The sequence below is a fragment of the Ruegeria sp. YTSC230 genome, assembly GCF_059609665.1.
Genome location: NZ_JBXWMC010000012.1, coordinates 1 through 55,085, shown reverse-complemented (window position 1 = coordinate 55,085; position 55,085 = coordinate 1). Strand labels below are relative to the sequence as shown.

Genomic DNA, 55,085 nt, shown 5'->3' with positions numbered 1-55,085 from the left:
GCTGGGCAATGGGTTGCCCAAACGAGACCTGCTGGTGTCACGGCAGCACAGAATGCTGGTGCAGTCGAAAATCGCTGAACGGATGTTTGGCGAAACCGAAGTTCTGATTCCAGCGATAAAATTGACAACGCTGCCAGGCATATTCGTCGATGACACGGTGGACAGTGTCGAGTATTACCACCTGCTTTTTGACCGGCATGAGGTTATCTTTGCCGAAAATGCCCCAAGCGAAAGCCTGTTTACCGGGCCTGAGGCGCTCAAGATCCTTAGCCTTGAAGCCCGACGTGAAATATTCGATATCTTTCCGGAATTGGCGGATATGAACCACAATCCCAACCCGGCCCGGTACATCCCCAAAGGCCCCCAACAGGCGCGCCTCGTGGCGCGGCATCTGAAGAATGAAAAACCACTGCTGTAGGATACGACGCCTAGGGGAACGCCCATCGGATGTTTAAATCCCAATAAAACAGCCATGTTGAACCAGCCCTGACCACGTGACTGAATGAAATTACCCGATCAGGCAGGCAACTCCGGTCAAAAAAAGGCAGTTGAAGAATGCAGCAATGTCGGATTTTTGATGGAAATCGACTGCGTGCCACGCTTTTCAATAGGTGGTTGCGCCTGTCTTTGTTTGGCGCGGGCGCCGAACCTGAAGTCTCTTGTTGCTGTTTCGCCGCGGTTCTCAATTTCTGAAGATCACGTGCCAATTGACCCGCGCTTCAAAAAAGTGGGCGACGGAATTCGATCCTGATCTTGGGGCGCTGCCGAGTCGCTCTTATCCTGTGCGCGGCCTCATTCTGATTGATCCGTTCAACCGCGCCGATTTATTGAATGCCCGCATGATCCAGGACGCCTTTCCCACAATGAATATCGTAAGGCTTTGCTTTACTGGTCATCCTGCGACCAAAGTAATAAGACAAACCGGTGGATACGGCAGGCTGCAGAAAATGCTGCTTCGACAGCGATTGTCACCGGAAAGAATGGTTCATATGCATCGTGCAGCACGACTGAAAAGCCCCCGCTACTGGGCGCGTCTGGCGGCCGCAGCGGCAAAAACAGGTCGTCCTGAATTGGAAAATCACGCCCTGAAACGGCTGGGAGAATTAAATGAAAACTTGGTGCTGTGAATCCTTGGCATATGGCTTGACCCCGTCTGTGATTCCCACTACATGCATCCAACCAGTTTTCGGGCGCGACTTCGGGTTGTGCCCCTTGTGATTTGGCCGAGGGTGTAATGCCTGGCCTCCAGAAACAAAGGAAGAAACCATGTCGCGCCGTTGCGAACTGACCGGAAAAGGCCCGATGACTGGCAACAATGTCAGCCATGCCAAAAACAGAACTCGTCGTCGTTTTCTGCCCAACCTGAACGATGTTACGTTGCAGTCGGAAACGCTGGGCCGTGGCGTCAAGCTGCGCATCTCGGCGGCTGCCCTGCGTTCAGTGGACCACCGTGGTGGTCTGGACGCGTTCCTGGCGAAAGCCAAGGACGATGAGCTGTCCAACAACGCATTGAAAGTGAAAAAGGAAATCGCCAAGGCGCAAGCTTCGGCCTAAGACCTTTTTCCTACAAGAATTCTAGCCCTGTACCGTTTGGTGCAGGGCTTTTTTGTTTTGCGCAGAGCGCTGTTCTCAAAATGGAAATAAATTTTCGCATTGGGTGAAGTTGTTCACATACCGTTTGCTCTACCCGTATTATGTTTAGGCATATTCATCTGGCGGAGTTCAACCTCATGTCGTTCAAATCATTACCTTCTTTCTCCCTTCTGGCCGGCTTTTTCGGCAAAACGTTTGGGGCATGTCTGCGGATGCAGCGCCGGGTGAATCGGCTGCATACAAGCCTGACAAAAGGGTCCGTCAAGCGTCCGGAACTGGACCGCTGACATTGTCCTCCCGGCCCTGGGCTTCAGGCGTGTCTGATTGCGCTTGAAGCCCGTTTTGTCTCTGGCCTATATCGGGGACAGGATGAAACCCGTTCTGAACAAAATTCTGCCGTTTGTGCTGTCGCTGCTGGTCGTTTTGACCGGGCAGGGCGTTGCTGCATCGCGCGGTGTGGACCGGGCGGTCGGACATATGGTGTTGTGCACCGGCTCGGGACCGGTTGTGGTCTATATGGATGCCGAAGGGCAGCCGACAAAGGCCCCGCATTTCTGTCCGGATTATGCGTTGAACCTGTTGGGCGCGGTGAGCATTGCGGAACCGTCCCTGCCGGTGGCCCCGGACATCGATCGACCCATGCCATCGCGTATCGCGGAGAATCTGATCGCTCTGCCTATACCGTCTCAACCAGCCCGGGCACCTCCTGCAAGTGTTTGATTCATTATCAATTCTTATCAAACACCAAACTACAGGAGAGGCGCTATGTCACTCACATCCAGAATGCTGACCACCCTTGCCGCCGCAACTATTGCTACCGCTGCTTTTGCGCAGGACACGATCACCGTCGATGACGCTTATGCTCGGTCGTCGGGTAAAACGGCCAAAGCTGGCGCGGCCTTCATGATGATCCAGAACACCGGCGCGACCGATGACCGTTTGATCGGCGTGGAATCGGACGCCGCAGCTCGGGTCGAGCTGCACACCCATCTTGTTGACGAAAACGGTGTTGCCAAGATGACCCATGTCGAAGAAGGCTTTGTCATACCCGCCGGTGAAATGCACATGCTGAAGCGCGGCGGCGACCACGTGATGTTCATGGGCCTGACAGCCCCGTTTGAGCAGGATGCAATGGTTCCCGTTACGCTGATCTTCGAGACAGCAGGCGAAGTCGAGATCGAAATTCCGGTGGATTTGGAGCGTAAGGACACCGGAGGTCACAGTTCGCATTCGAACTAGGGCTACGTCTGAACTCAGGCCGCGCTGCGACCGTCATCTATGCGTCAGGCCGGGATATTCCCGGCCTGTTGTCGTTGTGGAAAAGGTTCAGCGGTTGACCACCCGCATCGCCACGCGGTCATGGGCGCGTTTGAAGCGCATGGCCAGCCAGAGCATCACTGCGGCAAACGCCAGCGCCGAGAAAGCAATCGCCCAGCCGAGCGCCACCATGCCGCTGCCCGGCCAGAACAACAGAACGAGGCCGATCAACAGCGCGACAATGCCGGAGTTGCGCATGGTGGATCCATCAGGATGAGCATCGGGCAATTGCCGCCAGGCCATCAGCGAGCCTATCCCGACAATCAAAGCCCAGGCTCCCAGCAGGAAGAACGCGAGTCGCGCGACGCCTTCCGGCCAGATCAGCAGGATCAGTCCGATCAAAAGCGCTCCAATGCCGAAACCGCCGATCAGGCCACGCCGGCCAAACCCCAGCAGCGTCAGGCCTCCATCGAGGACCAACAGCAAGCCCACCAGACGGATCAGCAACGAGATACTGCCCGTCGGCCAGAATAGCGCTGCGATTCCGAGCGCACCGGCCAGGATTCCGCGCAGCAAGAATGTCCACCACAGGTCCGTTAGCTGATCACCAAGTGCACCTCGCGTATCGAGCCTATCATCGTCAAGGATTTCACCTTGTTGGTTTTTTGGGTCTGTCATGGGGACCTCTCGGGTTGTTAGGGCACTAGTATAGAAAGGAAATTCGCCGCTTGTCTGCGGGTATCGCCCTACTGCGAGCTCAGGATCTGATCAACCCAGCGCGGAACGGCTTCTGTTGCGGGGCCCAGTATGACTTCGTCGAAACTGGATGCGCCGGTCGACGGCTCGAGGTTCAGTTCGACAGTTCTTGCCCCGGACATCATGGCCTCGTGCACGAAAGCCGCGGCGGGATAGACCTGACCCGAAGTGCCAATGGCGGCGAAGATGCTTGCGCCTGCCAGATGATCATAGATGGCGCCCATGTGATAAGGCATCTCACCAAACCACACCACATCCGGGCGTGCGGTGGGGGCTGCGCAGGCAGGGCAGGGCTCGCCCACGGCCATCTCCGGCGGTGCCGTCCAGCGGTGGCCGCAGGCCGCGCAAAGCGCTCCGGCCAGCGTGCCGTGCATGTGGATCACGTTTTGCGCGCCACCGGCCTCGTGCAGGCTGTCGACGTTTTGTGTGACGATCACAACCTCGCCGGGCCAGTCCTGCTGTAGTCGGGCAAGTGCATCGTGGGCCGCGTTAGGTTGCGCCTCGGCGGCCTGTGCGCGGCGGGCATTGTAAAACCCGTGCACCAGCGCGGGATCACGCGCGAACCCTTCGGGCGTGGCAACGTCCTCGATCCGGTGTTGGGCCCACAAACCGCCCTCGTCGCGGAACGTGCCCAACCCGCTTTCGGCGGAAATCCCGGCCCCTGTCAGAATGACGATCTTTTCCATCTTGGCCCTTCGCGTTACACCGTGGTTCATGACCCACCGTATCTTGTTCGTCTGTCTGGGCAATATCTGCCGTTCTCCCGCCGCCGAGGGCGCCTTTCGCGCCCGTGCGCCGCATCACGCTACCGATAGTGCCGGGACTTCTGGCTGGCACGTTGGTGACCCACCTTATGGACCGATGCAAATGGCAGCTCTGTCGCGTGGCATAAAACTGGATGATTTGCGGGCGCGCCAATTTGTGCCCGCGGATTTCGACAGGTTCGATCTGATTATCGGGATGGATGCCGAAAACCTCGCGGATATTGAGGCATTGAGGCCAGCCGGGAACGAAACCCCAGTGCGTCTGCTGACGGATTTTGCGCCTCATATCGGCACAGACCACGTCCCGGACCCATACTATGCCCGTGACTTCGATGGAGCATTGGATCTAATCGAGGCAGCTGTCGAAGGTCTCGACGCGCATCTGCGCGGCTAGTTCATCAACTTTAGGCGGTTGTTCAGCCATGGCAATTGCGCAAGGGCCGGGTCAACAATCTGGCTGCCCATTAGGCGGCGCATCATGCCTGCGACTTCTTGCGGAACCTGACCTGACCAGTCGGTGCGGGTGAACAAGGAAATCGTCCGCGACACATCTCCGATCGGGGCAGGGTGTGCCTCAAGCCCGTCATGGAACCGCGCCGCCCGCATATAGCCCAGCGGCGTCGTGATCGCCCAGCCGAGGCCGCGCGCGACCATTGCCATCAACGCCAAATGCGAACCGATTTCGAACCGTTCTTCAAATTCCAGCTGCTGGCGCGCCAGATGGGCCTCAATCTGGCGGCTGATTAACTGCTCGCGGGCATAGCGTAGGAAGGGCAGATCCTGCATGGCGTTTTCGACCCCTTTGGGCGTCACCAGAATGAAGGGATCGCGCACCAGCGGGTACTCGACCACGCCTTCCAGCACCTCGCCGCTATGGGCTGACACCACAAGCTGAAGGCGCTGCGCCTCAAGTTCTTCGAACAGGTCAAGACTGGGCAGTGTGATCAGTTTGAACTTTGACCGCGTCAAACTTTCAGCCAACAAAGTGGCTAGCCGCGGGGTCAGGTCATTGTCGAAATCGTCAATCAGGCCGACAGACAGGGTTGCAAGGTGACCCAGGTCCATCACAGTCAGCTCGCTTTGGGCCATCTGCAGTTCGGCCAGAACCGCCTGCGCGCGGGCCAGAAAGCTGCGCCCAGCCTGGGTCAGGCGCATCGGACGTCGTGCGTGATCCACCAAATCGGTGCCCACAGCCTTTTCCAGATTGCGCAACTGTTGTGACACTGACGGCTGGCTGAGCCCCGTGATCTCGGCGGCCTGCGCCACCGATCCGGTCCGCGCCAATGCCTCGAACACTTCGAGGCCGCGCAGGGTCAGCCCTTTCATAACCATCAGATATCCCTTTCGCTGCGCCTTTCTGGGGCGCAGTTCGGGTCAGGTCAAGGATTGATCAGCCTAGTTGCAGATCGCCTGCGCCATCTGACCAAAGTTCCGATACCGATCCCACAGCGCATCGTCGCGCTGGGTCTTCGACATCTTGAGTTCCTGCGCCTGATGCGGGTCGCGGAACCACTTGGCAACGGTCTTCTGATCGCTGCGGGTCAACGCCTGATTGGCCACTCGCTGAATGCAGCTGCACCGATCCCGCGTTGCCGCCGAGCGGTCAGAAGCCAGACACGCCCGTTTGATCTGCGCCGCGTCCACAACCGGAGCCACCGCCACAATCGACGTGGCACAGAATGCGATTAAGAGGAACTTTTTCATGCTCATGCCTCGTATTTGCCTGCCCGGACGGGTCTGATGCCCCTCTCGGTCTGCGGCGGAGTATGAATCAAACTGAATTTGTGATCAATGGCCAAGATATTTCGCAGCAACAGCGCCGCCTCGGTTCGGGTCAAAGCCGGTCGGGCGGTTTCCATTGGGCCTGCCGCGCATCCCGCGAGGTCACGAAAGAACAAACTGTCGGGGTCATCACATTGGGTCGTTGGCGTTGACAGAAGGCTCTCGGATGCGGCGCCATTGGCGCGGATAATATTATGGTTGTCCAGCAGTACGTGGTGATAACAGGCAGTTTTCTCGTTGGACAGGGTCGCAACGCCTGCATCTACGAAACTGATCGCTGGCACAAACACCTCGGGTGCTGCAAACAACAGTTCCGCTACTGGATGCGCGATTACCAACCTGTGCTGTTGCGAAACCTTTAGCGGCGAGAAGTTAAATATTATTCCGGTCGGAACCTCGACCAATCTGAAACGGCCTGCCGCTATGACATCCTGCGATCCGACCCATTTCACCGATTGATAGCCATTGTCCTGCGTCCAAACCTTGTCGCCCGGACGCAATGTTTCGATACAGGCATAGCCATTTTGGGTTTCTATCAATGTGCCACTGCCATAACAGATCGGCGTGACGTAGTCCGCAACCGCAAAGCTTGGACCTTCCTGGGTGTCAACAACCGTCAATGTAACGCCTGCTGGGGGAAACTCCCCCGGGCCACCGATGAAGGCGATCCCCTCCACCGTCGCAAAGGATGGGGACGAGTTGTTCACGTTGAACGCAATGGCCTGCCACGTGTTTGTACCATCCGTCAGCGTAATGCCGTATTCAGCCTCAACCCGAGTACCGTCGTTGAAGTTGACGCCGTCGATAGTTTGATCACCGTCAAGGAGCTGATTGGTGTCATTGTCGGCAAAATTCGTGTCGCTACCGCCATCGCTGATGAAGACCTCGGTAGCGGTTCGCGTGTCAATCGTGATGGTCTGTCCGATAAGGTGGATACCTGTACCCTGGTCCAAACCATCCAACCCCTGCGAAACAGAGATGGAAAGCTGGCTTTCACCCAGCACGAATATCGAATAATTGGCCAAAGACTACTCTGCTTTCTTGTTGGTGCGCCGGCCATTCAGCGCCACTATCCTACCCACTGGCTGATTTTGGGTAAATGCGTCAGAGCAGAAAGACACCATAGCAGCCTTTTCTGCAACGCTTCACGGCTTGACGAGGCCCCAATCTCCGGACATATCCCAACCCATGACAGACCTCGCTCATATCCGCAATTTCTCCATCGTCGCGCATATCGACCATGGCAAATCCACCCTTGCTGACCGGCTCATCCAAGAGACAGGGACAGTCAAGGATCGTGACATGAAGGAACAGCTGCTCGACAGCATGGATATCGAGCGAGAGCGTGGCATCACCATCAAGGCCAACACAGTCCGCATCGACTATACCGCTGACAACGGCGAGCAGTACGTGCTGAACCTGATCGACACCCCGGGCCACGTGGACTTTGCCTATGAGGTCTCGCGGTCGATGCGCGCGGTCGAAGGATCGCTGCTGGTTGTGGACTCGACACAGGGCGTCGAGGCGCAGACGCTGGCGAATGTCTACCAGGCCATTGACGCCGATCATGAGATCGTGCCGGTGCTCAACAAGATCGACCTGCCGGCGTCTGACTGTGACCGGGTCGCCGAACAGATCGAGGATGTGATCGGCATCGACGCCTCCGAGGCCATTCAGGTTTCGGCTAAGACCGGGCAGGGCATCCACGAAACGCTGGAATCCATCGTCACCCATCTGCCCGCGCCTAAAGGCACGCTCGACGCGCCGCTCAAGGCGATGCTGGTCGACAGTTGGTACGACGCCTATCTCGGCGTCATCGTGCTGGTCCGCATCATGGACGGCACGCTGAAAAAGGGCATGCGGGTCAAGTTTATGTCGAACAACACCCTGCACCATGTCGACCGCGTCGGCGTTTTCCGTCCCGAGATGGAGATGGTCGACAGCCTCGGCCCCGGTGAGATCGGTTTTCTCACCGCGTCCATCAAACAGGTCCGCGATACCCGCGTCGGTGACACCATCACCAATGACCGCAACGGCACCGAAGAGGCTCTGACAGGCTTCAAACCCGCGCAGCCGGTGGTGTTTTGTGGCCTGTTCCCCGTCGACAGTTCCGAATTCGAAGACCTGCGCGATGCGATCGACAAGCTGGCCCTGAACGACGCCAGCTTTAGCTTTGAAATGGAAACCTCGGCCGCCCTCGGCTTTGGCTTCCGCTGCGGCTTCCTTGGTCTTCTGCACCTAGAGGTCATCCGCGACCGCATCGAACGCGAATATGATATCGAGCTCATCACGACGGCCCCGTCGGTGATCTATCACGTCTACATGAAAGACGGCGAGATGATCGAGCTGCACAACCCCGCCGACATGCCCGACCCGTCCAAGGTCGATCATATCGAGGAGCCGCGCATCAAGGCGACCATCTTGGTTCCGGACGAATTCCTCGGCGACGTGTTGAAACTCTGTCAGGACCGCCGTGGAATCCAGATGGACCTGACCTATGCGGGCAGCCGCGCCATGGTCGTCTATGACCTGCCGCTGAACGAGGTCGTCTTTGACTTCTACGACCGCCTGAAATCGGTGACCAAGGGATATGCCTCGTTCGACTACCAGATGACCGGCTATACCGAGGACAATCTGGTCAAGATGTCGGTGCTGGTAAATGACGAGCCCGTCGACGCGCTGTCGACCATGGTTCACCGCGACCGGGCCGAGATGCGGGGCCGGGCGATGTGCGAAAAGCTCAAGGACCTGATCCCGCGCCACATGTTCAAAATCCCGATCCAGGCCGCCATCGGAGGCAAGGTCATCGCCCGCGAGACCCTCTCTGCCCTACGCAAGGACGTGACAGCCAAGTGCTACGGAGGCGACGCCACGCGGAAACGCAAACTGCTGGACAAGCAGAAGGCGGGTAAGAAAAAGATGCGCCAGTTCGGGAAGGTCGATATCCCGCAGGAAGCGTTTATTTCAGCGTTGAAGATGGACAGCTAAGGCTGTCCGTTTTGAACAGTCACTGACAGGCTTGCTTTTTGGGTTCGAGCTTGATGCCACCTGATCAGGTGGCGGCTCGAACCAAATGGAATTCGCAGTCCGTCAGGCCGAATTCGCTGTAGTCAATCGGCTTGGAAAAGTTCAGGCGCCTCAACTGTCTGTCTGCAATTCGAACCGGTCTGAGGTTGGAATCGTCATGCACGATGAATGCACCGGACGGCATTAGAGCGTGGAGAGCCAGAACCTCTCTGAGGTGCGTGTCCTTGGCCCCGTCTAGGTGCAGGAAATCGATTTTCGCATCAGGGTGCCTCAGGGCGTATGCCGGAGCTTCGATCAGAGAGTTTCCTTTTATCAGCTCAACCCGGTCAGGAAACTTGTATCTTAGCCAGTTGAATGCTGCCGGCACGTAAATGTCCACGCGGGCCCACCGGCGGTTCAATCTCTGGCAAACATCCACGCCGACGCATTTGAGTTCAGGGTTGGCCATGAGCGCCAACAACATGCTGTGGCCCGCATTCACGCCAATTTCGAACAGACATGTTGATCGTCGAGCCAACTCAACGAAATTTCTTCGTTTGGGTTCGAATCTTTCAATAAATGGCTGTGTTTGAAAACCCGTCGCGCGGTCTTCGTAGAACAGATTGCCATTCAGCGCAGGTGGTTCACCCACTTGTTCAAGCGAATGTGCGACATATTGATTGAGATCGCGCAGGTTTTCGTTCCACTGTGCTGAGGACAAGAGATCGTCATAATCTGAAGGATGGAAGTTGGAAGGCACAGTACTTTTCCTCGAAACCCTTTAGTTACATTACACGCGAAGTTTTCGTTAAACTGTTGAAGCGATGGAAAGTAAACCTTTGAAGCGAAAAACAAGTGTTCTCGTTTTGTGGGCCTAAAGTGAGTTCCGTCAGTGACGTAAAAACACGAGTGCCTGCCTTTGGGATGATCTTCCTGCGTTAACCTCAGGGTTCGCCTTCGAAAAACCGGGCGGCGCGTTGGGCCTCCCCTCGGGTCGGTCGCGACCATCATCACTTGGATATCTTTGACTAGCCGCTGACAAATCACCTCATTAGGTTGTCGCTATGACAATGAACTATCGAACTATTTTGGAGCGTTGGCCCGTCGCGACGATTGGCCTGACGTTTCTTTCCTACTTTGTTTTGCAAAGCATTGCGGACCACACTTTCCGCGCCTTTGATCAGCAGGAATTTAACCCCGGTTGGGTACTGTTTCTCATTGTTGGTGGCTGGGGATTCTACAGCATGTTTCACATAGCATTTTATCTAATTCGAACGTTTAAATAGGATCGTATCAGTGATTTACCGGTCGTCCACCTAACACCTGTGACCCACCTCACAGCCCAAACTGTACCCTCCTGCTACTCTTAACCCAACGGAACCCTCTGCAGGAGGCGCAGATGTCCACATCCATGATCCCCATCATCGCCCTCGGGTCGGCGGGTCTCTATTCCGTTGCCATGATCGCGATGAAGTTCTGGTGGAAACTCCCCGGCGTGGGTCTTGGCCTGCTGATCGTTGCGACCCTGCTGGCTGGGGCGACGCTTGAACTCGCCGCGCTGCGCGAGGAACGGCTGGGCATCATCTATACCGGCATTCTGGGGGCCGAGGTTGTTCTGATCGCCATCGCCTCGTTCTTTCTGTTCGGCGAGAACTTCTCGTATCGCGAGGCGGCTGGCATTGGTCTGGTCATCCTCGGCACCGCGCTGGCCTGGGCCTGACGCAAACATTACCGGTTTATGAAGTTTCCCTTAGGTAAGTTGCAACCGGCGCATTCCCCACCAATCTGTTCAACAGGCCAGCAACGGCCCTGAACTTTGGAGGAGAGCCCATGACCAGATATATGACTGCCGGAGCAGCCGCTCTGGCCACGAGCCTAACCCTTGCAACGGCCTCGATGGCCGAGACCACACCTGATCTGCGCGGTGCCTGGACAGGCACCTATACCAAAGTTTCGCCGTCTCGGGTGACCACCGGCGATGCACCGCGCTTTCATCAGGGAGAGTGGCTTCTGGATATTCAGCAGCAGCAGGACAACCTGTTCTGGGGGCCCAGCATGTGGCGACCGGATGCTGGCACAGATTGGCGCGTGTTTGACGCCACCGGCACCATCAGTCTGGATGGGTCGGGCACCATCGGCATCGTCGAAAGCTCGGCCGATCCGCAGGTGGGTGTGAATGCGCTGGTGGATGCGCGCTATCAGGACGGCAAGATTTACGCGGATTTCCGTAGCCTGCGTCGCGGGACAACGTACAGCGTTGTACTCGAACGTCAGGTGAACTGAAGCGTCTCCGGCCCGGCCGGCCGTAGGGGGTACTGGCTGCACCGTGTTGCAGCGCGTAGTAGGTAATCTCGGTCGGGTCGGAACGCTTCTCATAAACGGACACAGCGTCTCCTCAGGGGGGACGGGTCGGGCGGCATCTTGGCTGCAAGTGACAGGGTCCTGAACACACGGTGCCGGATTGCGGCGTTCCCTGGCACCTGTGGTTTAGGCTCTCGCGAACCTTCAGCGCGGCTTTGCTTGTGGTCTGAGGGCCGTCCGGCCCCGGATTCTCTGGTTATCTCTGGCTGGGCAATCACAAGATACGCCTGATTCGCTGCTCTGAGGCTGTGAATATCCACAATTGGCAGCAAAATGGCTTTTGCAGGTGCAGAAAACGGGGAAAATCGGGTCATTTCGTCGAATTCAGCGTTTTCCATTGCCAAGACCGCACGGTGTTTCAATTTCCGGAGTTATCCACAATTTTCTCCCAGCGGATATCAACACTTTATCCCCGTCTAATTCTCATGCTGCAGTGCTATTTCCTTGTCGGAACATGACCCGGATGTAACAGTTCTATTACCGCAACGGTTCTTAGGAACCAGGGTGGGACGCAAAGGCCAAAGGGGGTCGAGGCAATAAAGGCAAGTCTTAGGATTGGCTTTTATATGCAAAGGCTTACCGGTGGATGGTCAGCTGAATTGGGTGTCAGACCCGGGTCAGATGATCAGACTCTCAGAAGGTCGATGCGTGCTGTTAAGCATCTTAGGGTGCCGTGCAGCGGCCGTGGCCTGTAACAGGGTCGGGGCAACTGGATCGGGGCGTCCCTCGGGCGCATCGACCCGGTAAGGCGTCAGGAGTATCCGTGAGGGTACATGCATGGACCGCGTCTGCGCACCTGACGCCTTTTCCTTTTCTCAGGTCTATCCAGGCTACCACTCTGCCCCCCCGCAAAACGGGAACGGGGTTCTTGTGGATGCACAAGAACCCCGAAGTGTCAGATATGCAATGCCGCGTCTATGCACCTGTGCCAAGGAGTGTACCTTGGTTGGCTGCAATCTTCAACCATATCTTGTATGTGGAAGTTGCGCCTTCACAACATCCTGAATTGCGTCAGATATTTTGCTGAACGTCAGTCGCGGCTTCTTGGATGGCATCGCCTGCTTTTTCGATATCTTTGCCTGCACCCTTGGTCGTCTCGCACGCTGCAAGGGTAAACACTGCCAGCCCTACTAGAATTGCTCGGATCATCAGTACCTCCATTTGATTTTCTAAACATGGCGTAGCAGCTTTTATTTGCTGGAACCAGTATTTTACCGTGCTTGCAACGGGCGTAGAAACACGAAGCTGCCGAGCCAATTGACCGCATGGATTGTGAAGGTGGGGCGTGGCCGCACCGACGACGGATCGTTCCGATCGAAAAGATTGGACTTGCGCGTCGGGTGCGGTGGAAAGATGAACGAAATCAGTCCTTATCGCCCGCGCAGAACAGCTCGTACACCACTTCAAGCATACGGCGCGGTCTGTCATCAGCAAGACGGTAGTAAATTGCTTTGCCTTCGCGTCGGGGAATCACAAGGCCTTCCAGACGAAGGCGGGACAGCTGCTGCGAAACAGCAGCCTGTCGTGCGGACAGTAGATCCTCAAGCTCGGTCACGGATTTTTCGCCAGAGACTAGATGGCACAAGATCATCAATCGGCCTTCGTGACTGATCGCCTTGAGGAAATTCGATGCGCGGGTCGCATTTCCCGCCATCCGGTCGAAATCGTCAGACGTCATATTCTGTGAAATCTGAGGCAATGCCATTGCTGTTTTCCTTTTGGGCCCTGGTGAGTGGGCACTTTTGTGAGTGGTTCGCTAAAGCGGTTCGCATTGCTACACGTTCTGTGCATGAATTTCCATATGCATGGATCAAAATGCCGTGATGGGAAAAGGGGAACTTATTGTTTAGAGCATCAAACCGCGCATTGACATCGGCGGCCTCGGTGCGTTCGACATCAGACTATCCACTTATTTTGGACGGTTGGAGTGCGATCTGTTGAGCCCCCCTTGCAGCCCCCCCGTGCCGACACTAAGACTCGGGTAACGTTTCTTCGGGTAATGTCCCGATCCATAGCAAAACAGGCAGGTTCTCATGTTCGATCCCGTTGACACCTATATGAATACGCTCGTTCCCATGGTCGTCGAGCAGACCAGCCGGGGTGAACGCGCGTATGATATTTTCTCGCGCCTTCTGAAAGAGCGGATCATTTTCATCAACGGTCCGATCCACGACGGGATGAGCCACCTGATCGTCGCGCAATTGCTGCACCTCGAGGCCGAAAATCCAAACAAAGAAATCTCGATCTACATCAATTCGCCTGGCGGCGTGGTTACCAGCGGTTTGTCGATTTACGATACAATGCAGTATATCAAGCCCAAATGTTCGACATTGGTAATCGGTCAGGCAGCCTCGATGGGGTCGGTTTTGCTGGCCGGTGGCGAGAAGGGAATGCGTTTCTCGCTGCCCAACAGCCGGATCATGGTGCACCAGCCCAGCGGTGGCTATCAGGGCCAGGCCAGCGACATCATGATTCACGCGGCCGAGACGCAAAAGCTGAAGGATCGCCTTTATGACATATACGTGCGTCATACAGGTCAGACCAAAAAGGCGGTTGAAAAAGCGCTGGACCGTGACAATTTCATGAGCCCGGAAGAGGCGAAAGACTGGGGTCACATCGACGAAATCGTCGAAAATCGCGCCAAAATGGACGGTGACGAGGCCTAAGAATATCTCCCCACGTCCCAGGCGTGGGGGCCATTTTTGAGATTGTAGCCGCCCCGGTGGTGGCCTAAGCTGCACCAACATGTGGCATGCGCGGTCCGACACGGACCGCAGGGACGAAGCCCGAAAGGTAGAACATGGCGACGAATTCAGGCGGTGACGGCAAAAACACGCTCTACTGCAGCTTCTGCGGCAAGAGCCAGCATGAGGTGCGCAAGTTGATTGCCGGCCCGACCGTTTTCATCTGCGATGAATGCGTCGAACTGTGTATGGACATCATCCGCGAAGAGACGAAGGCCAGCGGCCTGAAGTCCAGCGATGGCGTTCCGACGCCCAAAGACATTTGTGAGGTGCTGGACGATTACGTTATCGGTCAGGCCACCGCCAAGCGGGTTCTGTCGGTTGCTGTGCACAACCACTACAAGCGTCTGAACCACGCCCAAAAGGCCGGCAGCGATATTGAGCTGGCCAAGTCCAACATTCTGCTGATCGGCCCAACCGGCTGCGGTAAGACGCTGCTGGCGCAGACGCTGGCGCGTATTCTGGACGTGCCGTTCACCATGGCAGACGCAACTACACTGACCGAAGCCGGGTATGTGGGTGAGGATGTTGAAAACATCATTCTCAAGCTGCTGCAGTCCAGCGAATACAATGTTGAACGCGCGCAGCGCGGCATCGTCTATATCGACGAGGTCGATAAAATCACGCGCAAATCCGAAAACCCATCCATCACGCGCGATGTATCGGGTGAAGGTGTGCAGCAGGCGCTGCTTAAGCTGATGGAAGGCACCGTGGCCAGTGTGCCGCCGCAGGGCGGGCGCAAGCATCCGCAGCAGGAATTCCTGCAAGTGGACACCACGAACATTCTGTTCATCTGCGGTGGTGCTTTTGCAGGTCTGGATAAGATCATCGCGCAACGCGGCAAAGGCTCGGCCATGGGCTTTGGTGCGGACGTGCGGGACAATGACGAACGCGGCGTGGGTGAGATTTTCAAGGATCTCGAGCCCGAGGATCTGTTGCGGTTCGGCCTGATTCCGGAATTCGTTGGACGTCTACCGGTTCTGGCGACGCTGGAAGATCTGGACGAAGATGCACTGGTCACCATCCTGACCAAGCCCAAGAACGCTCTGGTCAAGCAATACCAGCGCCTGTTCGAACTGGAAGATGCCGAGCTGGCCTTTACTGATGATGCGCTGAAGTCGATCGCCAAGAAGGCCATTGAACGCAAAACCGGCGCGCGCGGATTGCGCTCGATTTTGGAAGATATCCTTCTGGACACCATGTTCGAACTTCCGGGCATGAAGAACGTAACCGAAGTGGTGGTGAACGAAGAGGCGGTGTCGTCTGACAAGCAGCCCCTGATCATCTACGCGGATGCCGCGGAATCAGCTTCGGCAGGATAAGGCACAACAAGAATTACCAAGACGGCGCGGGATTGACCGCGCCGTTTTCTTTTGGAGGTAAGCATGAAAATCAGGCGCATTTCATCTGGCGGAGAATTCGAGGCCAAAGTTGGCTATTGTCGTGCTGTGGTTGCAAATGGTTTCGTCTTTGTCGCCGGGACTTGCGCCCAAGGTGACAACGTGCCGGAGGACATTGTAGGGCAGTGCAAGTCGTCCTTGGAGGCGATTGGAAAAGCGCTGGCCGAGGCTGGAGCCGGTTTTGCGGACGTGGTTCGGGTCAATTACTATTTGCCGGACATGAATGAGTTTGAATTTTGCTGGCCGTTGTTGGTAGAAGCATTTGGTGACAACCCGCCTGCAGCGACGGTTGTCGAATGCAATCTCATAACCCCAAAAGACCGTATCGAGATTGAAGTGACCGCGGTTCTGCCGAAATAGGGCCTGCGATCCTTGTGACACTGGACCTTAGTGAGGCTTTGGTCCATATCTGCGAGTACAGAAATGCCGGAGGCAGCTGATGGGAATCCTAAACAGTCTTTTGCGGGCCGTAACCTGGTGGAACGGATCCACATTGAACACGCAAATTTACACATCGCGTAAGGGTATCAAGGTCGGTGAAGACGACGAAGGCAACGTGTTTTACCACAATGCTGACGACAGTAGACGTTGGGTGATTTTCAATGGTGAGGCTGAGGCGAGCCGGGTTGATCCGGATTGGCATGGCTGGCTGCACCGCACCTGGGATGAGCCGCCGACGGACAAACCGCTGAAACACAAATCCTGGGAAAAACCGCATCAGGAAAATCTGACAGGCTCTGCTTTGGCTTATGCACCAGCAGGTTCTTTGCGCCGCCCGGACCCGGTCGAGCGTAAGGACTACGAGGCCTGGAGCCCGGAATAACACGAGGCGAGCAATGTCGAGTTATAATGCAACCGAAGTTCTGGTCGGTGGGGTCGTCTTAGCCTGTGCCGTCGCATTTGGCGTTTACGCCAGCCAATCCACCGGCCTGTCGCAAAGCAGTGGCGGCTATGAACTGGGCGCCTCTTTCCGTTCCTTGGAAGGGGTAGGCGTCGGCACCGACGTACGCCTTGCTGGTGTCAAGATTGGCACTGTAACCGGTGTAGACCTGAATCCCGAAACCTATCGCGCCGATACCACCTTCTCGATCTCTGACGGAATTCTGGTGCCGGACGACAGCGCGATTGTCATCTCATCCGAAGGGCTGCTGGGCGGCAACTTTGTCGAGGTTATGCCGGGTGGTTCGCCGTTCTACTTTGAAGCGGGCGATCAGGTCGAAGATACGCAAGGTGCCGTCAGTCTGATTTCCCTGCTGGTCAAGTTTGTGGCCGGGGACGGAAGCGAATGAAGCGATTTGCCCTGATTGCAGCGTTGCTGGTCGCGACGGAGGCCACGGCCCAGCAAAAAGCCCAATCCGGTCCTGGCGCAATGCTGCGTGGTCTGGACAAGGTCAGCGGTCAGACCGTCGATGTTGAAATGCGGAATGGTCAGACACTGCCGGTTTTTGGGTTGGATGTGGCCTTGGGCGATTGTCGCTATCCAGCGGACAACCCGACCGGTGATGCATTTGCCTATCTGACGATCTGGGAAAAAGGCAGGACAGATCAACTGTTTGACGGTTGGATGATTGCCACGTCGCCCGCATTGAACGCGCTGGACCATGCGCGTTATGACGTCTGGGTGATGCGCTGTATCACTGCATCGGGCGACTGAGGCACTGCTGCTACAAAATCCGCACTGGCATTGATCGCCTCTTCAAGCGTGTTCCGATATTGCGTGCGCGGAATCTCGATCGCTCCCAGAGACGCCAGATGAGCGGTCAGAAACTGGGTGTCAAACAAGAGAAATCCGGTTTGGCGCAAGCGGTCCACAAGATAGGCCAGCGCGATTTTCGAGGCATCCTTTCGACGGGAAAACATGCTTTCGCCGAAAAACGCCGCACCCAGCGTAACGCCATAAACGCCGCCGACCAGTGCGTCCTCATCCCAGACCTCCAGCGAATGGGCCCGGCCCGCGAGGTGGAGTTGCTGATAAAGGTGGCGCAATTCTGCATTGATCCAGGTGTCTGCCCGATCAGCGCAGCCATCGACCACTCCGGCAAAATCGCGGTTGATGCTGATGGAAAAGCCGGACTTTCGAATGCGGCGTGCGAGGCTGCGCGAGATATGAAAGCCATCTAACGGAAAAACGCCACGAAATTTGGGATCGACCCAAAACAGTTCCGGGTCATCGCGGTGTTCGGCCATCGGGAAAATTCCAATGGAATAGCCGTGTAGCAAAAGTTCAGGGGTCAGGCTCATGCGCGATACCCGGGGACCAGAGCGCAAGTGCCCTCTGGTCCCTTGGTTTTATTGGGCCATATTCGCCGCAAGCCAGTGTTCCAGCCAGTGAATGTTGTAATCACCGTTGTGGATTTCCGGCTCTTGCAGCAACGCATGGAACAGCGGCACGGTTGTATCGATACCGTCCACGATCAGTTCGCCCAATGCGCGATCTAGTCGTGCCAGCGCCTCGGCCCGGTCGCGGCCATGTACGATCAACTTGGCAATCAGCGAGTCGTAATATGGTGGAATCGAATACCCATCATACAGCGCCGAATCCATCCGAACACCAAGACCGCCGGGGGCATGAAAGGCAGAGATTCTGCCCGGGCAGGGTGAGAAGTTCGGCAGCTTTTCTGCATTGATCCGGACCTCGATGGCGTGGCCGTTGATCACAAGATCGTCCTGACCAAACGACATCGGTTCGCCAGCTGCGACGAGAATTTGTTCGCGCACCAGATCGACGCCAAAGATGCCCTCGGTCACCGGGTGTTCTACTTGCAGGCGGGTGTTCATCTCGATGAAGTAGAACTCACCGTTCTCATACAAGAACTCGATGGTTCCGGCGCCAATATAATTGATCTTGGCCACGGCGTCCGCGCAGACTTTACCGATCTTGGCGCGCTCTTCCGTGCTGATGCTGGGGCCGGGTGCCTCTTCAAACACCTTCTGGTGGCGGCGCTGCAGCGAGCAGTCGCGTTCGCCCAGATGCACAGCCTTGCCCTTGCCGTCTCCAAAGACCTGGATCTCGATATGGCGGGGCGTGGTCAGGTATTTCTCGATATAGACCTCGTCATTGCCAAAGGCGGCTTTGCCCTCGGCACGTGCGGTCATAAATGCGCTTTCCATCTCATCCGCGCTCATCGCGACTTTCATACCGCGACCGCCGCCGCCAGCGGTGGCTTTGATGATGACGGGATAACCAAATTCCTCGCCGATTTTCTTGGCGGTCTCCAGATCTGGCACGCCGCCGTCCGAACCCGGAACGCAAGGCACACCCAGCGCTTTCATCGTGTCCTTGGCGGTGATCTTGTCGCCCATGACGCGGATGTGTTCGGCGGTGGGGCCGATAAAGGTGATGCCGTGATCTTCGACGATCTGCACGAATTCGGCATTCTCGGACAGGAAACCATAGCCAGGGTGGATCGCCTGTGCACCAGTGATTTCACACGCCGAGATGATCGCAGGCACCGACAAGTAGCTTTGCGGGCTGGGCGGAGGGCCGATGCAGACCGATTCGTCCGCCATGCGCACATGCATCGCGTCGCTATCGGCGGTGGAGTGGACGGCGACCGTCTTAATCCCCATCTCGCGGGCAGCGCGGATGACCCGCAGGGCGATCTCGCCTCGGTTGGCAATCAGGATCTTGTCGAACATGGGACCGCCTTACTCAACGATGACCAGAGGGGTGCCGAATTCCACCGCATCACCGTCACCGACCAGAATGCGTTTGATGGTTCCGGATTTGGGCGCGTGAATGTGGTTCATGGTTTTCATCGCTTCGACAATCAGCAGTGTGTCGCCTTCGGACACCGATGCGCCGACGCTGATGAAGGAAGGTGCGCCCGGTTCGGGCTGCATATAAACGGTTCCTACCATGGGCGAGGTGACAGCGCCCGGGTGGCTGGCCGGATCTTCCTGTGCCGCCGGAGCTTCGACAGGTGCAGCGGCTGCTGCTACGGGTGCTGGTGCCGCTGCCGGTACGGCCATCTGAACAGGGGCGGGCGCGACCTGCGACATACGGCTGACGCGGACATTCAAACTGTCGTCATCACCATATTCGCGCATGACTTCCAGTTCGGTCAGGTCATTTTCGCGTAGCAGTTCGGCCAGTGCCTTGATGAATGCCACGTCCGCTTCGTGTTTGGTATCTGTCATGAGTGTCCTCGACGGTTCCCCTTTGGCCCGTCTGTTCTCGCGGGCTTTGGTCTGATTACGCAGCGTTATAAGCTATGCGGACGGTCATGAAAAGCGCAGTCTCGGCATGTCAGATGGGGGTTTTGCCCAATATTTCGGGGGGAAACGGATTAAAGGGGCATGCCTGAGAGTTTTGCCACAAGTTCAGGTAGTTTGCGCGCGCCGAACTTCTCTAGCAGACGGGCGCGGTAAGCCTCGATTGTGCGATAGCTCAGCCCCAACTCGACGCCGATTTCCTTGGCGGACAGACCACGGCAGGACATGATGGCAACTTCGCGTTCGCGGGTTGTCAGTTCGACCAGCGGGCGGTCTTCTGAGATGTCGGAAAAGCTCCAGATGCCATGGCGAAACGGGTCGTCCGGTGTCAGGGATCGTCCGCGTGCACGGCACCAAAACAAGTCCCCGTCGCGCCGGCGCATGACCCGTTCGTCAGTGTAATATCCTGTGTCCTGCATCGCTTTCAGGCTGCGCTGTCCGATCCTCTCCCAATCCGCGACCGAAGGGTAGAGGTGCAATAGGGGCATGTTGCGATACTCTGCTTCTTCGCCGCCAAAGGTGCGGGCGAATTGCAGATTGCAGCGTCGGATGATGCGGTTTTCCAACTCGACCAATCCGATGGGGGCATATTCGAAAGCTGGATCGCTCATTCGGCTATCGTGCAAGGATTTCAGGAAAATTAGAAGAGGGTGGATGCAGATTTGGCGGATTGCGCGCCGGTCGCAGGGGCAAAAGGTCTTGGTATTTTGTGGTCAAGCCTGTGAAGATTGTAAATAGGCTATGAAAACTACCAGTTAAGAACTAGAAATCTAAAGGGAGTTTTGAAAACGATTGAGTGAATTGGGTGAAATAACATGCGCGACACGCTGACGGGTAGCCGCATTCGCGAGCGACGCCAAATCTCAGGTTTACGGCAGGCCGAGCTTGCGCGGCAGGTTGGGATCTCGGCGTCCTATTTGAATCTGATCGAACACAATCGCCGCCGGATCGGAGGCAAGTTGTTGGTGGATATCGCCAATGCGCTGTCTGTTGAGCCTTCGCTGCTGACCCAAGGGATTGAGGCGACGCTGATTTCAGCGCTGCGCGAGGCTGCTGCAGATGCGGTTGGACAACAGGCCGAAGTGGACGCGCTGGAAGAGTTCGCAGGTCGGTTTCCCGGGTGGGCCGGAGTTCTGGCGCAGATGCATCGCCGGGTCGTCTCGCTTGAGCGCACGGTTGAAACCCTGTCCGACCGACTGACGCATGATCCACATCTTGCCGCGTCGATGCACGAGGTGCTGTCAACGGCCGCTGCCATTCGTTCAACGGCAGGGATTCTGGCCGACACGCAGGAAATCGAGCCCGAGTGGCGCGATCGGTTCCACCGTAACCTGCACCAGGATGCTGAAAGGCTAGCTGACAGTTCCAAGTCTCTAGTGGCATATTTGGATGATTCTGAGGCGGACGATGACCGCCGCGGTGTTCCCTCGGAGGATGCTGAGGCTTTTTTTCAGGCCAACAGCTACCATTTCCCGCAGATAGAAGCGGGCGGAAGCGGCGCGGACATTGACCTGAGCGCAATTGAATCGGCGGCAGCGCGGACTGTGACCAAGGGATATCTGGATACCTACGCCGCAGATGTCAGAGCCATGCCTCTGGACGACTTACAGAAGGCTCTGACCGAGGCCGAGCCTGATCCGCTGGCTCTGGCGGCACGGTTTTCAGTAGATATCCCGACAGTCCTGCGGCGGCTGGCTACATTGCCCGAAGGATATCTAGGGCGGCCCACCGGGCTGGTGGTCTGTGACGCGTCCGGCAGTATCCTGTTCAGTAAATCCGTGCCGGGTTTCGCCATGCCACGCTTTGGCGAAGCCTGCCCGTTTTGGCCCATCTTTCAGGCGCTGAACAGACCATTGGTTCCGATCCGCAAACGTGTTGTGCAATTGGGCCGAACAGCGGCCGAGTTCGACTGCTATGCCTACGCGTGGCCGCAGGCAGTTTCAGGATATGACGATGCGCCGGCCTATCATTCAGTCATGCTTGTCCGAGCGGTGGAAGAGGGGGCTCCGAGCGCGCAATCCGTGACCCGGGTCGGCCCAAGCTGCCGGGTTTGCCCGAATGACGCCTGTGCATCGCGCCGCGAGCCGTCGATTTTGAGCGAAGGTTTTTGACAGTTTCCTGACAGAAGGCTTAAGCTGACGCCGACAGGTTCACGGACAGAACCTGTCATGGGGAGGAATGGAACATATGAGCCGTAAGGTTCTGTTAATTGAGGATGAGCCCAACATCGCTGAGGCCATTCGATTTTTGCTGACCCGCGAGGGATGGCAGGTTGAAACGCACGCAGAAGGGTCGGATGCGATAGAAGTCATTCAGGGCGCAAACCCTGATCTGGTCATTCTGGACGTTATGCTGCCCGGCAAAAGCGGGATGGAGATTTTGCGCAACCTGCGCGAGCTTGAGGGCATGCAGCATTTGCCCGTTTTGATGCTGACCGCGCGCGGGCAATCGCGCGACCGGGAAATGGCTGAAAATGCCGGGGTCAGCCGCTTTATGACCAAACCGTTTTCCAACGCCGAAGTGCTGACAGCGGTACGAGACCTGCACGCGCAGGCAACGCGGTCATGAACACGGGCGAAGATCGTAAACCCCAAGGGGTCCGGCCTTCGCTATTTCTCGAGCGTCAAAGTTATCGCCGCCGCAGGTTGATGGATGCCGCGCGTCTTTTGCCCATTCTGGGGGCGGCTCTTGTTGCCATTCCGCTGCTCTGGCCAAGCCAAGGTTCATCTGATGATGGTGTGCCGCTGTCTTCAGCAATTCTGTATATCTTCGCGTGCTGGGCTTTGCTGATCATAATCAGTCTGATCTTTGGATTTGCAGCCAGACGAATGGTTGTAAGTGACGATGCCGAGGCAGAGTCGGATTGATGGCCACACTAAACGTTCTGATCCTGGTTTGCCTCGGCTATGTCGTTCTGTTGTTCGCGGTGGCTTTTGCCGCTGACCGGATGGCGGCCGCTGGCCGAGGGGCGTGGTTGCGGTCTCCGCTGATCTATACATTGTCGCTGTCGATTTATTGCACGGCTTGGACCTTTTACGGCGCGGTCGGAAATGCTGCGCGGTCCGGGTTGGAATTTGTTACGATCTACCTTGGGCCAACGCTGGTGATGCTCAGCTGGTGGTGGGGTCTGCGCAAGCTCGTTCGGGTCGGACGCACCCAGCGGGTAACATCCATCGCAGACTTGATTTCCTCGCGATACGGAAAATCCAACACGCTGGCCATTTGCGTGACCATTCTGGCCGTTTTGGGTGGAACGCCGTACATCGCGTTGCAGCTGCAATCCATTACACTGTCTTTTTCCATCTTTGCCGAGGCTGATCCCTCGGGCCTCTACCGAGAAGGTTCCAGTGTGTTTTGGGTAGCTGCGGGCCTGGCGGTATTTGCTATCCTATTTGGCACTCGAAATCTGGACGCGAATGAGCGTCACCACGGTGTGGTCACCGCCATTGCGTTGGAATCGGTCGTCAAACTGTTCGCCTTGCTTGCGGTCGGCATCTTCGTTGTTTGGGGCGTTGCGGGTGGGATTGGCCCGATGATGGATCGCATCGATGCCTCGGAGATTGGGCAATGGAACGTGGATGCCGGACGTTGGACGACCTTCATTTTCCTCTCGGCCGCCGCATTCATCTGTCTACCGCGGATGTTTCAGGTGATGGTGGTAGAGAACGCGGATGAGGGGCACTTGAGAACCGCTGCCTGGGCTTTCCCGTTATATCTGCTGTTGATGAGCCTGTTTGTTGTGCCCATCGCCGTCGTGGGTCTGGACCTGATGCCCGAAGGCTCGAATCCCGACCTGTTCGTGCTGACGGTGCCCTTGTCGCAGGGGAACGACTGGCTAGCGATGCTGTCGTTTATCGGCGGGTTTTCCTCGGCCACGTCTATGGTCATCGTGACGGCAATGGCGTTGTCGACCATGGTGTCGAACCATCTGGTCATGCCGATCTGGCTAAGCACGCAAGGGGGGGCGGGTTCGGTCTCGGGTGATGTTCGCAACGTGGTGCTGATGGCGCGGCGCGTGTCCATCGCGGTCATCATGGCGCTGGGTTACTATTACTACCGCTTGTCGGGCGGTGGGGCTGCACTGGCGTCGATCGGGCTGGTGGCCTTCGCGGGCATTTCCCAGATCCTGCCAGCGCTGGTAGGAGGGTTGTTCTGGCGCGGGGCCACGCGAACCGGGGCGTTGGTGGGGCTGACGGTTGGTTTTGTGCTGTGGATTTACACCTTGTTACTACCGGGGATGGGCGGGGCAATAATGCCCGACTCGGTGTTGCAGAACGGTCCCTTCGGGTGGGGCTGGCTGCGCCCAAGGGCCCTTTTCGGGATCGAAGGAATGGACCCCATGGTCCACTCGGTTATGTGGTCATTGGCGTTGAACACGGCTGCATTCTGCGCCGCGTCCCTGCTGAGCTTTCCCAGCCCGTTGGAGCGTCTTCAGGGTGCGCAGTTCGTCAATGTTTTTGACCACTCGGTCTCACCGGCTGGCTGGACCGGGTCGGTGGCGCAAAGCGAAGACCTGATGATCATGACACAGCGCATTCTGGGCTCTGGCCCGGCGCAGGAGTTCTTTCAGCACGAGGCCGAAGCACAGGGTGGACGGACAAGCCTGCCGGAACCCACGCCGGGTTTTTTGGAAAGACTGGAACGTGAACTCAGCGGCTCGGTCGGCGCGGCTACGGCCCATGCGATGATCGGGCAGATTGTCGGTGGATCGTCCGTTTCGGTTGAGGACTTGCTTGCGGTGGCTGACGAGTCGGCGGAACTGTTGGAGTATTCCAGCCAGCTTGAGGCCAAATCCGCCGAGCTCAGCCGAACCGCGCGCCAACTGCGTGAGGCGAATACCAAGCTGACGCAGATCTCCGAACAAAAAGACGGTTTCCTCAGTCAGGTCAGCCATGAACTTCGGACGCCGATGACCTCAATCCGGGCCTTTTCCGAGATCATGCGCGATACGGATGGTTTGAGTGCTGAAGAGCAAACGCGCTATGCCGCGATCATCCATGATGAAGCCCTGCGGCTGACGCGCCTGCTGGACGATTTGCTGGACCTGAGCGTTCTGGAAAGCGGTCGTGTAAGCCTGAATATGGGTGGGGATACCCTTGGTTCGATCCTGGATCGGGCGGTTTCAAGCGCATTGGCAGGATCGCACCCAAAACTTAGAATTCGCCGCTCGCGACCGTCCGAGCGTATTCCGCTGAACACTGATCTTGATCGGTTGGGGCAGGTCTTTATCAATCTGATTTCGAACGCGCAGAAATACTGCGATGCGGATGAACCCGTTCTGACCATCTCGGCCCATGATGTCGGGGGCCAGGTCGTTATTGATTTCACCGATAACGGCAGTGGTATCCCGCCCGAAGCGCAGTCGATGGTGTTCGAAAAGTTTGCCCGTGTCGGTGGGGACAAGGCGGGTGGCGCCGGGCTGGGTCTGGCGATCTGCCGCGAGATCATGCAGCGTCTGGGCGGCGAGATCAGTTATCTTCCTGGGCAGGGCGGCGCGGCCTTTCGCGTCCGCCTTCCGCTGGCGCACCGGCAAGCTGCGCAATAATGCGAACATAAAGACATTGGTAACCCGCCTCGGGTTAGACCGGATACCAGGTTCAGAAACTCAAATCGGTATCGGCCATGACGCAGTCTGTCAGCACAGCTTTGGCGCGCAAACTTTCAGCGGGACAAGAAGAGCAAGGTGAAAAGCCGCGTTCCGTTCTTCGTGCCCTTCGACTGGCCTTTGCGCGAACGGCAGGGGATCAGTTCCAGCTGCCGCTATCGGTGATCGGTGCAAGGCAGTCTCTCAAAGCTCAGGACACGCTGGCTGAGGTGATTGATGCGGACTGGATGCTGCTGCGCCTGGGCAACGCGGACGGGATGTCCGCTGCGATTTGCGTGGATATGGGGGTCGTGTCAGCGATCGTGCAAGTGCAGACAATTGGTGAAGTTATGCCGAACCCGCCAACAGCACGGGAGTACACAGATACGGATGCAGCAATGGTAGCGCCGCTGGTCGAAGACGCTTTGATCAGGGCCGTCGCGCTGGTCGATACAGCCGCCGATCAATCCAGTCTTGCCGGTTATGAATTCCGGGCGCGGATGGCGGATCTGCGTTCATTGTCGCTGGCTATGGTCGAAGACGCATATCGCGTGTTTGACCTGACGGTAGAACTTGGCGGCGGGCTACGACAGGGGCAGATCACAGTCCTGTTGCCCGATACACCGTCAGAGCAGGGGGCCGATGATGAAATTCAAGTTGCTGCCGGCCCGAAGCTTGAGCAAGCGTCGGGGGTTGTCCGGGCCGAATTGAATACGGTGATCGGCAGGATGTCAGTGCCATTGGTAACCCTGTCCGGGCTGTCAGTTGGGGACGTTCTACCGTTGACCGGATCACGGCTAGATCGCGCGGAAATCCTGACAATTGGTCGAACGCGGGCTGCAATTGGACGTTTGGGACAATGCGGAGGAATGCGCGCAGTACGGTTGAACGAATGTGCTTCGGCTGCGGCGCTGGAGCAAGCTGAAATGCCCGAGTTTCTGGAAGCGCGAAGCAGCGCGCCAGTTCCGGACACTCTGAAAGATCCGATGCCAATCGATCCCGCGCATGAGGTCGTACCGATAGATGAAGTGGCATTGAACGAATTGGAGGGCGATCTGGGCTTTGGTAGCCCGGATCAGATGGCGGCCGAGATTTCGCAACTGGCAGGTCTGACGGGATTGGACGACGTTCCCGATGCAACCTGACCTGAGCGCCAAAGGTCCTTAGCCGTCAGAACCGCGCATATGCTCCAGCGCGGGGCGCAGGTTGTCCAGCATGTAACCTGCCTTGGTTGTGGCCTCGAGGATCTCGTCTGCGCTCATGTGGTCGCACTGACCCAAAGCCCAAACCACCGAGCAGCGCGTGCCCGACGCGCAATAGGCTAAGACGGGGCCAGAGCAGCTTTCAGCCAATTCTCGTTGCAGGGCAACATTGCCGGGCGTCATGGTCTGGTGGGTCAGTTCCAGAACCTCATATTCCATCCCGGCTGCCCGGACGGCCTGTCCGATTGCATCCGACTGCATGGTTGGTGGAACTTCCGTATTGGGACGGTTGCAGATGACCTTAACGAAACCAGCTGCGGCGATGGCTGGGACGTCCTCGACCGTGATTTGGGGCGAGACGGCATAGCGGGGGGTTATTGGTCGAATCTCCATGGCAATTGCTTAGGCCGCGTTTGCGGATCTGTCCAGTTGTGCACCAAGCCCGGGCGCCGCAAACATTCCTGTGATCATCGCAGCCAGAAACACGAGGCCGCCAAGGCCGCCATAGGTTATGGACGCGATGGCAGGTCCAGGACAAAGCCCGGACAAGCCCCAGCCCATGCCAAACATCACGGAACCGATAATCAGGCGACGGTCCAACTCGGGCGGGCTCATCTTAGGAAACTGACCACCGGTCAGCGGCCTGCGGTGGGCCGTCATTCTCCACGCGATGAGCATCGGCAGGATCGCGCCGCCCATCACAAATGCCAGGGTGGGATCCCAGTTCCCGAACACATCCAACCACCCCTGAACCTTGGTGGTATCGGTCATGCCCGAGATCAAAAGGCCGGCACCAAACAGAGATCCAGCCAGCATTGATACGAGAACCCGCATCAAATCAGCCCCCATACATGGCGCATCAGGGCAATTGTTGCCCCACCTGCGCCGATATAGATCAACGTCGCGATGATGCCCCTGACGGAGAATCGAGAAATACCACATACCCCGTGCCCCGAGGTGCATCCATTGGCAATGCGCGTTCCTGCGCCAACCAAAAGGCCGGCGATGACGATCACTGCGAAATTGTCGGTCAGATGTGTCATGGGCGCAGAAGAGAGCAGGGGGCTCAAAACAAGCGGTGTCGCGACGACGCCTGCGATGAAGCTTAAGCGTTCCAAGTTGCGGTCACTGCCATCAACCAGCCCGCCCAGAATCCCGCTGGCACCCATGATGCGCCCGTTGCCCAAAAGGTAGACTGCAGCGCCCAGCCCGATCAGCAGGCCACCGGCAAGCCCCCAAATCCATTCAATGTACATTTGTTATCCTCAGTTCGCCTGTTGGGTCTGCGTCACAACTTGTTGATCGGCACCTTCAGGAATACGTCGCCCTGTTCGTCCGCAGGCGGCATCTGTCCGGCGCGCATATTGACCTGCAGAGACGGCAGGATCAGGCGCGGCATAGGCAAGGTCGCATCGCGGGCATCACGCATCTCGACAAATTCCTCGATTGATTTGCCTTGTCCGATATGGACGTTCAGGGCTTTTTGCTCTCCGACTGTTGTCTCCCACGCAAATTCATCGCGCCCCGGCGCTTTGTAGTCATGGCCAACAAAGATGCGCGTCTCATCCGGCAGGGCCAGAATCTTCTGGATAGACTCGAACAGCATTTCCGAAGACCCGCCGGGAAAATCGCATCGCGCAGTGCCGAAATCCGGCATGAACAGCGTGTCACCGACAAAAGCTGCGTCTCCGATCACATATGTCATGCAGGCGGGCGTATGGCCGGGCGTGTGGAAAACATCGCCACGCATCTGTCCAACATGGAAGCTGTCGCCATCGCGGAACAAAGCATCGAACTGGCTGCCGTCGCGCTGAAACTCGGTTCCTTCATTGAAGATTTTCCCGAAGGTTTCCTGGATCGTTACGATCTGTTCACCGATGCCGATCTTTCCGCCCAGTTCCTGTTGCAGATAGGGTGCCGCTGAAAGGTGGTCAGCATGCACATGGCTTTCCAGAATCCACTCGACCCTTAGCTCATTGTCGCGAACATAAGCGACGATCTGATCCGCCGAGTCGGTCTTCGTTCGGCCCGAGGCGTGATCGAAGTCCAGAACGCTGTCGACGATTGCGCAGGCCGTCCCTTCGGGTTCCTGCACAAGGTATGAGACCGTATTGGTTTCAGGGTCGAAAAACGCTTTCACAATTGGTGTCATCTGGCTCTCCGTCAGCGCGCAGTTTATCATATATGTTTTTCAGAATATGATGCAACCGGCATTCTTTGATTTGATGCGTGTCAAGGCAAGTTAATCCAAATCCGATTAGAATTTAATCATTCTGCCTTAGGTTGCCGATACCGGGTGGGCGACAGGCAGATTTCCGCGCGTTTGTTCGCCAAGATAACCGGGTCTTAAAACCGTTACCTATATCGGCGACAGTGATAGAAATTGGGAGGAATAAAATGTCTGCAAAAAGTTTGTATTCCGAAGCCGAACATCTGGAGCAAAAGCTGCAGAATGCCTGTTTTGAGACCCGGCTTGCGCTTCAGCCCAGTGTAACCAAAGTGATTGATCGGATGCGTCAGGAAGGCATGCACGTGCCGTCGCGCCTGCGGCATCTGGATGCGGCTTTGTGCGAAGATGCCATAGAGGCGCAGTTCGACAATATGCCGGTCTGAGGCGAAGTATCAGCCGAACGAGATTCCCAGGATCACAAGCATCAGGCCAATCACCGAAAGAAAAAGTGAAGCCAGATTCCACGGCAGAACGCTTTGAACAGCGGCGCGCAATTCATCGTCCGACAGGCCGGATTTGCGCGCTTTCATCACACGCAGGATACACCAAACCAGCCCCAGCAGGCCTGCAAGTGACAGGGCGGCACCGCCCCAGGTGATGAATTCGAACATGGTTCCCCACATTTTTCCGCAAATCCTGTTTGCGCTTAGCGGATCGACCGACCACGCACAAGCCCATCGAGGATTGGATGCTTGCAGCCCACGCGGCGGCAAGGTATCCGGCTAACTGCCGTTGCTAATGCATCAGATCGCAGCCTTTTGGAGAGATGAATATGGAAGACGTGACCGAAGATCAGGCCGCCGCCAACTACCGTGTAACAGCGGGCGAGCTGCGTCAGTTCGTAGAACGGATCGAACGCCTGGATGCCGAAAAAAAGGACCTGGCGGAGCAGCAGAAAGAGGTCATGGCCGAAGCCAAAGCCCGCGGTTACGACACAAAAGTGATGCGCAAGGTCATCGCGCTGCGCAAACGCGACAAGGACGATATCGCCGAAGAAGAGGCGGTACTTGAAATGTATAAGGAAGCGTTGGGCATGTGAGCCGGGCCTGGGGTTAGGGTTTCAGAACCTTCACCCCGGCCATCGTTTCCAACTTGGTCAGATCCTGCTCGTACAGTTCGGAAAATGCGTCGATGATCTCATCGCTCCAGCCGGGCAGGTCCAGTTCTTCTTCCATTTTGTCCGACTGAGCATGGTTTGCCAGAATGTCTGCAAGAACGTCTCGGGTTTCAGCCTGTGAAAGCGTTGAAACCTGGTCCAGAATCGCCTGCGCTTGTGACTGACCTTCTTCAGTCAGCAACGAGATCAGCAGGTCATACTCATCTTTGATCGTGGCGTCCGCAGCAAGCCCGCCGACGCTGCGTACAACGTCCCCCCACAGCAGCGGGATGTCCTCATTGCACCACAGGGTGATCTGCACTGCGGGGGCAAAGTCGCGAACATCTTCGATCATCTCAACCCAGCTGAGGTGACTTAGATCATTGTTGCGGATCACGTCCTCGCGCGCCTGTTCCGGTAATGACATCAGGTGTTTTGGGATAAAACTACCGGGGTTCCTGAGCGCCAGATACAATTCCAACTGACAATCGCTAAAGGACTCTTCCAGAACAGATAAGCGTTTGCCCGCGGAAGGATAGAATTGCCCACCGGCAAGAACCAGGTCTTTCTCGCCAATGAATTCGGCGCTGGTGAAAATGGCGCGCTTTGCCTCTGGGTGGATTGGAAGATTGCCCCGCATACTCTCAATCTCATCCGGTAATGGAGGGCGCGTATTCAAGGCCTGAAATGCGGGTTTGAACACTTGCCGGTAACGACGAGGACCAAAGAAAGTCGCACCATTTCGAGCCAGTACGTCCCCATTGGCTTGCAACGACCTGAGCAGTCGCCCCTCATCGGTAAAAGCCGCGCCTGCGTGGATTGCAACCTGCATGTTTGGTTCTTGTCCTTGCATTCCTGAACCTGCCTGTCGAGTTACAGGCTGTGCCAGGGACAGTCAAATCCACAGCCCCTACTTAAAGGTGATCGGTCGCATCACAACGAAAATCCAAAATCCCTAAGTTTGGATGAAAATTGAGGCTTGCAGTCCGTTAAAAGAGAAAGTAATCGACACCCAGCGCCCCTATAGCTCAGCTGGTAGAGCAACTGATTTGTAATCAGTAGGTCCGCGGTTCGAGTCCGTGTGGGGGCACCACTATACAATTCCCTCAAGTCCAAAGACATCCGAAAATCCGTGTGATATATGGATTTTGGCGATGTTCTTTGTCCAACGCTGTCCTATAGTGTTTGGTGAGATGCCCCCAGATTGGGGGGCTTTTTGGGGGCTTCGCGACTTTGATGAAAAAGTGAGGCCCCCAGATGCCACTTAGCGATGTTCAGATTCGAAATCTCAAGCCTAGAGCAAAGCCATACAAGGTTTCGGACTTTGAGGGGCTTTATCTTCTCGTGACCCCAGCCGGTTCAAAGCTCTGGAATGTTAAATATCGGCTGCATGGAAAAGAGAAGAAACTGTCGCTGGGTGCGTATCCAGCTATCTCATTGGCACAGGCGCGACAGATCAAAGAAGAAGCCCGTGCCAAGATTGCGCAAGGCAATGATCCATCTGAGGCAAAAAAGGCAGCCAAGCGCGAAACTCGAGAGGCGCAGAGCCACACTTTCGCGAAGATTGGCGATGCATTTCTGGAGAAACAACGCAAAGAGGGCAAAACCAAAGCCACTCTCGACAAAACAAGTTATCATTTGAAACTCGCAAACGCGGATTTTGGGCGGAAACCTATAACCGAAATCACCGCACCAATGATCCTGATGTGTCTTCGCAAAGTCGAAGCTAAGGGCAACTATGAAACAGCTCACCGTTTGCGTGCTCGGATTGGGTCCGTCTTTCGGTTTGCCGTTGCGAGCGGGTTAGCCGAAACCGATCCCACCTATGCGCTTAAAGATGCCTTGATACGCCCGAACCGAAAACACCGCGCTGCAATCACTGATCCAGAGAAGCTAGGTGCGCTGATCACTGCTATTGAAGGCTTTGATGGACAAGCCACCACACGAATTGCGCTGCAACTGTTAGCAATGTTGGCGCAAAGGCCGGGCGAAATCCGACAGGCGAAATGGCAGGAGATAGATTTTGAGGCGAAGGTGTGGTCCATCCCTGCGGCCAAAATGAAGATGCGCAGGGATCACCATGTGCCTTTGCCAAACCAAGCTATCCAACTTTTGACGGAGCTGCGGGAGATTTCAGGAGAAGCAGAATATCTCTTTCCTTCGTTACGCTCTTGGCATCGCCCTATGTCAGACAACACCTTGAACGCAGCCTTGCGACGTATGGGGTATTCCGGAGACGAAATGACTGCGCATGGGTTTCGCGCTAGTTTTTCCACGCTGGCGAATGAAAGCGGGCATTGGAACCCTGACGCAATTGAAGCGGCTCTTGCACATGTCGAACGCAATGATGTGCGCAAGGCATACAATAGGGGGAAATACTGGGATGAACGTGTAAGGCTTGCAGATTGGTGGGCGGCACTGTTGGATAGTATCGGACCAACCTGAGCATTGATTTGAAAAAGATTTACAAACTTAAACAGTGGTATTCCATTGACGATGCTGCGGACAGACTTTCTCTGACGCTTGGAGAAGAAGTGAGTTCGGCAGCTGTTCTTGAGCTGGCGCTTGACGGCCATATTTGCCTTCATTGGTTTATGCGACATGTCTCTGCGCAAGAAGTTGTCTATGAAACCCGCTCGGTGCCGATGTCGCTCGACAAGGAGAACAAACTTATTCTGCCTTCCAGAATGGAAGGGGAAACAGTGAATGTTCAGTTCGAAGATTTTTTTTCTTTAGACGGTCGAAAAAATATTTCGATTTTGGACGGCCCACATCGTTTGCGGCTAGAGCTATGTGGCGCTCTTGAAGATTATCTGAGAGCGTATTTGACGAACACCGGAGGGGAACTGATTTCCTTAGACGGCTTCTTTGTTGAAAGCGATGATGGACACGTTTTCCAGGTAATGGAGTCGTTTGATAAAGAAGCCTTAGCAAGCATGTTTCCAGACGACCGAATAAGGGTGCATGACGTTCGCGGATACTACCCGTCTGGAGATTGGCCAGCTTTGTCGGAGCTTGGGTTCACTAAACAGGAGTTGGAGCGATTTGAAGGTACACTTCAAGACTGCGGTCCAAAAGAGGTTGCCAGTCGCGAGCGCCAAACCCTTTACAAAATGATAATTGCAATGGCGGTGGACGCCTATGGCTTTAACCCAAAGGCTTCGAGGAGTCCGCTCCCCAAGGAGCTTGAAGGAATTCTGGACCGGCTCGGCCTTTCAGTTAGCGATGATACTATTCGCCAGAAACTCAAGGAAGCTTCGGAACTGTTGGACCAAGACTCCGAAAAGTAACCGAATTCGGTTTCGCCCAAACCTAGTTCGGCCAGTAACATTCCTGACCACGTTAGACCTGATTCATCTTTAAAAAACGAGATGGAACAATGTCTGATACTGGTAACTTCCCTTTAACAGGGTTCGTGAGACTTTCTCAAATTTTGGCCCCGGCGGGTCCAATTCCCGTCTCAAAATCAACATGGTGGCAAGGCGTCAAAGATGGGCGTTTTCCGCAACCGCAAAAGCTTGGGCCGCGTACCACAGTTTGGAAAGTCGAACACATTCGGGCGCTCTTTGAGGATCGGGATGATGGGTAAGCGCGCCAACCCGATGGCGGTTAAAGCGGCACTCACATATGACATCAATGAAGCTGCAAAAGCTTTGGGTAAAACGCCAGCGACCATTCGTAGTTGGATCAAGGACGGTCTTCCGGTCATGAGTCCCCGCAAGCCTTACCTAATTTCCGGTGAGGCAATCCGTTCCTATCTTCGGGCAAAGTACAAGGCCGCCAAACGTCCACTTGGGCCGGATGATTTCTTCTGCCCAGGGTGCGGAGTTGCCCGCCAACCTGTCGAGATGGCCGCTACAGCATGGCCAATGCAGAATAAAACGGTTCTCCTGAAAGGTGTTTGCACCAGATGCGGCTGCACTTGCACCCGCATGATTTCTAAGTCGCGCCTTGGAGAATTCTCTCAACGGTTCCAGTTGTCGAACAAGGCAAACAGCGTACCCTAAGTGACACCGCCTACACCCCCTCAAACTTTCACAATCTTTAAGGAGGAACCAAATGAGGAAATTCAACGAGGAAAATGAGCGGATCAAGCGCCGCTATCTGCAATATCTTAAGACCGCCAAGCGGAAGGATGCAGGAACTGTTCTGAAAGCGGCGGAAGCAATATTGCGATTCGAGGCCAGCACAAATTACGCGACCTTCAAAAGGTTTCACATTGAGCAGGCGATCAAGTTTCACGACCGTATCAATGCTGAAATTGGCAAGGCAACTGGCAAACCCTTGTCAAAATCGACAATTGCCTCGGTGCTGGCAGCGAACAAGGCGTTCATTTTTTGGCTGGCCGACCAGCCCGGCTATAAGAGCCGTATCCGCCATTCTGATGCAGATTACTTCAACATGGACGCCAAAGGTCAACGGGTGGCACGGGCCACGCGGGAAACGCCTTACCCTTCCATGGAGATGGCTCGCCACGCCTTCAACTACATGCCGGAGGCCACAGATGTTGAATTGCGCAACAAGGCTTTGTTTGCGTTTCTGATGCTCACCGGCGCACGCGACGGGGCAGTTGCTTCATTGCGGCTCAAACATATCAACACGATCGACGGCTGCGTTTATCAGGATGCGCGCGAAGTCAGGACCAAGAACGCCAAGACCTTTACGACTTATTTTTTGCCGGTCGATGCTGCGTATCAGACCTGTTTCGATCAGTGGGTGACTTATCTGAAACGGGAAAAGTTATTCGGACCGGACGATCCCCTGTTTCCACCGCCACAGATCAAACCTGTTGATGGTGAGTTCATGGTGGTGGGCTTCAAACGTGAAATCTACAAGAATGCCAACGCCATTCGCGCGGTGATCAAAGAGGCCTTTGAGCAGGCTGATTTGCCACCGTTCACACCCCATGCGTTTCGTAAAACCTTGGTGAAATGGGCCGACACCTCCTACCCAACCCGCGAGGCCTTTAAGGCGTTTTCTCAAAACATCGGCCATTCCAACGTCGTCACAACGGTTAGCGCCTATTGCCCGGTCGGTATTGAGCGTCAGGCTGAGCTGATAAAGTCCGCAATACAATGTTGAGACTTTCCCTTGCTCGCGTTCTGCGTCATCAATTGGCAAACACAACTTGAGAGCGATGGGCAATGACCGACGAACAGAAAAAGAAGCTGGAACAAAAGCTCTGGGACATTGCAAACACTTTACGCGGCAAGATGAATGCGGATGAGTTTCGCGACTACATCCTTGGCTTCATTTTCTACAAATATCTGTCCGAACGGCTCTACATCTACGCCAATTCTGCGCTGTCTGAAGATGGCATTGATTTTGCTGAACTCGATGATACGACAGAGGAAGGATCAGCGATTTCAAATGCTGTGGCGGAAGCGGCGATTGATGAGCTGGGCTATTACCTCAAGCCGTCCGAGCTGTTCAGTGCGGTTGCCAAACGGGGCAGCAAGCCGGGCAATTTCATTCTCGAAGACCTCGCTCGCATTCTCAACAATGTCGAACGCTCCACTATGGGCACGGAATCTGAGGATGACTTTGACGATCTGTTCTCGGATATGGATCTGACGTCCAACAAACTAGGCCGCACTGAGGAGGCCAAAAACACGCTTATTGCCAAGGTGCTGACTCATCTGGACGAGATCGACTTTGAGCTGGAGAAAGCCGACAACGATGTGCTGGGGGATGCCTATGAATATCTGATTGGGCAGTTTGCCAGCGGGGCAGGGAAGAAGGCGGGGGAATTCTACACCCCACAAGAGGTCAGCACAATTCTGGCGCGGATTGTGACCACCGGCAAAACCCGGATCAAAAATGTCTATGATCCCACCTGTGGGTCCGGCTCACTGCTGTTGCGGGTCGCCAAAGAGGTCGAGGTGGGCGATTTCAACGGTCAGGAGATGAACCGCACCACCTATAACCTCGCGCGCATGAATATGATCCTGCACGGGGTGCATTACCGCAATTTTGACCTCAAACAAGAAGACACGCTGGAGCATCCGCAACATGTGGACAAGCGGTTTGAGGCGGTGGTGGCCAACCCGCCGTTTTCCGCCAAATGGTCGGCCAATCCGCTGTTGCTCAATGATGACCGATACAGCCAATATGGGCGGCTGGCACCGGCGTCTAAGGCGGATTTTGCCTTTGTGCAGCACATGCTGCATCAGCTAGATGACAACGGCACCATGGCGGTGATCCTGCCGCATGGGGTGCTGTTTCGCGGCGCGGCCGAGGGGCATATCCGCGAATATATCATCAAAGAACGAAATTGGCTGGATGCCGTCATTGGCCTGCCGGCCAATATCTTTTACGGCACGTCGATCCCGACCTGCATTCTGGTGCTAAAAAAATGCCGCGAATACCCCGAGGATATTCTGTTTGTGGATGCTTCCACCTGTTTTGAGAAGGCCAAGAACCAGAACTTTCTGCGGCCGGAGGATATCACCAAGATTGTCGACACCTACCGGGGCAGGGTGGTGGAGGAGCGGTTTTCCCACCGTGCGCCGCTCTCTGAAGTGGCGGAGAACGACTTTAACCTCAACATCCCGCGCTATGTGGACACGTTTGAGCCCGAAGAGCCGATTGATTTGGCCGAGGTGGCGGCGGAGCTACGCAAAAATGCCGAAGGCATGGCGGCGCTGGACGCGGAGATTGCTGGGTTCTGCAAAGAACTGGGCATTGAGGTGCCGGTATGAGTGTGGCGGCGCAGGTGCCTGCGCTGAGGTTTCCTGAGTTTGAGGGGGCTTGGGAGGAAAAGTCTGTCGGCGCTCTTGTTTCGGAGTTAAGTGCAGGAGTCAGCGTCAACTCTGGTGACCGCCCTGCGCTAGGTGCTGAAAAGGGAATCCTCAAAACGAGTTGTGTGACACTGGGAGTGTTCGAACCTCGCGAAAACAAAGTGGTCAACGACCAATTTGAACTGGTTCGTTTAAGAGAACCAGTTCAATCTGGTACGATTATATTTAGTCGTATGAACACTCCTGCACTGGTCGGTGCAAATGCGATTGTTTCCGAAGATTTCCCCAATTTGTTTTTACCGGATCGGCTCTGGGCCGCAAAAATTCGAGAAACTGCCTCTGCCGGATGGACTGCATTTGTGCTGGGACATCAGCGTAGCCGCCAGAAATTGACAGACCGGGCCACCGGCACGAGTGGCTCTATGAAGAATCTCACAAAGACTGATGTACTCTCATTGCCTGTAATGGTTCCTTCCCTCCCCGAACAAAAGAAAATTGCGGCGTTTTTGGGAGTGGTGGATGCCAAGATCACCGCGTTGCAAGAGCGGCGGGCGGGGCTTGAGCGCTATAAACACGGGCTGATGCAGGCGCTGTTCAGCCAGACCCTGCGATTTACTAAAGGCGACGGCACCGCCTTTCCGGATTGGGAAGAGAAAAAGCTATCTGATTTTCTCATTCCAAATTTCCGAGCCGAGCCAAAGCCATTAAGCAATTACCTGGCGATTGGCATTCGCAGCCACGGAAAAGGTACGTTTCAAAAACCAAATAGCGATCCTAAAAAAATTGCAATGGATACTCTCTATGTAGTGCGTGAAGACGATTTGATAGTTAACATCACGTTTGCTTGGGAAGGTGCTATCGCTATCGTACCAAAGCAAGATGACGGCGGCTATGTCTCGCATCGTTTTCCAACCTATGAGTTCCGAAAAGATGTTGTTCGCCCAGAGTACTTTCAAATTGTGATTTCTGATCCTAGATTTCGGCGAAAACTTGACCTCATTTCACCGGGTGGTGCGGGCCGAAATAGAGTTTTGAGCAAAACAGACTTCTTGAAGTTGAGACATTTTTTTCCTTCACGAACGGAGCAAACCAAAATCGCCGACGCACTGTCTGCCATGGACGATAAAATCGAGGTTATGGCGAGGCAGGTAGTGCAGATGCAGGCCTTTAAAAAAGGGCTGCAGCAGCAGATGTTTTTATAGGTCAAAAATGGAGCGACTTAGAAACTTGATAACGGAAAACTTGGATAAACTTCCCGAGTTTGAATACTATCTGCCAATTATTGACAAAGCTCTGAGCTATGAACAGTCACGGCCGGATACAGCGATAGAGTGCTGCAATTCATTGCTACAGGGATTTTCGAAGACAATTATCGTGAATCTAGAAGGCGTGGAATCTTCCGATTTGGATAAGCCAAGCGAAGCCAAAAGTGACAAGTTGATCAAACGGGCGCTAAAGTGTCTTAAAGAAAATGATGACGTTTATGAAGATGATTTTGCCACACGAGGAGCTTCGTTGGCCTTAGCAATTGCTACGCTCAGAAACGCTCGAGGTGACATAACGCATGGCAAGGCCGTGCCGAAGAAACTACAGAGCGCCTGCAGTCTTGCCGAAGTGACCAACGAGGTTACCGCAACAATTCTTCGATATATGTTCGCGACGTACCTGCCGATCAAAATGGCTTTAGACGATGAAGTGCAGGAAGAGCCTTCTGAAGAGGTTGAGGGAATTGCGTACGAAGACAATCCGGACTTCAACGACTACCTAGACGACTCCAATCCTGTTAAGGGCAAGCTTTTGTACAGTGAAGGGCTGTTTCACTTGTACTTTGAAGACTATGAGATCCAGCTCGCGGAATTTAGAGACATAATGGAGGAACTGTCCTCATTAGATTTGGAGGTCGATTTATGACCCAATCCGAAGCGCAGCTTGAGGCCGATCTTGTCAAACGTCTAATCGGGCTGGGGTATGACCGGGTGGTTTTGCCCGATATGAATGCCATGCGTGCCAATCTGCGTGCGCAGTTGGGCAAGCACAATGGCGTGACGCTCTCGGACAGTGAATTTGCCAAGGTGCTCAATCATCTCGACAAAGGCAATGTGTTTGAGAAGGCCAAGATCCTGCGCGGGCGGATGCAGCTGACCCGCGATGATGGCAGCTCGCTCTATTTGCAATTTCTCAACCCCCAGGAATGGTGTCAAAACCAATATCAAGTTACCACGCAGGTCACGGTTGAGGGCCATCACAAAACGCGGTTTGATGTTACCTTGCTGATCAACGGCCTGCCTTTGGTGCAAATCGAGCTGAAGCGGCGTGGTGTGGAGCTGAAGGAAGCGTTCAACCAGATCAACCGCTATCAACGTCACAGCTATTGGGCGGATAGCGCGCTGTTCCAATATGTTCAGCTGTTTGTGATCAGCAACGGCGTGAACACCAAATATTACGCCAACAACCGCAATCAGGATTTTAAGCAGACTTTTTTCTGGGCCGAGGAGGACAACACGCTGGTGACACAGCTCGATGCCTTTGCCGATGTGTTTTTAGAGAAATGCCACGTCAGCAAGATGATCAGCAAATATATCGTATTGCATGAAAGCGATAAGATCCTGATGGTGCTGCGGCCCTATCAATATTACGCGGTTGAGGCGATTGATGGGCGGGTCAAGAACGGGCGTAAGAACGGCTATATCTGGCATACGACAGGCTCAGGCAAAACGCTGACCAGCTTCAAGGCAGCGCAGGTGCTGATTGAGAACCCAAAGGTCGACAAAGTTGTGTTCGTCGTGGACCGCGCTGATCTGGACTATCAGACCACCAAGGAGTTCAACCACTTCTCTGATGGTTCGGTGGACGGTACGGACAATACCAAAGCACTGGTGGGGCAGCTAGGCGGCGATACCAAGCTGATAGTGACCACAATCCAGAAGCTGAACACGGCGATCTCTCGGGACCGCTATGACGCCGCGCTGGAGGCGGTTAAAGATCAACGCGTGGTGTTTATTTTTGACGAATGCCACCGCTCGCAATTTGGCGACACACACAAACGGATAGTGGAGTTTTTCAGCAAGGCGCAGATGTTTGGGTTCACCGGCACGCCGATTTTTGCGGATAACGCAGTGGGAAAGCGCACGACCAAAGATTTGTTTGCCGAGTGCCTGCATAAGTATGTGATCACCGACGCAATTGCCGACGAAAATGTGCTGCGGTTTTCGGTCGAGTATTGGGGCAAGCTGAAGCGCAAAGACGGCAGTTTGATCGACGAAGAGGTTCCGGCGATCAATGTGCGTGAATTCTTCGACAATCCTGAACGCATCGAGGGCGTTGTCGATTGGATCATTCAGAACCACGACAAAAAGACCCATAGCAAGCAGTTCAGCGCGATGCTGTGTGTCAGTTCGGTTGATGCCCTGATCGCCTACTATGAGACGTTTCGACGTAAGAAAGAGGCGGGCGAGCACCACTTACGGGTCGCTACGATCTTCACCTACGGCCCAAATGAAGCGGACCCCGATGCGGATGGCATGATTGGTGATCCCGACTTGAACGTGGCAGATATGCCCGTGGATGTGCACAAGCGTGACCGATTGGAGAGCTTTGTTTCAGACTACAATGCCATGTATCAGACCAAGGAAACGGTGAAAGATAGTGCGGGGTTTTACACCTACTACAACCATTTGAGCAAACGCCTGAAGGACCGCGACCGCAAGGATGCTTTGGATAAGGACCGGCTGGATATTCTGTTGGTTGTCAATATGTTCTTGACCGGATTTGATGCGAAGAAACTCAACACACTCTATGTAGACAAGAACCTGAAATACCACGGATTGATCCAGGCGTTTTCACGCACGAACCGAACGCTGGGCCAGCTGAAATCTCAGGGGAATATCGTCTGCTTTCGCAATCTCAAGCCGAACACGGATCAGGCGATCACGCTGTTCTCCAACAAGGAAGCCATCGAGACAATCCTGATGGCGCCTTATGGCGACTACCTCGAGCGGTTCAATGCAGCGGTTGATGCTCTGAAAAGCATTGCCTCTGACCCTGACAGCGTAAATGAGTTGAAGTCAGAAGAAGATCAACTGGCGTTTGTGCAAGCGTTCCGTGATTTGATCCGGCTGCGCAATGTTCTGACCAGTTTCACGGAATATGATCCGAATGATCTGGCGTTAGAGCCGCAGACCTTTGAAGACTACAAAAGCAAGTATCTGGATATCAATGACAAAGTCAAAGCTGACAAGCCTGATGAAGCGGCCTCCATTCTTGATGAGGTGGATTTTGAGCTAGAGCTTATCCAGCGAGACGAGATCAACGTTGCTTACATTCTAGCCCTTTTGTCCGATGCATTTGCTGAGGCGGATAGTCTCGATCCAAAGGTCAGAGATAGTTCCAAGGCAAAAAAGAAGATGGTCTACGACTTGCTAGCGTCAGAAAGACATTTGCGTAGCAAGCGGGAACTGATTGAAAAATTCATCGAGCAACACATGGCTGACTTGCCGGAAGGCCAAAGTGTTTCTGAGGCCTTCAACGGGTTTTGGGATGCGGAAAAGTCGCATGCAATCGCAGAAGTCTGTAAAGCAGAGAACCTTGATGCATATGCTTTCAAAGCTATGATCGAGCAATATCACTTTACGGGAAAGAAGCCGCTTCAAGGAGAGATTGTAAGCGCGCTAAAAGACAAGCCTAAGATTCTTGATCGAAAGAGCATTGTCCAACGCATCGGCGAAAAAATGTTGCAGTTTGTTTCGACATTTGACGAGGGTCTAGGAGAGCTTTGAATAGAGAATTTGGGGGCCGTTTTGGGGGCCTCTTTATACAACCGAATTAAAGTATCATTATTTTACAATAATCTAAATCGCCAATGGGGAGTCGTGTGGGCCACTAAATCTCTATAGCTTGCCGGAACGACCGTGTGAACAGATTGAATCTGTCCCATTCGGATTGGGGCGCCGTCAGCGCGCATGCCCTAGTTTTTGGTTGGCGGTTGATACGGTGAAACAAAATTCCAATTCGAATGGCGCGCGACACGCTTAGCCACAGAAGTTAGCATCGATCCGTCGGCCCTCGGTACTTAGGTTTTCCGGGTTCACCAAACCTCCCAAGATAACGATGGATGCGCGGCATCAAAGTAAATGTATTTAGCTTTGTGTTCTTGCAGGAGCAGTTTGCCAAAAAAGGCGACCTTATCGGTGCTTGATGTTCAGGTTAAGCCGATAGTAATGCCAAAGACGTAAAGGCTGGAGGGCTCGGTAATCTTTTGCATGAACTCAACCCAGTCCTCACTATACATCCGTTCGAATTGAACGGGATAGGCCCAAACCAGATTGTGGAACGTGAAAGTAGTTAACAAGACGCCAACTGTACTGGCGCTTGCGAACTCCTTTTGCTTGTCCCTGAGAAACATCGAAATGACCATACCCGCCATACTGGCCATCGCGATACCGATAAAATCCTGTGTGTTTACTTTGCCAGCTTCCGGCACACCTACCATTTGAAACTGAATAAAACGGGTCAGGAAAACCACTATGGAGCCAAGCACAAAAGCCCCAATGAACGCGCCTGGATAGGCGAGGCGTTTCCATATGCTATCAGTATTGGGTTTGGGATTCCTACTTGCCGTTTCTTTTGTGCGTTTATTTATCTGCGCGATACGATCATCAAAGGATTTTTGCTCAGTGCTCACGATGTAACTCAATTGCTTTTCTGCTTTGCAGCGTAGCCTAACTCCAAGTGGAGGTTAAGCAAGAGTCATGCAACCCAAGAGAAAGTGATTGATGCATCGCGGTGATGGAACGGCATGGGTAATGAAGGGGATACCCGGACGTTTTGACGCCGAAGTTTCTCAGGTGAAACGCATTGAATTCGTGATCTGTTGGCCTTACTGAGTTCCTGAGGCCCAACAGAGGCTTGGCACGCTGAGCGGGCGTGATGGAATGGTAGACATATCAGACTTAAAATCTGAAGGGCGTACGCCCGTGTGGGTTCGAGTCCCACCGCCCGCACCAGCGCTTTTCTAAGCCGGAAACCCAAGATCGTTAATCAGTTTCCACAAATCCCGATTCGCCACAGAAAGCTGGTCGACCACCTTTTCGATTTCTTGCATCGCACCCTCGTCAACCGTATCCTGGCGGCCCAGTTTGATGTCCGTCTTCCGGTCCGCAATGCGCATCAGAATGGTCTTTGGATTGCCGCTGTCGGGATCGAAGGAATAGATGCAATGGTTGTATCTGTTCCGAATTCCCGAAAGCTTGCTGAGACGCTGCGTGTGCTTAAGGATTGGGTCACGGATGTCTGGCGGACGGCCTTCCATCTTGGCCAGCCGCTCGACCAGATCAATTCTGGCGCGGGTCGTGTTCAGCGTCAGAAAGATGATGACCGAGATATCCTTGTTGGTGCGGGTCAACCCGGCGATCAGGTGAATCAACAGACTTTCCGTGTTGGTCCACATGTAGTTCAACTTTCCGACTAGCAGGATCAGGCGGTCAAACCGGGCTTCGAAATCGTCAGTCAACGGGCAGTTCTCTCGCTTCGTCCGGCGCAACCTCGAAATAAAACTGCGCAGCTGCGGTCCGGTTACTGACACCGATCTTACCCGCCACGTTGTGCATATGAAGTTTGACCGTGTGTTCGGTGATACCCAGGTTCGATGCGATGATCTTGTTGCTTTGACCTTTTGACACCAGTTTGAGCACCTGCTTTTCCCGGCGCGTTAGCTTTGAATATGTCGGGTGGAGATCGCTGGGCCTTGATGTCGTTACCGGCGCGCGGTTTGACGGCGTCGGTGCATGCGCTACGCAATCCGCAAGAAAACACGGCAGGTACAGCTCTTCATGTAACAGCAGGCGTAAAATAGACCTCCATACATCCGGCGCGACGTTCATCGGCAGGTATCCGATGTCGCCGAATTTGCTGCGATCCCACTTTTCGAATGCGAGCCGGGCAGCTTCTTCCTTGCGATAAGCAAAGGCCAAGCTGCCTGATCCCGCGATTTCCATATAGGTCTGCGGTCGGTTCAACAGATCGTCCAGCATCATCTGGTCGACGACGACCACCTTTCCCGCTCCAACGTCCAAGCGGCTTGGCGCGGGCAGCACGTCAATTGTTTCGATCCGGCGCGTGACCACGCCAAATTCGGTTTGAACACCATGGATCGTTTGGTCTGAATAGAAGAGCTCTTTGCCGACGAAATTGATCGAGAAGTCTTCGGGATTAGAATTGTTTGGAATAGCACTATCCTGAAACGGAATGCCCATTATTCCCCCCTTAATTAACCCACACCGCGAAAAATGCGGCGAAATTGTAACCAGTACTCGTAGTGCAGAATTTGAAGTGATTTACTGTATAGAGCTGCACTATAGCGGAAAGTACAAGTTTCATCAACGCTGATGGCAGGTTTGAAAAAAACAGTTCTAATACTTTCGGCTAGGTTACCTATACCACTTCCCGCTTAAGTAGAAGAAATCGTTGGCTTTCCTAAACTGCTGGTTTCAGTCTTGTCACGCAGGCGGACAAAGCGGGCATTTTTACCAACCATAGTTTTAGAGCAATGAAAACAAGGCACTGAGCGTTCTAGTGCTTTAGGGTAGCTATGCAGTTCGCCCTCGGCCTGTAACCATGAGTCTGCTTCTATTTTGAAGTCTTAATTCCTGATGTGTCGGCGAATCGCGCATTTCCGCGAGTCATAACCGCAGACACGAAGTCGGCTAAGCCGAGAAAGGAGGGTGGGAGATACTTCACTGAACGAGACCGCACACATGCGCGTTTTGCGCCTGAGTGTTTTTCCTAGTTTCAACCGCGCCAGTAGCCGTTTTGTAGATGAATGATGGCCCGTGCGCTTTATAAGTGGAAAATAATATGTCACGTGGACGTAATCAAAATCATAATAACGTTGTAGACGTCGAAGAAATTAACACCGGCGATGTCTATGTTCCGATTTATGCCGATGTCGATGTAGAAGAAGCTGACATCGAACTTGAAAACACCGAACAGAAGACCAAAGTCGACAACGAACAGGGTCAAGGTCAGGATCAAGAGCAAGCTCAGAAGACGAAGGTCGAAAATGAGCAAGGTCAGGGTCAAGACCAGGAACAGGGCCAAGGCCAGGATCAAGGCCAGCACCAGGGTCAAGGTCAGACCAACGGTGACAATGAAAATGACAACTCAAATTGGGTTCACATCGATTTCGGCGAAGAAGGTATGCCGAGCGATGATGATGTCGTTGACATCGACGCTAACGGTTCAGAATTTGGTGATGTGATCACCGCTGGTGGCGACATTGACTATGATCCCGGCGATGATCTGAACTTGGACATCGACATGAGCGGTACGACCACTGCAATGTCGGCGATCAACAGCCAGTATGCCAACCTGAGCGATGACGATACTCTTGAAAACGCCGAAGTGAACAACGACGGTACCTTCAAGCAGATGGGCGATGCCAAAGGCGGCGACGCATCTTCTGGCGACGGCATCAGCGCAGGTGCTGATGGCGGAAACTCTGGCGATGGTGGCGAGACCACTGCGGGTGACGCTTATGGCGAAACCTACGGCGGGCACACAGCGGCCTTTGGTGGTCATAGCGGTGATGCCGACGGTGACGGCGATGGCGGCAACGGTGGTGACTCCGGTGACGCACTGAACTTCGGTCTGGGAGTCGGACATTCTGCAGCAGATGCGGATGGTGACAGCACCGGCGGTGAAGGTGGCGACGCAGACGCTGAATCGGATGCCGAAAATGAAAGCGAAACCGAAGTCGACATCGAAAGCGATGGTGGCGACGGTGGCAACGCTGGTTCGATTGGACTTGGTGTTGGACTGGGCCTCTCCGGCGCCAGCAACGACGGAGAATCGGAAGGCGGAGACAATGACTCTGAAGCCGACACTGAAGTCGATTCCGAAGCTGACAATGAATCGGAAGCCGATGACGCAAACGGCGGAAGCGGTCTGGCTGGCAACCTTGGCGGTGCTTTGAACGAAAGCGAAACCGAAGCCGAAAACGGTGACTCCACATCTGGTGGTAACATCGGTCTTGGCCTTGCGGGTGCAGGTTCGGAAGCAGATGCAGATGCTGACGGTGGTGACGCTGACGGCGGTGACGGCGACGGCGGTGACGGCGACGGCGAGGGCGGTGACGGCGGTGATGCCGACAGCGGCAACGGTGACGGCGGCAACGGCGGCGACGGTGACGGCGGCAACGGCCCAGGTGGCGACGGCGACGCTGGTGAAGTAACTGCCGGTGAAGGCGATGGCGGCGACGGCGACGGCGGCGACGGCGACGAAGGCGGCGACGGTGACGGCGGCGACGGTGACGGCGGCGACGGTACTGGAGGAACATCCGGTCAAGTCGACGGTGCGCTTGCAGCTCTGAACCAGCAAAACGGCCTGATTGGTCAGAACAATGGCGCAGCTGGCGCAAGCAACGGCGGTGGTGACACCAACGGTGGCAACCCTGGTGTTGGTGGTGCTGGTGACGGCGGCAACGGCCCTGGTGGTGATGGCGGCGACGGCGACGGTGGTGACGGTGCTACTGGCGTTGGCGGCGATGCCCATGGTGGCAACGGCCCAGGCGGTACGGGTACTGGTGGTACTGGTGTCGGCGGTGCCGGTGCTACAGGTGTCGGCGGTGCAGCTGACGGCGGCAACGGCGACGGTGGCGACGGCACAGGCGCAGCTGGTGTCGGTGGTGCCGGAGGCGATGCTGGTGCAGACGGCGGTGAAGCTGACTCGCAAGCCGATGCTCAGGGCGTAGGTGATCAGGACGCCAAAGGTCCGGTCGTTACGCAATCGCCAGGCGACGCCAACGGTGAAGCCGACAACAACCAGAGTGCGGAAAACAATGCCGGTGACGGTGGAACCAACGATGTCGATGGTTGGGCACAGTCCAATGGTACCGGTACTGCGACCGCTGACGGTGTCGGTGGCGGCGGCGGTGCTGTCCAGCAGGACGCGATGTCCTCGGGCACTGGTGCCGGTTCTGCAGATGCGGTGAACACTGCCGGCGACGGTGGAATGTCCGACGTCTTCTCGGAGGCTGACACTGATGGTTCGGCTGACAGCATGGCAGAGGCCATTGCCGGGTATGGCGGCGACGCGATGTCCGACAACGACGCAACCTCGACCGGAATGGGCAGCGCCACTGGTGCAGCACAATCAGGTGTCGGTGGCGGCGGCGGTGCCGGTGCCGGATACGGTGGAACCTCTGGCAGTGCAGCAGGCACGGCTAACGGTGGTGAAACCTACGGTGCTGACGTCGATGGTGGCGCTGCTTCGGGTGCATACTCGGGTGCTGGCGGAACCGGCGGCAACGCTGGATCCTGGGGCACGGGCAACCAGGGCGACGGAATCGTCAACGGCGAGTCCTACGCTTCGGCAGCTGCCGTAGTCGACACATCGGCGTTCAACCAGTCGATCGTCATGGGTGCCAACGTTCTTGGCAACTCAGTCGATACGACCATGGTTGGTGGTTCGATGACCGCGACCCACAACAGCGACGACAACGACGTATAAGTCGCAGTCAGGGCCCGAATTATCGGGCCCCGACCATCTGATGAAACTGCCGAGGCCGCGACAGGTGGCCTCGGCACAACAAACCCAAAGCGGAAATTTTAGGCCGGGGCGGGGAAAAGGAAACCGATATGTCTCTCGACAGTATTACAGAAACGATTGCGCATTTTGTTGGAACCTTTCAGCTTACCATTGAACAGGCCCGCCTGCGGGAGCAGTACGAAGAATTTACCGCGCTTCGGCGCAAGAACGACTTGGACGAACTCGAAGACCCGATGTCCATCCGGGTCAAAGCAGATCTGAAACTCGATCCGGGCGACTATGATGCGCTCCCTTATATGCTTCTGCCGCCTCCTTCCGACCTACCTTTGCCGCCGATGCCCGACGGGCCGGTGGAGATGTCCGAACTGTTTTCCGGTTCGGCTTTTGGACTCGCCCCATACATTCCTGATGCTCAGTTTGGTGAAGCACAGACAGCTACATTGATTTTGGACCCACAGGTTCCGCCGCTCATCATCGGCTCGGCCGTGACCTATAACTTCCAGACAATTGTCATGAGCGACAACGACGTGGTCGGACATGGCGATTTCCGCGATGTCGAAATCCAGATCGCACAGGGCCAGCAGATGCTGGATGTCGCTCTGTCGATGCACGCTATTGCTACGCCTTCCCTGAATATTGAAGATTACAAGTCACTGGAATACCTAGAAAGTCTCGCCGAGCAGATGCAGTCGCCGATGATTTCGCAAATCGAAGGCGTGACCATCCATCAGTTCCACGGCGAAGACGCGCTGGGTGTTATCGTGAATGGCGAAGTGGTCGAGGAAATCCCGGATTGGAACGATCTTCTTCCGGCACATCATCAGACTGAAGAAGACGAGGACGAAAATGATGCGCCGGACATGTTGCCGGCCGAATGGGACCGCTCGGATGACGACGAGTTCGGCGAGGGCCATACGATCATTGCGGGCGGAAACCTTGCGGTCAACGAGGTTGCCATCACAGTAGCCTGGGTCGACGCGCCGGTCATCGCAGTGGGTGGTAAGTCCGTTAGCTTAACGGTTGTCAGCCAGGTGGCAGTCGTGTCCGACATCGACCAGGGTGAACCCGGTGTGCAAAGCGACACGAATGTGGTTCAGGCGTCATACATCGGGACCGAAGCCAACGAACAGTGGTGGCAAGACGACGATGCTGCAGAACCAGGTGCGGATCCGATCGTCTCGGTCACGTGGATACAAGGAGACTTGTGGGTCACGAACTTTATCAAACAGGTGATTGACGCCACCGATATCGACAAGATCAGCACGGAAATCTCAGCTTCGACCAGCTTGTTCACGTTGGGCGACAACGTTTTGAGCAACGTTACAAACATCGTTCAGTTGGGTAACTTCTATGACTTGATCATGATCGGCGGGAACATGATTTCGGTCGATATGCTGCACCAGACTATCGCGTTGCTGGATGATGACGTCTATGGCAACGGTAGCAAGCCGGCAGAAGGTGACGACAATCTGGTCATGAACCAGGCGTCTCTGACAACGACGGGCGAGGACACGGTTGAAGAGCTGGACATGGCCCATGCCGAAGCCATGCCGCTGCAGCAGGTTGATCGCGAGGCGTTTGAAGACGCGCTGACATCCAATCCCGATTATGCCGGAATGGAATTGATCCGCGTACTGAAGATCGAAGGCGATCTGGTACAGATCAATTCGGTCGAACAGGTCACATTGTTGCAAGATCAGGACGATCTTTCGGTTGATGCTGCCGCTGCCGTTGATGCGGTGGTCAACGGGGCCGGAAATGCCCTGTTAAATGCAGCCAACGTTACCAAAGTCGGTGTCGACTCAACGGTTATGGCGGCGGGCGGCGAGTATTCAGAACTGCTGTTGCACCAGGCCTCGTTGCTTGACATACCCGAAGTGCCAGACGCTTCTGAGTTGGCCAATGAGGCCATTGCTGTGCTTATGGAAGAGACTGCAGCGATTGGCGAAAACGCTATCGCACAGGCACAATCGAACCTTACGCCTTCTGAAATTGCCAGCACCGATGATGCGATGCAAACCATGTTGGCGTGAATTTTCTACCCGTTTAAGTCAAACCGTGTTAGCGTAAAGACTGTATTTTTTGCGAGTGCTCCGAAAGTTTTAAAATGTCGATTGTTTTTTCGTCGCGTCGTTCTCCTGATGCCAGCCCGCTTGATATTGAGGGCGTTGGTACTCCCGCGCAGCCAAATGGCAGCGATGGACCCCAACCAAAAACAGCTGAGGCGCAAAGCTTGCGCCTGAACAAAGAAATGCGTGTGCCAGATCCAAAGGACAGTCCAATGATGACTGCGAAAAAGGATGATGCGGTCGCCGCAAAAGCTGTGAAGCCCAAAAAGCAGGCGACCAAACCCAGATCGGAACCACCAATTCGTGCTGCGGCTTCCCCCCGGCGCGAACAGTCGCAGCCCGCTCAAGATCAGAATGCCCAGGGCCGCGACGCTGGGGTGGCCGAAGAAGCCCAAAGCCCCGATCCTGACACCGCCACGGAAACGACTGCGCGGGTGACCCCCCAAACGCGCTCGAAGGGCGGTGAACACATAGGTGCCACTATCGAGGCTAAGGCGAACGAGCCGATGCAACTCCGAAAAACGGGCGGAGGTGACGGCAATGGGCCACCCCAGACATTTCACAAGCGCACGCCGCCAGAGGATTTCCAAAATACGCTGCGCGTCTCTTTAAAGGCGATCTGGCGCAATCTCGCATTTGTTCTGGTTCTGACCTGCGCAACCAACATTCTAATCCTTGCCATCCCGATTTACTTGTTTCAAATCAGCGACCGGGTGCTGACCAGCCGGTCTTTGGATACGCTGATCATGCTGACCGCAATTGTTGCGGGGGCAGTGATCTTTCAGGCGGCCTTTGATGCGGTGCGACGCTTTATTCTGATGCGAACTGCGGTCGAGGTGGCCGCGCGGCTGGGCGCGCCGGTTTTGAGTGCGGCGGCCCATGCGTCGCTGCACGGCAACGGCCGCGAATACCAGACGTTGGGCGATTTGCAGCAAGTGCGCGGGTTCCTGGTGTCAGGGACGTTGATTTCGTTCCTTGACGTACCTTTCGCTCCGCTGTTCATCCTGATGATTTTCCTGGTACATCCGCAGCTTGGATCAATCGTCATCGTCACCGCGCTGTTGCTGATGATTATCGCGATAGTGAACCAGAAAATGACCGCCAAGCCCTTTGCCGAGGCGAACAAATCCCAATCTATGGCGAACCTGCACCTCGACTCGATGGCGCGCAACAGCCAGATCATCAACGCGTTGGCAATGATCCCCGAGGCGGTACGCATTTGGGGACGCGACACGGCTCAGTCCCTGACATGGCAGGTGCGGGCGCAGGACCGGAACGTGATTTTCGCGGCGATCTCGCGGGCTGTGCGCTTGCTGACACAAATCGCCATTCTGGGCTGGGGTGCGTATCTGGCGCTGCAGGGCGAGATGACAGGCGGTATGGTTATCGCCGCTTCGATCATCGCCGGGCGCGCCTTTGCGCCTATCGAAGGATCGATTGAAGGCTGGAACTCATTCCTGCTGACGCGGGCTGCGTTTGGTCGGATCAAAAACCTTCTGTCCAATTCAGCCCTTCAGTTTGAAAAGCTGCGCCTGCCACGTCCCGAGGGGCGGATGGATGTCGAACGCTTGCTTTACGTCCCAGGCGGCACCAAACGTGTTGTCCTGAATGGGATCAGCTTCTCGCTCAACCCCGGTGAAACGCTGGCCGTTATCGGCAATTCCGGCGCCGGCAAGACCACGTTGGGTAAAACGCTGGTTGGGTCGATCCTGCCGACATCCGGCAGTGTGCGTCTGGATCTGATGGACATCCGCAACTGGGACCCCCGTCAGTTTGGCGAGAGCATCGGGTATCTGCCGCAGGACGTTCAACTGTTCCCCGGTACGATCAAGGACAATATCGGCCGGATGCGTGCCGATGCGACAGATGAACAAATCCACGACGCGGCTGTTCTGGCTGATGTGCACAACATGATCGCCACTTTGCCGCAAGGATATGAAACCGTGGTTGCGGCTGATGGCTCTCCGCTGTCGGGCGGGCAAAAGCAGCGTATCGCACTGGCGCGCGCTTTCTTTGGCAATCCGCGCATGGTGGTTCTGGACGAACCGAACTCGAACCTGGATGTTGCCGGTGACCAGGCGCTGTCGCGGGCGATTGCGCAGGCCAAGGAAAGCAAGATCACCGTCGTGGTGATCACGCAGAAACCGACGCTGCTTAGTGTTGTCGACAAGATCATGCTGCTGACCGATGGTCGCGTGGCGCTGTTTGGTCACCGTGAGCAGGTGCTGCAACAGCTGAACTCCTCGCGTGGGAACAGACCCGGCATTCAGTCGCAGCAGGGGGGACCGGCATGAACGAACTTGTACCCGTAAACAACGATCCCAAGGACCCAACCGTTTGGTATGCCGAGGTTCCGCGCACGATCCACCGCTTTGTTGTAATCGGTATCGTTTTGCTGGTTGTCTGCTTTGGCGGGTTTGGCATCTGGTCTTTCCGTGCGCCACTGGCTGCGGCGGTGATCGCGCAAGGCAGTTTTGTGGCGACAGGGCAGAACAAGATCGTACAGCACCTTGAAGGGGGGATTATCGACGATATCAAGGTCATCGAAGGTCAGTCCGTTATCAAGGGGCAGGTTCTTATGACCCTTGACCAGACCTCGGCCGAGTCAAATGAACGCGAACTGTTCATCCGCATGACTCGTCTGCAAGCTATGACCGAACGCTTGTCGGCTGAAAATAATGAGCGTGATCGGCTGGAGTTTTCGCCGGAATTGATAGAGGCGTCTGACGATGTCGAGGTTATGGCTATCCTCGACGGGCAAAAGATCAGCTTTGATGTCTCTCGTAAGACATTGCTGAACGATATCGCTTTGCTGCAACGCAACATGGAAGCGTTGAAAATTCGTTCAAGCGGGTTTGAGGCGCAGTTGGAAAGCATGGTCCGGCGTTCGGAAATCCTGCAGGAAGAATTTGAAACCAAACAGGCCTTGTTCGAAAAGGGGCTGGTGCGTAAGGGCGACATCAACACGATCCGTCGCGTGCAGGCCGAGGCCGAGGGCCAACAGGCGCGGTTGACGGCTGAAACGGCCGAAATCAACCAGATGATTCTGAAATACGAAGAACAGATATCTCGCACACGTTCCGCCTATCGCGAGGCCGCTCTGGACGAATTGGGCGTGATTGCCGCTGATTTGGAAAGCGTCCGCGAAAAGTCCCGGCAGGCCCGTAGCATTCTGGACCGTGCGGTTGTTCGCGCTCCGGTCACAGGTACGGTGGTGCGATTGCATTATCACACTGCTGGTGGCGTTATCGAAACGGGTGAACCCATTGCGGAAATCCTGCCTTCGGATGCGCCCCTGATCATTGAGGCGCAGATTCCTCGGACGGAAATCGACAGTGTCGTGACCGGTCAGCAGGCGACGGTACGCCTTGTGGGGCTGAACCAGCGGACCACCCCAGTACTCAGCGGCGAGGTTTTCTATGTTTCGGCGGACGCGCTGGTCGAAGATTCGGCTGGTGTCATCCAAGAGGTCTATCTGGCGCGCATCTCGCTGGAACCCGATGAGATGGACCGCGTGCGTGGATTTGTTCCCACACCCGGAATGCCGGCTGAGATCATGATACAGACCGAGGAACGCACCTTTGCAGCCTATATCGCAAAACCTGTGACCGACAGCATGTCTCGCGCCTTCCGCGAACATTGATCGCCTTATCGGCCTGCTCTTTCCTGCGCCAGCGTGTTAGCCTCTGGTGAGATTCACCAGAGGGGACGCTTTATGCCATTGACTGTAGGCCAGATGATGGAGGCAGCAAACGCTGCCGTTGAACGGATTGACACAATCAAAGCAAAGGAACTGATCGGGCAGGGTGCTTTGTTGCTGGACGTGCGAGACGCGGTAGAGCTGCAGCAAACCGGCCGTGCGCAAGGCGCACATCATATCCCGCGCGGTATGCTGGAATTCCGCGCTGACGACACCCTGAAATCTCATGACCCCGAGCTGCGCAAGGACCGCGCAATCGTGCTGTATTGCGCGGCTGGTGGTCGTGCGGCACTGGCGGGCAAGCTGTTGAAAGATATGGGGTATGAAAAGGTTTACAACATCGGTGGGTTGCCGGACTGGGTCAACGGTGGCGGCGAAGTGACCTGATTCCTGACCTCTGTCCGTTGAAATCTGACGCAGATCAAGGCGTATAGCATACCAGTTGTCTAAAGCGATAATCGGGCTTCTGACAAAAGGACAACTGACGATGCTACGCCTTGCCTCTATCCTGTATACTTTGATCGCAACCGCTCTGGCCGGATCGGGGGTTATTGCCGTCCTGTCCGCGGGATTGGTGTCTACGGTTGCAATCGTTTCAGCAGCCGCGGCTGGCTGTGTGGCTGCCTTGCCAGTGTCTTGGTTGGTGGCGAAGAAATTGTACCAGAACGCAGCCTGATCAGGCGTTCAGGTAGGCCCTGACCGCGGCTTCGAACTCACGAGGTTTCTCGGCGTGCAGCCAATGGCCTGCGCCGGGGATTTTCGCAAATCGTGCGGCGGGAAAATGCGCGCGGATGGTGCTGCGATGTTCGGGCAGGACGTAATCGGAATTGCCACCGGACAAAAACAGGGCGGGGCCGTCCCAGGATGCAGCAGTTTCCGGAAAGCCCATGATTTTGGGCATCTCGGCCGCCAGCGTGTCAAGGTTCAGAAGCCAACGCTTCCCTTTGACTTCCAGAGATTGCGTGAAAAAGCTCTGCAACGCTTTTTCGACGCCTTGCGCCGCCAACTGGCCCTCGGCGTCCGAGCGTCTTTCAATCGTTGAAAAATCCACGGCTCGCATGGCTTCGATGAATTGGATTTGACTGTGCGTATAAGTAACGGGCGCAATGTCCGCCACAATCAGCTTGCGCACCAAATCTCCGCGACTCAGCGCCAGCATCATCGCGGCCTTACCACCCATAGAATGCCCGACAACATCCGCTTTGCCGCCAAGGTGCAGGATCACCTCGGCCAGATCTTCGGCCAGATCGGGATAACCGTGCTCATTGGTCCATTCACTGTAGGCGTGGTTGCGCATATCGACTGCAACGACCTGCCTTTCGTCACATAGTCGGCGCGCAATAACCCCCCAGTTTCGGGCTGATCCATACAGCCCATGCGCAATCAGCAGAGGAGGGCTCGAGGTCGGTTCACCGTGAATGATCGTGTTCAGCATTCTGGTTTGATACCTGCGTGCGTTTGAAACGACCAGCCCCCATTGTCGCCCCTGTGGGGTGAGGTTAGATTGCGCAGGCAGGAGGCCACGTCATGTCGCAAACCACAGATATCCAAAGCCAGATCGCGCAGACGGTGCAATTGCTGCGTGAAAAGCTGGGTGTAAAGGACCAGACGCTGACGGCTTCTGTCCGCAAGGCCAAGCGCCGATTGCCGCGCCGCGTATACAAGCAGGCCATGATGCTGGCCGGTGCGGAGCAGATGGCCTCGCACCCTAAACTGCGGTTGGTGCTGGACACTCCGAAACTGGCCAAGGCATCGGAAGAGGTTCAGACCCATCTGAGCGGTATAAACCTGGCCGATCGCCGCTGGGGTTGGTTTCTAAACTTTCTGGGGGCTCTTGCTTTGGGATTTCTGGCGCTGGCGGCTTTGGCCGTGTTTGTTCTGCGCTGGCGCGGTTACATCTGACTGCATTCCCAACAAAAAAAACGGCGCCCATTGGACGCCGTTCTGATTTGTGATCCCTGTGTGGATTACAGGTTTGGATAGATCGGGAATTTAGCGCAAAGCTCTGCAACCTCGGCTTTGACCTTGGCTTCAACCGCGCCAT

At 55.5% G+C, this 55,085-nt stretch carries 62 protein-coding genes and 2 tRNA genes (1 of these 64 running past the window's edge); 41 read left to right on the top strand and 23 right to left on the bottom strand.

The genetic code is table 11. The features are described from left to right. From AC2FD9_RS20365 to AC2FD9_RS20345, 5 genes are all read left to right on the top strand, one after another. Positions 1-418, top strand: partial view of a Hint domain-containing protein gene (locus AC2FD9_RS20365; protein ID WP_496838613.1) — the final stretch only. Its footprint begins 710 nt before the window's first position; only the last 418 of its 1,128 coding nucleotides appear in the window; its start codon lies beyond the left edge, outside the window; the stop codon is at positions 416-418. A gap of 241 nt (positions 419-659) precedes the next feature. Continuing rightward, positions 660-1,127, top strand: a complete 468-nt coding sequence (locus AC2FD9_RS20360) for a hypothetical protein (RefSeq protein WP_496838611.1) — start codon at positions 660-662, stop codon at positions 1,125-1,127. 139 nt (positions 1,128-1,266) lie between these two features. Next, positions 1,267-1,554 carry a 50S ribosomal protein L28 gene (gene rpmB, locus AC2FD9_RS20355; RefSeq protein ID WP_058272217.1) on the top strand — a complete coding sequence of 96 codons (288 nt, stop codon included), beginning with the start codon at positions 1,267-1,269 and terminating at the stop codon, positions 1,552-1,554. A 363-nt stretch (positions 1,555-1,917) separates the two neighbouring features. Beyond that, complete coding sequence (locus tag AC2FD9_RS20350) at positions 1,918-2,313, top strand: hypothetical protein (RefSeq protein ID WP_282169153.1); 396 nt, start codon at positions 1,918-1,920, stop codon at positions 2,311-2,313. A 45-nt stretch (positions 2,314-2,358) separates the two neighbouring features. After that, entirely contained in the window at positions 2,359-2,832 is a 474-nt protein-coding gene (locus tag AC2FD9_RS20345) for a copper chaperone PCu(A)C (RefSeq protein ID WP_282169154.1), read from the top strand. A gap of 87 nt (positions 2,833-2,919) precedes the next feature. Here AC2FD9_RS20345 and AC2FD9_RS20340 read toward each other — a convergent pair whose 3' ends face one another. Then, complete coding sequence (locus tag AC2FD9_RS20340; protein WP_282119983.1) at positions 2,920-3,528, bottom strand: HdeD family acid-resistance protein; 609 nt, start codon at positions 3,526-3,528, stop codon at positions 2,920-2,922. A gap of 68 nt (positions 3,529-3,596) precedes the next feature. Then, a complete protein-coding gene (locus tag AC2FD9_RS20335) occupies positions 3,597-4,292 on the bottom strand; it encodes an NAD-dependent deacylase (RefSeq protein ID WP_496838684.1) in 696 nt (231 codons plus the stop codon). 28 nt (positions 4,293-4,320) lie between these two features. Between AC2FD9_RS20335 and AC2FD9_RS20330 the strand changes: the two genes are divergently transcribed. Beyond that, positions 4,321-4,764, top strand: coding sequence for a low molecular weight protein-tyrosine-phosphatase (locus AC2FD9_RS20330; protein ID WP_496838609.1), 444 nt, complete (start codon positions 4,321-4,323; stop codon positions 4,762-4,764). On the opposite strand, the gene AC2FD9_RS20325 is transcribed toward AC2FD9_RS20330, so the two are convergent. The 3 genes from AC2FD9_RS20325 to AC2FD9_RS20315 all read right to left on the bottom strand — a co-directional run bounded on the left by AC2FD9_RS20325 (position 4,761) and on the right by AC2FD9_RS20315 (position 7,177). Then, the gene (locus AC2FD9_RS20325; protein WP_496699777.1) at positions 4,761-5,702 is read right to left on the bottom strand and encodes a LysR family transcriptional regulator; all 942 of its coding nucleotides are present in this window, start codon (positions 5,700-5,702) and stop codon (positions 4,761-4,763) included. The two genes, AC2FD9_RS20330 and AC2FD9_RS20325, sit on opposite strands and share 4 nt — an antisense overlap. A 63-nt stretch (positions 5,703-5,765) precedes the next feature. Beyond that, positions 5,766-6,074 carry a hypothetical protein gene (locus AC2FD9_RS20320; protein WP_496761354.1) on the bottom strand — a complete coding sequence of 103 codons (309 nt, stop codon included), beginning with the start codon at positions 6,072-6,074 and terminating at the stop codon, positions 5,766-5,768. Positions 6,075-6,076: 2 nt separating this feature from the next. Beyond that, on the bottom strand, positions 6,077-7,177 hold the full coding sequence (locus tag AC2FD9_RS20315; RefSeq protein ID WP_496838607.1) for a Hint domain-containing protein: 1,101 nt from the start codon (positions 7,175-7,177) through the stop codon (positions 6,077-6,079). Between the two features lie 163 nt (positions 7,178-7,340). On the opposite strand from AC2FD9_RS20315, the gene lepA reads away from it, so the two are divergent. Then, entirely contained in the window at positions 7,341-9,140 is a 1,800-nt protein-coding gene (lepA, locus tag AC2FD9_RS20310) for a translation elongation factor 4 (protein ID WP_282119978.1), read from the top strand. Between the two features lie 64 nt (positions 9,141-9,204). Here lepA and AC2FD9_RS20305 read toward each other — a convergent pair whose 3' ends face one another. Continuing rightward, positions 9,205-9,918, bottom strand: coding sequence for a class I SAM-dependent methyltransferase (locus AC2FD9_RS20305; RefSeq protein ID WP_282169159.1), 714 nt, complete (start codon positions 9,916-9,918; stop codon positions 9,205-9,207). A gap of 304 nt (positions 9,919-10,222) precedes the next feature. Here AC2FD9_RS20305 and AC2FD9_RS20300 point away from each other — a divergent pair, with 304 nt between their 5' ends. From AC2FD9_RS20300 to AC2FD9_RS20290, 3 genes are all read left to right on the top strand, one after another. After that, positions 10,223-10,444, top strand: a complete 222-nt coding sequence (locus AC2FD9_RS20300) for a hypothetical protein (protein WP_282169160.1) — start codon at positions 10,223-10,225, stop codon at positions 10,442-10,444. A gap of 113 nt (positions 10,445-10,557) precedes the next feature. After that, the gene (locus AC2FD9_RS20295; RefSeq protein WP_058277004.1) at positions 10,558-10,878 is read left to right on the top strand and encodes a hypothetical protein; all 321 of its coding nucleotides are present in this window, start codon (positions 10,558-10,560) and stop codon (positions 10,876-10,878) included. A 110-nt stretch (positions 10,879-10,988) separates the two neighbouring features. After that, complete coding sequence (locus AC2FD9_RS20290; protein WP_261307800.1) at positions 10,989-11,441, top strand: hypothetical protein; 453 nt, start codon at positions 10,989-10,991, stop codon at positions 11,439-11,441. A 695-nt stretch (positions 11,442-12,136) separates the two neighbouring features. Here AC2FD9_RS20290 and AC2FD9_RS20285 read toward each other — a convergent pair. From AC2FD9_RS20285 to AC2FD9_RS20275, 3 genes are all read right to left on the bottom strand, one after another. After that, positions 12,137-12,298: a hypothetical protein gene (locus tag AC2FD9_RS20285; protein WP_496838603.1), complete on the bottom strand. Its 162-nt coding sequence runs from the start codon at positions 12,296-12,298 to the stop codon at positions 12,137-12,139. Between the two features lie 232 nt (positions 12,299-12,530). Then, the gene (locus AC2FD9_RS20280; protein WP_186437378.1) at positions 12,531-12,668 is read right to left on the bottom strand and encodes an entericidin A/B family lipoprotein; all 138 of its coding nucleotides are present in this window, start codon (positions 12,666-12,668) and stop codon (positions 12,531-12,533) included. Between the two features lie 214 nt (positions 12,669-12,882). After that, positions 12,883-13,224: an ArsR/SmtB family transcription factor gene (locus tag AC2FD9_RS20275; protein WP_109313386.1), complete on the bottom strand. Its 342-nt coding sequence runs from the start codon at positions 13,222-13,224 to the stop codon at positions 12,883-12,885. 328 nt (positions 13,225-13,552) lie between these two features. Here AC2FD9_RS20275 and AC2FD9_RS20270 point away from each other — a divergent pair, with 328 nt between their 5' ends. From AC2FD9_RS20270 to AC2FD9_RS20245, 6 genes are all read left to right on the top strand, one after another. After that, positions 13,553-14,185, top strand: a complete 633-nt coding sequence (locus AC2FD9_RS20270) for an ATP-dependent Clp protease proteolytic subunit (protein WP_108861785.1) — start codon at positions 13,553-13,555, stop codon at positions 14,183-14,185. Positions 14,186-14,319: 134 nt separating this feature from the next. Further along, positions 14,320-15,585: an ATP-dependent Clp protease ATP-binding subunit ClpX gene (gene clpX, locus AC2FD9_RS20265; protein ID WP_058272201.1), complete on the top strand. Its 1,266-nt coding sequence runs from the start codon at positions 14,320-14,322 to the stop codon at positions 15,583-15,585. A gap of 63 nt (positions 15,586-15,648) precedes the next feature. After that, on the top strand, positions 15,649-16,023 hold the full coding sequence (locus AC2FD9_RS20260; protein ID WP_496838601.1) for a Rid family hydrolase: 375 nt from the start codon (positions 15,649-15,651) through the stop codon (positions 16,021-16,023). 79 nt (positions 16,024-16,102) lie between these two features. Then, positions 16,103-16,486, top strand: coding sequence for an NADH:ubiquinone oxidoreductase subunit NDUFA12 (locus tag AC2FD9_RS20255; RefSeq protein ID WP_058272199.1), 384 nt, complete (start codon positions 16,103-16,105; stop codon positions 16,484-16,486). Between the two features lie 13 nt (positions 16,487-16,499). Continuing rightward, the gene (gene mlaD / locus AC2FD9_RS20250) at positions 16,500-16,952 is read left to right on the top strand and encodes an outer membrane lipid asymmetry maintenance protein MlaD (RefSeq protein WP_058272198.1); all 453 of its coding nucleotides are present in this window, start codon (positions 16,500-16,502) and stop codon (positions 16,950-16,952) included. Further along, the gene (locus AC2FD9_RS20245) at positions 16,949-17,317 is read left to right on the top strand and encodes a DUF2155 domain-containing protein (RefSeq protein WP_496838599.1); all 369 of its coding nucleotides are present in this window, start codon (positions 16,949-16,951) and stop codon (positions 17,315-17,317) included. The genes mlaD and AC2FD9_RS20245 overlap by 4 nt, the downstream gene beginning before the upstream one ends. Here the strand turns inward: AC2FD9_RS20245 and aat are convergent. From aat to AC2FD9_RS20225, 4 genes are all read right to left on the bottom strand, one after another. Further along, positions 17,272-17,904 (bottom strand): leucyl/phenylalanyl-tRNA--protein transferase, encoded by a 633-nt coding sequence (aat, locus tag AC2FD9_RS20240; RefSeq protein ID WP_496838597.1) that lies wholly within the window; start codon positions 17,902-17,904, stop codon positions 17,272-17,274. The genes AC2FD9_RS20245 and aat overlap by 46 nt on opposite strands. A gap of 48 nt (positions 17,905-17,952) precedes the next feature. Next, positions 17,953-19,302 carry an acetyl-CoA carboxylase biotin carboxylase subunit gene (accC, locus tag AC2FD9_RS20235; RefSeq protein ID WP_496838595.1) on the bottom strand — a complete coding sequence of 450 codons (1,350 nt, stop codon included), beginning with the start codon at positions 19,300-19,302 and terminating at the stop codon, positions 17,953-17,955. A gap of 9 nt (positions 19,303-19,311) precedes the next feature. Continuing rightward, the gene (gene accB, locus AC2FD9_RS20230) at positions 19,312-19,803 is read right to left on the bottom strand and encodes an acetyl-CoA carboxylase biotin carboxyl carrier protein (protein ID WP_058272194.1); all 492 of its coding nucleotides are present in this window, start codon (positions 19,801-19,803) and stop codon (positions 19,312-19,314) included. Between the two features lie 149 nt (positions 19,804-19,952). After that, positions 19,953-20,489 carry a LuxR C-terminal-related transcriptional regulator gene (locus tag AC2FD9_RS20225; RefSeq protein WP_496838594.1) on the bottom strand — a complete coding sequence of 179 codons (537 nt, stop codon included), beginning with the start codon at positions 20,487-20,489 and terminating at the stop codon, positions 19,953-19,955. A 204-nt stretch (positions 20,490-20,693) separates the two neighbouring features. Here AC2FD9_RS20225 and AC2FD9_RS20220 point away from each other — a divergent pair, with 204 nt between their 5' ends. From AC2FD9_RS20220 to AC2FD9_RS20200, 5 genes are all read left to right on the top strand, one after another. Next, positions 20,694-21,989, top strand: coding sequence for a helix-turn-helix domain-containing protein (locus AC2FD9_RS20220; protein ID WP_496699769.1), 1,296 nt, complete (start codon positions 20,694-20,696; stop codon positions 21,987-21,989). Between the two features lie 76 nt (positions 21,990-22,065). Then, positions 22,066-22,446: a response regulator transcription factor gene (locus AC2FD9_RS20215; protein WP_058272302.1), complete on the top strand. Its 381-nt coding sequence runs from the start codon at positions 22,066-22,068 to the stop codon at positions 22,444-22,446. Next, entirely contained in the window at positions 22,443-22,745 is a 303-nt protein-coding gene (locus tag AC2FD9_RS20210; RefSeq protein WP_058272191.1) for a hypothetical protein, read from the top strand. The genes AC2FD9_RS20215 and AC2FD9_RS20210 overlap by 4 nt, the downstream gene beginning before the upstream one ends. Continuing rightward, entirely contained in the window at positions 22,745-25,423 is a 2,679-nt protein-coding gene (locus AC2FD9_RS20205) for an ATP-binding protein (protein ID WP_496838592.1), read from the top strand. Before AC2FD9_RS20210 ends, AC2FD9_RS20205 begins: the two co-directional genes overlap by 1 nt. Before the next feature lie 77 nt (positions 25,424-25,500). Continuing rightward, a complete protein-coding gene (locus tag AC2FD9_RS20200; RefSeq protein WP_496757874.1) occupies positions 25,501-26,607 on the top strand; it encodes a FliM/FliN family flagellar motor C-terminal domain-containing protein in 1,107 nt (368 codons plus the stop codon). A gap of 18 nt (positions 26,608-26,625) precedes the next feature. Here the strand turns inward: AC2FD9_RS20200 and AC2FD9_RS20195 are convergent, their stop codons facing one another. The 4 genes from AC2FD9_RS20195 to AC2FD9_RS20180 are packed head-to-tail and all read right to left on the bottom strand — an operon-like array spanning position 26,626 to position 28,816. Beyond that, a complete protein-coding gene (locus AC2FD9_RS20195; RefSeq protein WP_108861797.1) occupies positions 26,626-27,057 on the bottom strand; it encodes a protein tyrosine phosphatase family protein in 432 nt (143 codons plus the stop codon). A gap of 9 nt (positions 27,058-27,066) precedes the next feature. Then, positions 27,067-27,498 carry a DUF6691 family protein gene (locus tag AC2FD9_RS20190; protein ID WP_108861819.1) on the bottom strand — a complete coding sequence of 144 codons (432 nt, stop codon included), beginning with the start codon at positions 27,496-27,498 and terminating at the stop codon, positions 27,067-27,069. Beyond that, positions 27,498-27,920: a YeeE/YedE family protein gene (locus AC2FD9_RS20185; protein WP_282169169.1), complete on the bottom strand. Its 423-nt coding sequence runs from the start codon at positions 27,918-27,920 to the stop codon at positions 27,498-27,500. Before AC2FD9_RS20185 ends, AC2FD9_RS20190 begins: the two co-directional genes overlap by 1 nt. Positions 27,921-27,952: 32 nt before the next feature. Then, positions 27,953-28,816: an MBL fold metallo-hydrolase gene (locus tag AC2FD9_RS20180; RefSeq protein WP_108861820.1), complete on the bottom strand. Its 864-nt coding sequence runs from the start codon at positions 28,814-28,816 to the stop codon at positions 27,953-27,955. A gap of 245 nt (positions 28,817-29,061) precedes the next feature. Here AC2FD9_RS20180 and AC2FD9_RS20175 point away from each other — a divergent pair, with 245 nt between their 5' ends. Then, positions 29,062-29,277: a hypothetical protein gene (locus AC2FD9_RS20175; protein ID WP_058277021.1), complete on the top strand. Its 216-nt coding sequence runs from the start codon at positions 29,062-29,064 to the stop codon at positions 29,275-29,277. Positions 29,278-29,286: 9 nt separating this feature from the next. On the opposite strand, the gene AC2FD9_RS20170 is transcribed toward AC2FD9_RS20175, so the two are convergent. Continuing rightward, a complete protein-coding gene (locus tag AC2FD9_RS20170) occupies positions 29,287-29,505 on the bottom strand; it encodes a hypothetical protein (protein WP_109313464.1) in 219 nt (72 codons plus the stop codon). 161 nt (positions 29,506-29,666) lie between these two features. On the opposite strand from AC2FD9_RS20170, the gene AC2FD9_RS20165 reads away from it, so the two are divergent. After that, on the top strand, positions 29,667-29,933 hold the full coding sequence (locus tag AC2FD9_RS20165) for a DUF2312 domain-containing protein (protein WP_058272185.1): 267 nt from the start codon (positions 29,667-29,669) through the stop codon (positions 29,931-29,933). A 13-nt stretch (positions 29,934-29,946) separates the two neighbouring features. Here AC2FD9_RS20165 and AC2FD9_RS20160 read toward each other — a convergent pair whose 3' ends face one another. Next, on the bottom strand, positions 29,947-30,843 hold the full coding sequence (locus tag AC2FD9_RS20160; protein WP_496838589.1) for a hypothetical protein: 897 nt from the start codon (positions 30,841-30,843) through the stop codon (positions 29,947-29,949). Positions 30,844-31,007: 164 nt separating this feature from the next. Here AC2FD9_RS20160 and AC2FD9_RS20155 point away from each other — a divergent pair. The 10 genes from AC2FD9_RS20155 (at position 31,008) to AC2FD9_RS20110 (ending at position 41,505) form a co-directional block, all read left to right on the top strand. Continuing rightward, positions 31,008-31,083, top strand: a tRNA-Thr gene (locus AC2FD9_RS20155). A 164-nt stretch (positions 31,084-31,247) separates the two neighbouring features. Next, complete coding sequence (locus AC2FD9_RS20150; protein WP_496838587.1) at positions 31,248-32,435, top strand: tyrosine-type recombinase/integrase; 1,188 nt, start codon at positions 31,248-31,250, stop codon at positions 32,433-32,435. A gap of 8 nt (positions 32,436-32,443) precedes the next feature. Continuing rightward, positions 32,444-33,280: a hypothetical protein gene (locus AC2FD9_RS20145; RefSeq protein WP_496838586.1), complete on the top strand. Its 837-nt coding sequence runs from the start codon at positions 32,444-32,446 to the stop codon at positions 33,278-33,280. Positions 33,281-33,369: 89 nt separating this feature from the next. Continuing rightward, positions 33,370-33,579, top strand: a complete 210-nt coding sequence (locus AC2FD9_RS20140) for a helix-turn-helix transcriptional regulator (protein ID WP_496838585.1) — start codon at positions 33,370-33,372, stop codon at positions 33,577-33,579. Further along, positions 33,572-33,997, top strand: a complete 426-nt coding sequence (locus tag AC2FD9_RS20135; RefSeq protein WP_496838583.1) for a helix-turn-helix domain-containing protein — start codon at positions 33,572-33,574, stop codon at positions 33,995-33,997. Before AC2FD9_RS20140 ends, AC2FD9_RS20135 begins: the two co-directional genes overlap by 8 nt. Positions 33,998-34,049: 52 nt before the next feature. Beyond that, on the top strand, positions 34,050-35,072 hold the full coding sequence (locus tag AC2FD9_RS20130; RefSeq protein WP_496838581.1) for a site-specific integrase: 1,023 nt from the start codon (positions 34,050-34,052) through the stop codon (positions 35,070-35,072). Between the two features lie 62 nt (positions 35,073-35,134). After that, entirely contained in the window at positions 35,135-36,691 is a 1,557-nt protein-coding gene (locus tag AC2FD9_RS20125) for a type I restriction-modification system subunit M (protein ID WP_496838579.1), read from the top strand. After that, on the top strand, positions 36,688-37,932 hold the full coding sequence (locus tag AC2FD9_RS20120) for a restriction endonuclease subunit S (RefSeq protein WP_496838578.1): 1,245 nt from the start codon (positions 36,688-36,690) through the stop codon (positions 37,930-37,932). Before AC2FD9_RS20125 ends, AC2FD9_RS20120 begins: the two co-directional genes overlap by 4 nt. A 40-nt stretch (positions 37,933-37,972) precedes the next feature. Next, positions 37,973-38,641, top strand: coding sequence for an abortive infection family protein (locus AC2FD9_RS20115; RefSeq protein WP_496838576.1), 669 nt, complete (start codon positions 37,973-37,975; stop codon positions 38,639-38,641). Beyond that, entirely contained in the window at positions 38,638-41,505 is a 2,868-nt protein-coding gene (locus tag AC2FD9_RS20110; RefSeq protein ID WP_496838575.1) for a type I restriction endonuclease subunit R, read from the top strand. Before AC2FD9_RS20115 ends, AC2FD9_RS20110 begins: the two co-directional genes overlap by 4 nt. Before the next feature lie 422 nt (positions 41,506-41,927). Here AC2FD9_RS20110 and AC2FD9_RS20105 read toward each other — a convergent pair whose 3' ends face one another. Beyond that, complete coding sequence (locus AC2FD9_RS20105; RefSeq protein WP_496838573.1) at positions 41,928-42,422, bottom strand: hypothetical protein; 495 nt, start codon at positions 42,420-42,422, stop codon at positions 41,928-41,930. A gap of 224 nt (positions 42,423-42,646) precedes the next feature. Here AC2FD9_RS20105 and AC2FD9_RS20100 point away from each other — a divergent pair. Next, a tRNA-Leu gene (locus AC2FD9_RS20100) sits at positions 42,647-42,732 on the top strand. 8 nt (positions 42,733-42,740) lie between these two features. Here AC2FD9_RS20100 and AC2FD9_RS20095 read toward each other — a convergent pair. Further along, positions 42,741-43,238, bottom strand: a complete 498-nt coding sequence (locus AC2FD9_RS20095; RefSeq protein ID WP_282119963.1) for a hypothetical protein — start codon at positions 43,236-43,238, stop codon at positions 42,741-42,743. After that, positions 43,231-43,980 (bottom strand): helix-turn-helix transcriptional regulator, encoded by a 750-nt coding sequence (locus tag AC2FD9_RS20090; protein ID WP_496838572.1) that lies wholly within the window; start codon positions 43,978-43,980, stop codon positions 43,231-43,233. Before AC2FD9_RS20090 ends, AC2FD9_RS20095 begins: the two co-directional genes overlap by 8 nt. A gap of 601 nt (positions 43,981-44,581) precedes the next feature. Between AC2FD9_RS20090 and AC2FD9_RS20085 the strand changes: the two genes are divergently transcribed. From AC2FD9_RS20085 to AC2FD9_RS20060, 6 genes are all read left to right on the top strand, one after another. Next, positions 44,582-47,233: a hypothetical protein gene (locus tag AC2FD9_RS20085; RefSeq protein WP_496699762.1), complete on the top strand. Its 2,652-nt coding sequence runs from the start codon at positions 44,582-44,584 to the stop codon at positions 47,231-47,233. A 128-nt stretch (positions 47,234-47,361) separates the two neighbouring features. Then, positions 47,362-49,305 (top strand): type I secretion protein, encoded by a 1,944-nt coding sequence (locus AC2FD9_RS20080; RefSeq protein ID WP_496838571.1) that lies wholly within the window; start codon positions 47,362-47,364, stop codon positions 49,303-49,305. 248 nt (positions 49,306-49,553) lie between these two features. Continuing rightward, positions 49,554-51,635, top strand: a complete 2,082-nt coding sequence (locus AC2FD9_RS20075; RefSeq protein ID WP_496838570.1) for a type I secretion system permease/ATPase — start codon at positions 49,554-49,556, stop codon at positions 51,633-51,635. Beyond that, positions 51,632-52,984 (top strand): HlyD family type I secretion periplasmic adaptor subunit, encoded by a 1,353-nt coding sequence (locus AC2FD9_RS20070; RefSeq protein ID WP_282119958.1) that lies wholly within the window; start codon positions 51,632-51,634, stop codon positions 52,982-52,984. The genes AC2FD9_RS20075 and AC2FD9_RS20070 overlap by 4 nt, the downstream gene beginning before the upstream one ends. A gap of 72 nt (positions 52,985-53,056) precedes the next feature. Beyond that, entirely contained in the window at positions 53,057-53,428 is a 372-nt protein-coding gene (locus AC2FD9_RS20065) for a rhodanese-like domain-containing protein (protein ID WP_282119957.1), read from the top strand. 100 nt (positions 53,429-53,528) lie between these two features. Then, positions 53,529-53,717, top strand: coding sequence for a hypothetical protein (locus AC2FD9_RS20060; protein WP_058272333.1), 189 nt, complete (start codon positions 53,529-53,531; stop codon positions 53,715-53,717). Here AC2FD9_RS20060 and AC2FD9_RS20055 read toward each other — a convergent pair whose 3' ends face one another. After that, entirely contained in the window at positions 53,718-54,476 is a 759-nt protein-coding gene (locus AC2FD9_RS20055; RefSeq protein ID WP_496838568.1) for an alpha/beta fold hydrolase, read from the bottom strand. 92 nt (positions 54,477-54,568) lie between these two features. Between AC2FD9_RS20055 and AC2FD9_RS20050 the strand changes: the two genes are divergently transcribed. After that, a complete protein-coding gene (locus AC2FD9_RS20050; RefSeq protein ID WP_496707093.1) occupies positions 54,569-54,943 on the top strand; it encodes a hypothetical protein in 375 nt (124 codons plus the stop codon). Positions 54,944-55,085 lie beyond the last annotated feature (142 nt).

Bases quoted from the DNA above. Each gene is read 5' to 3' on its own strand.
- AC2FD9_RS20205 (WP_496838592.1), top strand. From the start codon at position 22,745: ATGGCCACACTAAACGTTCTGATCCTGGTTTGCCTCGGCTATGTCGTT.
- AC2FD9_RS20210 (WP_058272191.1), top strand. From the start codon at position 22,443: ATGAACACGGGCGAAGATCGTAAACCCCAAGGGGTCCGGCCTTCGCTA.
- aat (WP_496838597.1), bottom strand. From the start codon at position 17,904: ATGAGCCTGACCCCTGAACTTTTGCTACACGGCTATTCCATTGGAATT.
- AC2FD9_RS20185 (WP_282169169.1), bottom strand. From the start codon at position 27,920: ATGTACATTGAATGGATTTGGGGGCTTGCCGGTGGCCTGCTGATCGGG.
- AC2FD9_RS20325 (WP_496699777.1), bottom strand. From the start codon at position 5,702: ATGGTTATGAAAGGGCTGACCCTGCGCGGCCTCGAAGTGTTCGAGGCA.
- AC2FD9_RS20255 (WP_058272199.1), top strand. From the start codon at position 16,103: ATGGGAATCCTAAACAGTCTTTTGCGGGCCGTAACCTGGTGGAACGGA.
- AC2FD9_RS20215 (WP_058272302.1), top strand. From the start codon at position 22,066: ATGAGCCGTAAGGTTCTGTTAATTGAGGATGAGCCCAACATCGCTGAG.
- AC2FD9_RS20190 (WP_108861819.1), bottom strand. From the start codon at position 27,498: ATGCGGGTTCTCGTATCAATGCTGGCTGGATCTCTGTTTGGTGCCGGC.
- mlaD (WP_058272198.1), top strand. From the start codon at position 16,500: ATGTCGAGTTATAATGCAACCGAAGTTCTGGTCGGTGGGGTCGTCTTA.
- AC2FD9_RS20345 (WP_282169154.1), top strand. From the start codon at position 2,359: ATGTCACTCACATCCAGAATGCTGACCACCCTTGCCGCCGCAACTATT.
- AC2FD9_RS20245 (WP_496838599.1), top strand. From the start codon at position 16,949: ATGAAGCGATTTGCCCTGATTGCAGCGTTGCTGGTCGCGACGGAGGCC.
- AC2FD9_RS20140 (WP_496838585.1), top strand. From the start codon at position 33,370: ATGTCTGATACTGGTAACTTCCCTTTAACAGGGTTCGTGAGACTTTCT.
- AC2FD9_RS20340 (WP_282119983.1), bottom strand. From the start codon at position 3,528: ATGACAGACCCAAAAAACCAACAAGGTGAAATCCTTGACGATGATAGG.
- AC2FD9_RS20085 (WP_496699762.1), top strand. From the start codon at position 44,582: ATGTCACGTGGACGTAATCAAAATCATAATAACGTTGTAGACGTCGAA.
- AC2FD9_RS20260 (WP_496838601.1), top strand. From the start codon at position 15,649: ATGAAAATCAGGCGCATTTCATCTGGCGGAGAATTCGAGGCCAAAGTT.
- AC2FD9_RS20285 (WP_496838603.1), bottom strand. From the start codon at position 12,298: ATGCATGTACCCTCACGGATACTCCTGACGCCTTACCGGGTCGATGCG.
- AC2FD9_RS20335 (WP_496838684.1), bottom strand. From the start codon at position 4,292: ATGGAAAAGATCGTCATTCTGACAGGGGCCGGGATTTCCGCCGAAAGC.
- AC2FD9_RS20170 (WP_109313464.1), bottom strand. From the start codon at position 29,505: ATGTTCGAATTCATCACCTGGGGCGGTGCCGCCCTGTCACTTGCAGGC.
- AC2FD9_RS20180 (WP_108861820.1), bottom strand. From the start codon at position 28,816: ATGACACCAATTGTGAAAGCGTTTTTCGACCCTGAAACCAATACGGTC.
- AC2FD9_RS20280 (WP_186437378.1), bottom strand. From the start codon at position 12,668: ATGATCCGAGCAATTCTAGTAGGGCTGGCAGTGTTTACCCTTGCAGCG.
- accB (WP_058272194.1), bottom strand. From the start codon at position 19,803: ATGACAGATACCAAACACGAAGCGGACGTGGCATTCATCAAGGCACTG.
- AC2FD9_RS20055 (WP_496838568.1), bottom strand. From the start codon at position 54,476: ATGCTGAACACGATCATTCACGGTGAACCGACCTCGAGCCCTCCTCTG.
- AC2FD9_RS20275 (WP_109313386.1), bottom strand. From the start codon at position 13,224: ATGGCATTGCCTCAGATTTCACAGAATATGACGTCTGACGATTTCGAC.
- rpmB (WP_058272217.1), top strand. From the start codon at position 1,267: ATGTCGCGCCGTTGCGAACTGACCGGAAAAGGCCCGATGACTGGCAAC.
- AC2FD9_RS20090 (WP_496838572.1), bottom strand. From the start codon at position 43,980: ATGGGCATTCCGTTTCAGGATAGTGCTATTCCAAACAATTCTAATCCC.
- AC2FD9_RS20070 (WP_282119958.1), top strand. From the start codon at position 51,632: ATGAACGAACTTGTACCCGTAAACAACGATCCCAAGGACCCAACCGTT.
- AC2FD9_RS20125 (WP_496838579.1), top strand. From the start codon at position 35,135: ATGACCGACGAACAGAAAAAGAAGCTGGAACAAAAGCTCTGGGACATT.
- clpX (WP_058272201.1), top strand. From the start codon at position 14,320: ATGGCGACGAATTCAGGCGGTGACGGCAAAAACACGCTCTACTGCAGC.
- AC2FD9_RS20200 (WP_496757874.1), top strand. From the start codon at position 25,501: ATGACGCAGTCTGTCAGCACAGCTTTGGCGCGCAAACTTTCAGCGGGA.
- AC2FD9_RS20150 (WP_496838587.1), top strand. From the start codon at position 31,248: ATGCCACTTAGCGATGTTCAGATTCGAAATCTCAAGCCTAGAGCAAAG.
- AC2FD9_RS20300 (WP_282169160.1), top strand. From the start codon at position 10,223: ATGACAATGAACTATCGAACTATTTTGGAGCGTTGGCCCGTCGCGACG.
- AC2FD9_RS20220 (WP_496699769.1), top strand. From the start codon at position 20,694: ATGCGCGACACGCTGACGGGTAGCCGCATTCGCGAGCGACGCCAAATC.
- AC2FD9_RS20075 (WP_496838570.1), top strand. From the start codon at position 49,554: ATGATGACTGCGAAAAAGGATGATGCGGTCGCCGCAAAAGCTGTGAAG.
- AC2FD9_RS20225 (WP_496838594.1), bottom strand. From the start codon at position 20,489: ATGAGCGATCCAGCTTTCGAATATGCCCCCATCGGATTGGTCGAGTTG.
- AC2FD9_RS20270 (WP_108861785.1), top strand. From the start codon at position 13,553: ATGTTCGATCCCGTTGACACCTATATGAATACGCTCGTTCCCATGGTC.
- AC2FD9_RS20130 (WP_496838581.1), top strand. From the start codon at position 34,050: ATGAGGAAATTCAACGAGGAAAATGAGCGGATCAAGCGCCGCTATCTG.
- accC (WP_496838595.1), bottom strand. From the start codon at position 19,302: ATGTTCGACAAGATCCTGATTGCCAACCGAGGCGAGATCGCCCTGCGG.
- lepA (WP_282119978.1), top strand. From the start codon at position 7,341: ATGACAGACCTCGCTCATATCCGCAATTTCTCCATCGTCGCGCATATC.
- AC2FD9_RS20330 (WP_496838609.1), top strand. From the start codon at position 4,321: ATGACCCACCGTATCTTGTTCGTCTGTCTGGGCAATATCTGCCGTTCT.
- AC2FD9_RS20320 (WP_496761354.1), bottom strand. From the start codon at position 6,074: ATGAAAAAGTTCCTCTTAATCGCATTCTGTGCCACGTCGATTGTGGCG.
- AC2FD9_RS20160 (WP_496838589.1), bottom strand. From the start codon at position 30,843: ATGCAAGGACAAGAACCAAACATGCAGGTTGCAATCCACGCAGGCGCG.
- AC2FD9_RS20135 (WP_496838583.1), top strand. From the start codon at position 33,572: ATGGGTAAGCGCGCCAACCCGATGGCGGTTAAAGCGGCACTCACATAT.
- AC2FD9_RS20080 (WP_496838571.1), top strand. From the start codon at position 47,362: ATGTCTCTCGACAGTATTACAGAAACGATTGCGCATTTTGTTGGAACC.
- AC2FD9_RS20065 (WP_282119957.1), top strand. From the start codon at position 53,057: ATGCCATTGACTGTAGGCCAGATGATGGAGGCAGCAAACGCTGCCGTT.
- AC2FD9_RS20195 (WP_108861797.1), bottom strand. From the start codon at position 27,057: ATGGAGATTCGACCAATAACCCCCCGCTATGCCGTCTCGCCCCAAATC.
- AC2FD9_RS20120 (WP_496838578.1), top strand. From the start codon at position 36,688: ATGAGTGTGGCGGCGCAGGTGCCTGCGCTGAGGTTTCCTGAGTTTGAG.
- AC2FD9_RS20295 (WP_058277004.1), top strand. From the start codon at position 10,558: ATGTCCACATCCATGATCCCCATCATCGCCCTCGGGTCGGCGGGTCTC.
- AC2FD9_RS20060 (WP_058272333.1), top strand. From the start codon at position 53,529: ATGCTACGCCTTGCCTCTATCCTGTATACTTTGATCGCAACCGCTCTG.
- AC2FD9_RS20165 (WP_058272185.1), top strand. From the start codon at position 29,667: ATGGAAGACGTGACCGAAGATCAGGCCGCCGCCAACTACCGTGTAACA.
- AC2FD9_RS20290 (WP_261307800.1), top strand. From the start codon at position 10,989: ATGACCAGATATATGACTGCCGGAGCAGCCGCTCTGGCCACGAGCCTA.
- AC2FD9_RS20110 (WP_496838575.1), top strand. From the start codon at position 38,638: ATGACCCAATCCGAAGCGCAGCTTGAGGCCGATCTTGTCAAACGTCTA.
- AC2FD9_RS20050 (WP_496707093.1), top strand. From the start codon at position 54,569: ATGTCGCAAACCACAGATATCCAAAGCCAGATCGCGCAGACGGTGCAA.
- AC2FD9_RS20175 (WP_058277021.1), top strand. From the start codon at position 29,062: ATGTCTGCAAAAAGTTTGTATTCCGAAGCCGAACATCTGGAGCAAAAG.